This is a genomic window from Pseudomonas sp. BP11-1-1 (assembly GCF_052112105.1).
GTDB lineage: Bacteria > Pseudomonadota > Gammaproteobacteria > Pseudomonadales > Pseudomonadaceae > Aquipseudomonas > Aquipseudomonas alvandae.
Genome location: NZ_JAUTYU010000003.1, coordinates 57672 through 113853, shown reverse-complemented (window position 1 = coordinate 113853; position 56182 = coordinate 57672). Strand labels below are relative to the sequence as shown.

Here is a 56182-nt window from a genome sequence, read left to right as displayed (position 1 = left end):
GCAACGGGGCGCGAAGTGGCAGCCGGTAGGCCGGTTCAAAGGGCTGGGAATTTCTCCGCTCAGGATCTGCAACTGGTCACGGCGTTCCGGGTCGATGGAGGGCACCGAGTTGAGCAGCGCACGGGTGTAGGGATGACGCGGCCTACCGAACACCTGCTCCACAGGCCCGGCCTCGACGATGCGCCCCAAGTACATCACCAGCACCTGCTGCGCCAGGTACTCGACCGTCGCAAGGTCGTGACTGATGAACAGGTAGCTCAGGCCATTGTCGGTCTGCAGCGTCTTGAGCAATTGCAGCACTTGGGCCTGGACCGACACGTCGAGCGCCGCCGTAGGCTCATCGAGGATCAGCAGTCTTGACTCCAGCGCCAGGGCACGGGCAATAGCGATACGCTGCAACTGGCCACCGGAGAATTCATGGGGATAGCGATCCATGTGCTCCTCGCCCATCCCCACGTTTCCCAACAGCGAAAGAATGCGCGCGTGCAAGGCGCTGCCGCGCAAACCAAAGGCAACCTTCAGTGGTTCGGCAACAATCGCCTTGATGGTCATTTTCGGGTTCAGCGAGGCATAGGGGTTCTGGAACACCATGCTCAAGCTCTTGCCCCGAGCCCTGGCATCGGAGGGCAGCGGCCGACCTTCGACCAGGATTTGCCCACTGTCGGCTGGCAGCAGACCGAGCAAGGTCGCGGCCACCGTACTTTTGCCACAACCGGACTCTCCCACCAGCGCGACCGTCTCACCGACCTGCACCTCCAGGCTGATGTGGTCAATGGCGGTCACCAGGCCGTCGCGGCTGGCGTAGGTCTTGTGCAACTGAGTGACGCTCAGCAGTGCGGGCTGTTTGTTGTTGTTCATAGCCGTTTACCTTTCAAAGAAGCCTCACACCTTGACCAAGGTGTTGTGGCAAGCCGCCCAGTGTTCCTCGCCAATTTCCACCCTCGGCGCAGCCTGGACGCAGCGCCCGGTAGCGCGTTCGCAGCGGGGGTTGAAGGCGCAGCCAGGCGGGGGAGCCGCCATGTTCGGCACCTGCCCCGGGATAAAGCCCAGGGGTTGGGGGCCCTGCCCCAGCTTTGGCACGGTGCCCATCAATTTCAGGGTGTAGGGATGCGCGGGTCGCTTGAACACCTGGCCCACCGGACCGCTCTCCACCACTTCGCCGGCATACATCACCGCCACCCGGTCACAGAGCGAAGCCACCACGCCAAGGTTGTGGGTGATAAACAGAATCGCCAGGTCCTGCTCTCGCGCCAGCTTGCGCAGCAGCGCGATGATCTGCGCCTGCACGGTGACGTCCAGCGCCGTGGTCGGCTCATCGGCGATCAGCAGTTTCGGCCGACAGGCCAGCGCCATGGCAATCACCACTCGCTGCAACTGGCCGCCAGACATCTGGTGCGGATACTTGCCTAACGCAAGAGTGGGATCGGGCATGCTCACCGCTTCCAGCGAGCTCAGCGCCTCGGCGCGAATCTGTGCCTTGCTCAGTTGCCGATGGCAGCCGATGACATCGAACATCTGCCGCCCGACCGTGAAGAACGGGTTGAGCGCCTTCATGGGGTTCTGGAAGATCATCGCCGCGCCACCGCCACGCAAAACGGCCAGCTGCGACGCCGACGCGCCGTTGACCTGCTGTCCGGCGACCTTGACACTGCCTCCCAACCGCGCGGCCTCAGGCATCAATCCGAGGCAGGACATGGCCGTCATCGACTTGCCCGAGCCCGACTCCCCCACCAACCCAAGGATCTCTCCGCGCCTTACCTTGAGATCGATGCCGCGTACGGCCTTTACGGTCTTGAACAAACCAGGGAAGGACACCGTCAGTCCTTCCACTTCCAGCACCAGGTCCTGAGCTGCCTCGTTGTTCGAAGCAGCGAGAGACTCGAGCGTAGGAGTTTTCAAGGATTCGTTGATCATCAGCGCGTCCCCTTCTTTGGATCGAGCACATCGCGCAGTCCGTCACCCACCAGGTTGACGGCCAGCACCAGGACAAAAATCGCGACGCCGGGAAACAGCACCGTCCAGGGATTTTCGAGCAACTGTGAGCGCGACGCCGCGGCCATCAACCCCCATTCGACCATGGGCGGCTTGGCGCCCAGCCCGATAAAGCTCAGCGAGGCAGCGGCAAGAATGGTGTAACCAAAGTCCATGGAGCCCTGCACGATCACAGGGGTGGTGGCATTGGGCAGGACATGGCGAAGCAAGATACGGCAGTGACTGACGCCCATGGCGCGGGCGGCTTGGATATAGGTTTCCGAGCGAACCCGTACTACCGCACCACGCATGATTCTCGCGTACCAGGGAAACCAGGAGACGGCGAGCGCCAGCATGGCGTTGGCCAATCCCGACCCCAGCGCAGCGGTGATAGCGATCGGCAACAACAGCGGCGGAAAGGCCAGGAACACGTCTGAGACACGCATCAGCAGCGTATCGATTCGACCACCGAAGTAGCCGGATACAAGCCCGATCGGAATCCCGATCAGCATCGCAATCAGCGTCACGCTTATTCCAATGATCAGCGAGGTGCGTGCGCCATAAAGCACCCGTGAAAGAATGTCGCGACCAAACTCGTCGGTGCCCATCCAGTGTGCCCAGTTGGGCGCCAGCAACTTCTGGGAAAAAACAATCTTGTTAGGCTCATAGGGCGCAAGCCAGGGGGCGAAGATGGCTGCCAGGATGATCAACAGCAATAACAGCGCGCCGAAAACAAACAACTTGTTATCGCAGGCAAACGCAAGGACCTTGATGCGCCATGACGGGGCTCGCGAGGGGATGGACAGGGACACGTCTTGGATACTCATTGGACTCGCAACCTCGGATCAACAAGGTGATACAAGAGATCAACAATCAGGTTGATCGACAGATAGGTCGTGGCCAGCACCAAGGTGGCGCCCATCACGGCGGGGAAATCATTCTGGGCAATCGAAAACACCACGAAGCCGCCCAGGCCGGGCCAATCGAAAACGAACTCGACGACTACCGCACCACCGAGCAGATAACCGAAGGTCAGGCCCACCACGGTCAGGAGCGGGATCATTGTCGCCTTCAGGGCATAGGCGTAGTGGATACGCCACTTGGGTACGCCGTAGGAAACGGCCGTGCGGATGTACTCCTCGGAGAGCACCTCCACCATCATGTTGCGAGTGATCCGAGTGACGGTGGCCAAGGTCACGACGACCAGAGTGAGCACGGGCAGCGTCAGGTGTTTGATGGCGCTCCACAGTGCTACGAAATTACCGGCCAGCAGCGTGTCGACCAGGTAAAAACCAGTCACACGCTCAAACGGACTATCGAGAAGAATGGAAGCATCGATACGTCCTTGCAGGGGCAGCCAGTTGAGCTTGCCGTAGAACAGCAACTGCAAACCCATGGCCAGGATGAAAACGGGAAATGCCGTCCCGGCGATGGACCCCGCCCGCGCCACATTATCGATCGCTGAGTTCTGCCGCGCCGCAGAGACGACACCGATCGGCACCCCGAGCACCACCACCCAGAACATCGCCAGGAACGTCAGTTCAAACGTCGCGCCAACCCGCCTGACCACCTCCTCCACCACCGGCCGCCCGGTGCGCAAACTGGTGCCAAAATCACCCTGGAGAAGATTGCCGATGTAATTGAAGTATTGGATCGGCAGAGGTTTATCCAACCCGAGTTTTTCCCGCGCGACGGCAATTTGCTCCGCCGTGGGGTGATTTCCCAGCATCATCTCTACCGGAGAACCGGGAAGAGCTCGGCTCAGCACGAAGGTGATAGTCAACACGCCCAACAGAATGAAGAGCATGACTATCAATCGCTGGGCTATATACTTCGCCATTTAAACTACCTTTTGTGGCTAATAAACTTGGCCGTGACTTCTTACGCCCAGCATAAAGCCCTCAAGGCGAATCAACGCTTGAGGAATGACCGGGCGAATCAACCGACTATCGGATGTCAGGGCAAATCAGGCCTACCTCTACAACTTCATCGCAAACAGCTCGGCATTCAGCGATTCAAGTTGTAATAGAGAATGGCCTCATAGGCCGGATTAAGGCTTTTTTCCATACCCTTGATGTCTTTGCGGGAGACACGTATCTGCTGCACGTCGGCGTACCAGATCGCAGGAGCGTCCTTGGCCAGTAGCTGCTGGGCATGGACGTACTTTTCAGAGGATTTTGTCCTGTCGCTGCCTTCCAGCGCCGCCGCCTCTTCGATCAACTGATCAAAACTTGGGTTGCTGTAATGAGACAGATTGAACAGCGTTGTCTTCTCGGTATGAAACTCACTGAAAAGCCAGTCGCTGGGCGTCGGATACGTCGGCCACCAAGCCATGGACTGCAAGTTGGGAGCGGTGTCCAGCTTCTTCGCCTTATCCCAGATCACCCCCCACTCGCCGGGACGTAACTCTACTTCTACCCCAACCTGAGACGCCGTCGCCTGGAACAGTTCAGCCGCGTTTGCATAGACGCCACCGATGTACTGCATCGAGACTTTCCAGTCCTGCTTGGGTACACCGGAGGCTTCCAACAATTGTCGGGCTTTATCCAGATCGTAAGAAGCCATGGGCACGCTGGCATGCCCCCAGATACTGCTGGGCAAGGGCCCCTTGGGGACACTGCCGTAGCCGTGCAGAATATCGTTGGTGACACCTTCATAATCCCAGAGGTATTGCAGCGCCTGACGGAATGCCAGGTTATCCGTAGGGTACTTCTGGGTATTGATCAAGAATTGGAAGTTCTTCCACGAAGGCGCGGTGCTCACCTTGATGGCGGGGTTCTCTCCCAACACCTTGAGCTGATCAAGCGGGATATCCCAGGCGACACCGGCCTCGCCATTCTTGATCATCTGGGTACGGGTAGAAGCTTCGGACACGACTTTCACGATGACCCGATCGAACTGCCCTTCTTTCCAGCCGCCCCAGTAACCCTCGAAACGTTCGAGCACCACTTGCTGGCCCTGTTCGACCTGCCCAAGCTTATAAGGACCGGTGCCGATGGCATTGGGGGCCATCATCCAGTCGTGCCCTTTATCCACCGCCGCCGGGGCAATGATGTAGGCAGCGTATTGACCTGCTGCGATCAGATTGGCCGGAGTGGGACTCTGAAACTTGAGCACTACCGTGTCGTCAGCGACGACCTCCACGGAATCCAAGGCCTTCCATACATACGCGGCGCCTTGTTTTAGCGCTTTGACGTAATCAATGGACTTCTTGACCGCAGCGGCATTGAACGCCGAACCGTCATGAAATTTGACCCCGTGCCGCAGTTTGAAAGTCCAAGTCTTGCCGTTGTCGCTGCTTTCCCAGGACGTGGCGAGCCCGGGGGAAAACTCCTCGGCGCTGCCTGGCGCGTTATAGACCAGAAGTGTCTCGTAGATATTGCCCAGCACCCGAACCTCTTCGGAAAAAGCCGAGGCTGGATCCCAATCCTTGAAAGAGGCTCGATCAGCGACTACCAAGGTATTGTTTGCCGCACACACCAAGCCACTGGTCAACGGCGCAGAAACGGAGAGCGCCATCAACCCTGCCATCAAGGTTCTTTTGAAGTTCATCGGTGTTCCTCTTATTTTTATGATGGGCGCAGCGGGTCACTTGCACGAACAGACAATCATCCGACCGGAATAAACGACGTGATTGGTCGTCGCGAGACTGCCTGAGCGGTGTGGCCCATTATTGATCTGCCGTACCGTCAGCTCAATTTCGCGAACGCTAAGAAAAAAACGCCCGGTGACGCTTGAAAGCGTCACCTAGCGTCTGTTTTTAAGGCGGGGTTAGAACAAGGGGGGAACAAGGTTGAACTCACCCTCGGATGGGCGGATCAGCAGCCGCGCCCTGACTTCGCTGGGAATCTCAGGGGCATCAATCGGGAAGCAACTGCAACTGGACAGCGCGTTACGCAGGTCGATCGACTCGCCAAGGTACTCAAACACAATCTGCGCACCGAAAGGACGTCGAAAATTGTCGCCCGACACGCCAAGCACCAAGCCATTGAGAAAGCGGAAGCGACTGCGGTAGGAAGGGTAAAGCGCTGACCAGATATAGCCCCGGGAGGATAGGTATTCGCGCTCGACGATGTAAATCAGGTCCGATGATGCAAAGCAGAACCCCCGATATTTATTGATGCCGAAACTCTTCAGTTGGTCATCACCCAACCTCACTCGCTCGTACGTTTTACTCAGGATTTTGTTGCCAGAACGAGTCAAGCGGGTAATCGACTTGATCACCTCCCCTGAACCGGAGGGCGACATCAAATAGACGAAGTAGTAACCCTGGTACTTCGACAGCTCCTGCGCGGAGCTTGGAAAAAAATCGGTGGGTACAGCACTGTCCGGCTCTCGCGACGTGCGCTGCCGGTTGAGCAAAGCGCGGAAGGAATCGTGCTCGGAGAATATCTCATCCTCATCGACCCCGAAAAAGGCGCATATCTTGCGAAGGGTGAACAGTGAGGGAGTCGCCTGCGCCCCCAGGTATTTGTTGAACTGCTGGCGGTTGATATCGAGGGAGCGGCACACCATCGCCACCGATTTGTAGTACCCGCAGAGAAGACGCAAGTTTTGACTGAAATCTTGCATCGACTGGGGTGAATTGGAACTCGCCATTAAAAATATTCCTAACGCCACTATTGAACACGCTGGACTTATCGTCTCTTTGGATCACGGTCAGAAATCTGCAGCGCCAACCCGTGACCGACGTGCGCATTAAGCCCGACCATAGCGCCTGGGTGGGGGAATATTCAACAAGGACACATCATGCATTCGTTGGCCGTGCGTGCTCTCCCGCTGGGCGGCCGCTCAAACATCCAGCACCCGCGTTTCGTTGATCCGTTCATAAACGCCGGGGGGATGCCCGGCGTTCATGGGCCATGACCGCCCGGCTTTGGCGGTCATGGCGCAGCATCGCAACCACTCGGTCACGATGTACGCCGCATCACCAAGGCGCCAGCTTCAATCTCTCCGGCATCTTGCGTATCTGACCGTCCCCATGGCTTCGTGCAATCGGCTCTCCATCCCCGTCGAAGGCTTGCACGGCCAGTTCCGCCGCCACCGGGTCCACGTCGATCCGGCAGAAGTTGTCATCCTGGGAGAAACCCCACGCCCTGTAGTGCAAGGTGCCCTGGGCCGGACTGATGGCGAAGCCATCCTGGGTATTCGCAGCGCGTGAATCGTGGACGTAGCCAGCGGGGTCGCCATCGGCAAAAGCAAACGGCCAATAAAATGCGGAGGAGACTATGGAGTAAGCCTTGAGCGCCGCGGCAGGGCCCGAGAATTCCAGTTGCGCCACGCTGGAGCAATGGATGTCACCGGAGAGGAAAATCACGTTCTGCACGTTTCCGTCTACCATCGTCTGCAGAATCCGCCGACGCGTGTTGGGAAAACACGGCCACGAATCATCCTTCTCCTTGTGCTCGTCGCTGAGCAAGGTATCCACGCCGTTTGGCAGGAAGACGCTGGACGTCACGATGAACTTCGGCACGTTGCCGCGGGTTTGCTGCATGTGCATCAGCCACGCGCATACCCGGTCCAGTTGGCTCGGCTCGTTGGGATCAAGCGAGGGCCGGCCCAGCAGGTGATTGTCGGCCAACCCCGGCAGGTCGGCGAGAAAACGCTGGGTGCGGGTGTCGAGGACAAAGAATGGGTAGCCGGCGCAAACGAAGTCGTAGAACAGGTTCAGCGTGCGCATCCGCTTGAGCGAGGCTGGCGCCCCGTACGCCGGATCATTGACGTAGCTGTCGGTGAAACGCGGGCCGTGGCTCCACTGGTAACTCATGTAGGCACCAATGGCCAGGTTGAAGAGTATCCGTTTGCTGTTGCTCTGGTGCAGGCGATCCTGTGACCAGTTGTCCTCGATTTCGTGGTCATCCAGGATCATGTAGGTTGGCACGCGACTCAGCAGCTTGCGCATGTTCCGCGACCCGAACGCAATATGGTAGCGCTCCTGGAACTCTTCGTAGGTATCCGCCAGGCCGATGGGCACCATGCGATTGAACATGTCCGCATAGACCTGATCCCCGGCCATGAGTGACAGGTTGACCGGCCTTGCCTCATGCTGCTGGAGCATGGGGCGAAAGATGCGGTCGGCTTCCTTGCGCTTCCATAGCAAACCTGGATATCGGCACGAGCCCAGCAGGAAACTGAGTGGGGATGCGGCTTGTCCTGGCGCCGTCTGTGTGGTGAACGTAGCCTCGGCAAACGCTTCACCCAAACCATTTTCGAGATTCAACTTGTCCGCCCACACGGACGCGTCTGGGAGCTTGGACGCAATTTCCTCGCTGGTTACATTGCTGTCATTGGGATAAGCGTCATCCTGATTCAGCGACGCCATGCGCACGGTGTAGGTGGTGGCGGGATCGAGCGTGTAAGGCTGCAGTTTCTTTTCCTCCGCCGCATTTTTCCAGAGGGACTTGTCTACACCGAGATTCAACGTGCCGGTACGGTCGTATTCGCGGGGCAAGCGAAAATAGAAGATATCCCCCGGCTTTACCTTGCCGTTTTTTCCTACGACACCGAGTACACCAATGGAGCGGACCTCTTCATCCAGTTCTTTTCGATCGAGACAATCCGAGGCGGCAATCCACAACCGGCACGAACGATGGGTCGTGTGTCCCACGATGGGACCGAGTGCGGGCGCGCGAAGCGTAGTCATGCAGAGGCATCCTTGAGTTCAGCCGTTACACGCTAGTTGACTTTCCGTGGCACCGCTATATAGCGCTGGCGTCTAAAAAGAAATAACGCATCCGATTGAAATAGCGTTACTGCAGAATTCTGGCTACCGAACCTGAACTTTCTTTTTTATTACCCATAGCCCCAGAAAAGTCAGCACGGCAAAGCCGGCTCCCATCACGAAAGTAGCCTGGTAACCCACCGAGTCCCACAGAACACCCGCAGTGACGCTTGCCACCAGCAAGGTCAACCCAGTCAACAGATTGAACATGCCAAATGCCGTGCCACGCAGCTCAATAGGCGCGCAATCGGCGATCAAGGCAGCGAATATTCCCTGGGTAAACCCCATGTGCAGTCCCCATAGAACCACTCCTGCAGCCAGGCCGGTGATGCCCGGAACGAATGCCAGTGTCAGGTCGGCGATGATCAGCAATATCAGCCCTGTGCCGAGCACCGACAGGCGGTTGATACGATCAGACAGTGCGCCAGCTGGATAGGCTGACAGCGAGTACGCCACGGCCATCAAGACCAGCACTGCAGGTGCCCACATCGGCGCCAGTCCAACGGCGTGGCCACGCAGGATCAGGAAGGCTTCGCTGAAGCGTGCCAGGGTGAACACCGCAGCTACACCCACCACCCACCAATAGCCGGCGCCCAGTCGTGCCAACTCCCGTCGACTCAAGGGCATACGCACCCGTTGCGCTCCTGGCGCCTGTGCGGGCTCATGGACAAACAGAAGCAACACCGCGACGGCAAGGAAGGCCGGGATGACGGCCACCCAAAAAACCGTCTGGAAGTGGTTCGCCGTCAGCCACATCAAGCCAATCGCAAGCAGCGGCCCCAGGAACGCACCCACGGTATCCAGCGTCTGGCGCAGGCCGAAAGCTGCCCCTCTTATCGCTGGCGGAGTGATGTCGGCGACTAATGCATCACGCGGGGCACCGCGGATCCCTTTGCCAATACGATCGATAAAGCGGGCACCGGTCAGCCAGTCCAGCGAGCCTGCCAAAGGAAAGATCGGTTTCGACAGCGCCCCCAATCCGTAACCCAGCGCCGCAAGCAGTTTGCGCTTGCCCAATCGATCACTGAGAGCCCCGGAGAATACCTTGGTGATCGAGGCTGTAGCCTCGGCGATTCCTTCGATGAGACCCACCGCCAGGACGGAGGTACCCAGCACTGTGACCATGTAGAGCGGCAATAAGGCATGGATCATCTCCGAGGAAATATCCATCAACATCGAGACGAAGCCCAGTGCCCAGATACCGCCTGGCATGGTGCGCCAGGCATTGCCGGTCGAAGCCTTGCGGATTGGCGCAGTCGTTGGAACACCGCCCGGCCTGTCAGTGGTTTTCATCATGAGCCTCGGAAAACGCCTTGGAGCGTTGGGTCAGACGGGACGATATTCGACGGTCAGATGGCTGACTTCGTGAACCGGCTTGAGACGTTCACGAATGCTATCGGCGTCCACCGTGTTGTCACCCATTACGCTGACAATGGCCGCATGGGCTTGCGGTCCAATCTGCCACACGTGCAAGTCCGTAATGGTGGCATCCCCATTCTTCTCCACCAGCTCGCGGATTTCCTCGGCAATGTGGGCATCTGTCTGGTCCAGCAATACAGCCGCGGTGACGCCCATCAACGACCATGCCCAACGCGCGATAACGAGGGCGCCGACGATCCCAATGACCGGGTCCAGCCACACCCAACCGAGATAGCGGCCGGCGAGCAGTGCAACGATGGCCAGCACCGACGTCAGCGCGTCTGCGATGACATGGAAATAGGCCGATTTCAGATTATTGTCGTGCCCGTGGTGGTGATGGTCATGATCACTGTGATCATGCCCATGGCTATGTCCGTGGCCCAGCAGCAGTGCGCTGATAATGTTGACGATCAAACCGACAATCGCAATGAGCGTCGCAGAGCCGAACTGGACGTCTGTTGGCTGCAAGAGACGCATGACAGACTCAACGCCAATCCCCAGGGAGACCATGCCGAGTATCAACGCCGAGGCAAACCCGCCCAAGTCGCCAACCTTCCCGGTACCAAAACTGTATCGCTGACTGGACGCGTGGCGTTTTGCATATCCGTAAGCGGCGGCCGTGATGCCCAATGCGCCGGCATGGGTTGCCATATGAAAACCATCGGCCAATAAGGCCATCGACCCTGTGATATAGCCGGCGATTATTTCGCCAATCATCATCACGACGGTCAGTGCCACGACCCAAAGCGTACGCTTGGCGTTTTCGTCGTGCGCCGAGCCAAGGAACATGTGGTGGTGGGTGTAGTTGAGGTGGGAGCCGCTCATGGGGGTGTACCTGGATGCGTTCACTTGGAATAACGGCGAATGGCTTCGAGCAGCTCTTCGACGCCTTTGTTGCGCTGCGCTTCGCTGAGCGCAGGGTTAGCGACATGCTCCCGTGCGTGGTCTTCGATGATTTCTTCCATCAGACCGTTGAGGGCGCCACGAGTGGCGGCCACGAGGTGAAGTGTCTTGGCGCAATCGAGATCCGACTCCAAGGCCCGCTCAACGGCCTGGATCTGTCCGGCGATACGTTTCACGCGCTTGAGAAGATCGTCTTTGTTTGCTGCGATATGACCCATTGGATACCTCTGCTATGCGTTGCGCACGATAGGTATACCCCCTACCCCTATTCGCCGACAAGCTAAAAGCGCCTTAACAGGCCCCAATGCGCGAACAGTGCAAGCGCTTACGTTACACTCGCCACCCTAAGCATCGGCCAGGGAGGCAAGCATGAGCGTTCGCGGCAAAGACCGACAAATCGACAATATCGAGCTTAATGTAGGCGACATCGCCCGTAGCAAAGCCTTCTACGGCAGCGCATTCGGTTGGACCTTCGTCGACTATGGCCCCACCTACACTGAATTCACTGACGGCCGCCTCACCGGTGGTTTCACTACAGGCGAGCCCGTTCGACCGGGTGGGCCTTTAATCATTTTGTACGCCGACAACCTCGCTGAAACACAACGGCGGCTCATAGCCCTGGGCGCTGTTTTAACCCGGGAGGTATTTTCTTTCCCGGGTGGCAGCAGGTTCCACTTCACGGATCCAGATGGCTATGAACTGGCCGTGTGGACAGAGCAGCAATAAAACAAACCCTTCAAAGGAGTTGAATTGCCATGGCCCCACTGGATAACGCTTTTCACAGCCTCCACCAGAATGGACTGTTGGTTCTGGCCAATGTGGCCGACGCGGGTGGTGCGCGTATGGTCGAACGCCTGGGTGGCAAGGCCGTAGCCACCAGCAGCGCGGCCATGGCCTGGTCCCACGGGTATCAGGATGGCAACAAGCTGCCTCTTGACCTGCTGAGTACCACCGTCAAATCGATGGCCAGGGTGCTCAGCGTACCGCTCACAGTGGATATCGAAGGCGGCTACTCGGATGATCTGAAGCAGGTCGGCCAGGTGATCAATGCCGTCATTGCCGCCGGAGCGGTCGGGATCAATATCGAAGACGGCCTGGGCTCGCCAGAGCTGCTAGTTCGCAAGGTTGACGTGGCGAGGACGGTGGCAGACCGGGCGGGCGTCAAGCTGTTCGTCAACGTACGGACCGACGTTTACCTCAAGAACCTTTTCCCCGCCGAACAGCGTCTGGAAGAACTACTGAAACGCGCCGCGCTGTATGCCGCCGCCGGGGCAGATGGTCTGTTTGCCGCCGGCGTGATCGATGCGGACGAAATCGCCACCGTCTGCCGGGAAACCAGACTGCCAGTGAACCTGCTGTCCCGGGACGGGTTGCCCTCCCTCGACGAATTGAAGCGCCTAGGAGTCCGACGGCTCAGCGCAGGTTCCAGCATCGCCGAATTTCTGCATGGCGCCATGGGCGCGTTGGTCAGCAGTTTCCTCGACAATGGCCAACTCGACACCCACGCCTTGAAAGCCCATACATACGGCGAATTGAACGCATTGATGGCGGCGAAAACCGAGTGATGTCGGGGCCCCGAACGGGGCCGAACACTATTGATGCCATGGACATGCCTATACGCCAGGGACTTCCATATTTATCTTCCGCCAGAAGGCCTCAGCGAAGCTGTAAGCCGAGAAAGCAATCAATCCGAAGGCCATTATCATCAAAACCATCCACCCAGCTGGTAAATTCTGGAGCGCCTCAAGGGCTTCCTTCATACCGGGTGGATCCATGGCTTGATAGGCAGAGCCACTAACGGCCAACAGCAATGCAATCTCTATAAAGACGACGCCACGTGCAATCAGGCCAAACCGAGACACTGGGCGGACGTACCGCATGACGTCTTCGTCGGCCTCGAAATACTTTTCAAACGACGCCTTCCATCCCTTGATAATGTGAGCGATTCCAACGCCAAGCGGAATAAGAGCAATCAGATACACCAATACATTGGAATGCTGCCAGGACAATAGATGCGCCAGCCAATCTCTGGTGTGTTCCCCTGAGTTACCCGAGCTACCTATTCCGCTTACAAGTAGGCCTAGCGCAAAAAATGCCAGAGCACCATTGACCAAACCTCCTGCAAACAGACCGGTGCGAATTATCAGACCCTTGAGATGTTTGCCGTGATGGTCGACATCACGCGTAGCTTGCAGAACACGCCATGCCGCAAATGCGAGCAGACCCGCCACGACGATTCCCACTAAAAAATAGCCAAACGGCTGGCCTAATAGGGCTTCCAGGCTTTTTTGACTGTCTTTCGGCTTTGTCGAATCTTGTGCCGCAAGCAATGCAAAGATACCGATGATCAGGTAAATCACTCCTCGAGCAGCGTACCCTCCGCGTGCAAGGACAATAAGGCTATGGCGCGCTGACATTGGCTGTTTTCCCGAAAGTAATACAGGAACAGACTCGTCTGACTGGAAGGGGTTCTATCGTTAAATTCAAGGCCGCAGCCCTGACCGACTCAGAGTCGCTCGTTGATGACCGAGGCGACAGGCAGCTCCCAAGCCAAAAGCGGCCGGTTAGCATTTACGAAAATCGAGAAGCTATTGCTTATCGCTGTTATGCAATCTGCTCGACCGCCGTCAGGCTGACCTGAGTGCACACCGGTTCACAGCGCGAGCCATTGCCAGCAAGCGTTGGGGTTCACAAAGTCCTAAGCCCCGTAATCCATTTTAATTTACCATTCGCAGGCGGTCTGCTCCGGCGCCGCCCAGCCCACTCCTGCACTCCGAATTTCAACTGGAAGGATCCCCGTTTCATGTCCAATACTTTGTTCCGCACACTCGCCTTGTCCAGCGTGTTAGCCCTCGTCAGCTGCACCACTGCAAAGCCAACCGTATCGACGCCTGTCACCTCCAAGGCCATCGAAGCCTTCGTCGACATCTGTCTGAAGACCGCCCCCTCATTCGCCGGCTCTGCTGAAGCGGCCAAGCGGTTCGGCATCAACGACCTCCAGGACATGGGCTTCACGCGCATCGGCTTCACCGCGGACAAAAACCTCGCTGTGCAACTTTCCGAAAAGGAATGCGTCGTCACCACCCCGAAGCAACCCGACGACAGCCTGACCCGCCAACTACTGAGTGCCGCGCAGACTTACTCGCAAACGCCGGTAGCAGATCGTGTGCCATCGAAGGTGCGTATCCAGGACAACAACTTTATTCTTCAACATGACCGAAACGGCGGTGAAGCTTATGTGCTGTTGCGGAATAGGTAATTAGCACTCTTACCGGACATCACGGGCATTTTGGCGACGGTCTGTATCTGGCGGGCAAACTCGAGGAAATAAACCTCACGTGCCTCACCCTGCATGGCGGCGACTTCGTAACGGCCGCCAGATAATTCCACCAGGTCCCCCCCCAGGCCGCCGTTGGCAGCCCCACCAGCGAGACACCCAATGGAAAGGCTCTGCCTAAACGCTGCCGAAGCCCCTACCGCTGACAGATCCAGAAGCCCGCTGGACCGCAGCTGAAGGTGGCCCAGCGCTCGGGCGCGATCCCAATGAGTGGGCTATGGTTCAAGCGGCCGCTCGTCTTGACGTGCGTGAATAGCAAAACAAAAAAGAAGGATAGGTTATGCACTCATCCGCTATTTTTCGTGGGACTGCGCCTGGTCGCTCGCTGCTTCTCTCACTTGGTCTGCTCGCTGCGGCTATCACCTCGGGCGCATGGGCTGAGGATTATCCCCACGCCCAGGAACCGATTGGCACCGTGGAGCAGATCTATGACGGCGCCATGCTCCCCGATCTGGCAGTCAGTACCTACCGCAACATCGACCGGCTCTTCCCCACCCACAGGATTAAAGCCGGCGATCATCCGTATGCGCTGCCGAAATCAGATAAACAGTTGCCCAACGTGCGCTTCACTGTCGGAGATAAAAAGTACGACCTGTATGACTTCGTCGCACTGGACAGCATTACGGCAATGCTCGTGCTCAAGGACGGCAAGATCGTGTTCGAGACCTATCAGCGTGGCAACACCGAGAAAACCCGATGGATGTCGATGTCGATAGCCAAATCCATTACCTCCACACTAGCGGCTGCAGCGATCAAGGACGGCCTTATCAAGGGCCTTGATGCGCAAGTGGTGGATTACGTTCCCGAGCTCAAGGGCAGCGCCTACGAAGGCGTGACCGTGCGCGACGTGCTGATGATGTCTTCGGGCGTGAAGTGGAACGAGACCTACACCGATCCAGCGTCCGATCGTCGCGCGCTACTCAAAGCGCAGATATCGCAGAAACCACGTTCGGCCATGGCCTTGATGGCAAGTTTGCCGAGAGCTGCCGAGCCCGGCACGGCCAACACTTACAGCACTGGCGAAACGCAGGTACTCGGCGAGATCGTCCGTGGCGCGGTGAAGATGCCGCTGGCCGATTATCTGTCGCAGAAGATCTGGCAGCCGTTCGGTATGGAGAGTGATGCCCGGTGGTGGCTCGATTCGCCTGACGGCGTGGAAATCGGTGGCAGCGGTATCAGCGCCACGCTGCGCGATTATGGACGCTTCGGGCTGTTTTTCATGAACGGCGGCAAGATTAATGGCACATCGATTCTGCCTGAAGGCTGGGTCAAGGAGGCGACGCTGCCGACCAAACTCAAAGGCGGTAAGTCCCTGGACTACGGTTACATGTGGTGGACGGCGTGGACCGAGCCATCGGTGAAAGACGGCGCCTATTCGGCGGTCGGTATCCAGGGCCAGAACATCTATATCAACCCTGCCAATAACGTGGTGATTGTCACCTTTGGTGCCCAGCCCAAGCCGGTTGACAAAGAGCCGATCGACCCGATGGTATTCTTCGATGCCGTGGTAGCTGCGTTGAAGTAAATTCGCGCCTTGGAGAACGTTAATCTGCGGCGCGGAGGACAACTGTGGGGGTGATGACAGTGCCCGAAATATATCGGGCACTGCTTCTTATAGATGGGAACCTGCTTACCAGCTATAACTCACTTTGGCGGTAATCTCGCGCCCCGGGTTGTAGAAGTTCGCTGTGCCGGAACCGACCACGTGCTGCTCATCCAGCAGGTTGCTGACGTTCACCGCAAGGTCAGTGCCCTTGGCAATCTCGTAGTTGAAGGCGGCGTCGAACAGTGTGGTGCCATCGCTTTTGCCGGAGTTGGCTGCATCGAAGTAATAAGAGCCGACGTAGCGCGCACCCAAGCCAACGCTGACATCAGTGCCGGGCACGTCGTAATAGCTCCAGAGCGAAGCGGAATGCTTGGGTGCCGTGGAGAACTCATTACCCTTCAGCGAGCTGCCGTCGTACAACGAACCGCGCAGTACCTCGGACTCCATATAAGAGTAGCCACCAATCAGGCTGAGGTTCTGCGTCACCTGCGCCTTGGCCTCCAGGTCGAGGCCACGTGCCCGCGATTCGCCCACCGTCTGTTGCTCGATGACGCCGCTCGGCAGCACCACGGCGATGGTGACGTTTTCCTGGGTCAGGTCATAAACGGCTGCGGAGAACAGTGCGTCCATCCCCATCGGCGCGTACTTCACGCCCACTTCGTACTGCGTGCCCGTCTGCGGTGTTACGCCAACCTGAGGCGGTGAGACGGATTCCACCATGCTCACATAGGTGGACACCTCATCGTTGACGATATAGGTCAACGCACCTCGGTAGGAGGTTTCGGAGAAGTTGTCTTTCTCAGTCGATTGCAAGCCTTTGCTGGTCAGGTCCATCGAATCGTTGCGCATACCCGCGGTGACGATGAAACGCTCGTAGAACGACAGGTTCTGCTGAAGGAATACGGCCTTGGTGGTCGCGTCTCGCTTGTTGACGGCATACGGCGCGATTGAGCGTGAAACGCCAGTAAACACCGGATTTGCAATATCAATCGGGGTCGTCAGGGCGTAGACCGAGCTTTCCTTGGTGGTCGAATCGAGGTACTCCACGCCCACCAGGCTGCTGCTGTCGATGTTCTCGAAGCGGGCATCGTATTGCAGCATCAGATTGCCGTTGAACTGGTCGGCCTCGGTGTCCGTTCCAAACAGAAACCGGTCAACGGTAGTACCGACACGTGCGGCGCTGTCGCTGAGGTAAACGTAGCCAAAATCATCGGTCAATTTGCTGTAACGCAGATTACTGCGCAATACGAAGCCGTTATCGAAATCATGGGTGACGTTACCGCTGAGGCTGGTGCGCTCGACATCATGGAAATTGTAGCTGGGCTCACCATAAAACTTGCTGCGGTCGTATTCCTTGTCCAGCGGATAACCGCCACTGTTGGGCGAACTTTCAGTTTTCAGGTAGTCCAGAATCACCGTTGCCGACGTGTAATCCGTGGGTGCCCAGGTGAGGCCACCCATCACCAACTGGTTGTCGTCCTGCGAGTGATCATATTCACGGTCGCTGTTTTGGCCTTTGGCAGTAAAGCGGCCAGCCAAGGTTTTTTCGTCGTTCAGCGCATCCCCCACATCAATGCCTGTCTCGACATGGTCAAACGAACCGTAGGTCACATAGCCCTGGCCAAACTGCTCGAAGCGCGGCTGTTTGGTCACGAAATTCACCGAACCGCCCGGGTCCGCCGGGCCAAACAGCGTGGAGTTGGCGCCACGCAGAATCTCTATGCGTTCATAAGCGAACGGATCTTCGCGTACGCCGCGCATCGAACTCAGGGTCAAGCCGTCACGGTAGGTGGTGGCCTGGAAACCCCGGATCTGGAAATAGTCGTTGCGGTCATCCGTACCATAGAAGTCACTGACCACGCCCGGCGTGTATTGCAGCGCCTCTTCCGTGGTGCTGACGCTGCGTTGCTCCATTTCCTTGTTGGTAACAACCGACACCGATGCCGGTGTATTGAGAATGCTGGTTGCCACCTTGCCGCCAACCCAGAGCTCCTTGGCGACCACCGAGTTGGCATCGTCATCGGCACTGACCCTGACCTTGGCATTGATGATGAGAGGTGCAAGGCGGTATTCCTCGACGTCCGTTGCGTCGAGCTCCAGCGGGCCGGCGGGCTTTGGTTGAGGGATCAGTAGATAGGCATTCGGGCCTTGCTGTTCGATTTGCAATTCGCTCCCCTGCAGCAACGATGACAGCGCTGCCGACGTAACGAGCGTGCCATTCACGCCAGCAGTGCTGCGGTTCGCTACACTCGACGCGTCGAAGGAAAGACTGATGCCAGCCTCGCGCGCAAAGCGGTCAAGCGCCGGCGCCAGTGGGCCGGCAGCGATGTTCCACTGTTTGGCTTGATTGTTGTGGCCAGCGCTTGACGTTTGCGCCAGCGACGGCAATGCATAGCTGCTAACGATCAAACCCAAAATCACACCTTGCAAGGCACGATTTAATGGATGGCGCTGTGAAACAGGGGACGAACTCATTTTCTCGCTCCAAGAAAGGACATCGGCAGACTGGCCTGTATTCCGGCCTTCCTTAGAGGTCGAACGAGAATGAGAAACTACCTCATTATTTTTCAGCTGATACAAAAGTTTGGATGGGTTCAGGTGGCAGCGGTCACAGTTACCCAATAACGGGTTCGATAATCAATGTGCAAGTGCAATGACTGCGCGATCAATGCCAGCACCTGGTCGTTGTCGGCGAGCTGGAAGGTGCCGGAAACGCGACGATCAGCGACTTCTTCGGCGCAGCGCAGTACTCCGGGGCGATAACGCGACAACTCCGCGATGAAATCATCGAGGCGCATATTGCGCGCACTGATCACCCCGTCACCCCAACTCCATAGATCAAGGCCGTTGTCCCTGAACATTCGGGTGCCGCTTGATGTGAACAGCAGCTGATTTCCAGCCTGGACGCTGCGGCTCGCAGGACTCTGACTGGAGCCGGGGAACACCGTGACTGATCCTTCCCGAGCCGCGACCAGAGTGCCATCGTCAAGCTCGCGTGCCAGAAAGCGGGAACTCTGAGCGCGCATGATCCCGTTACGTGATTGCACCCAGAACGGTCGTGCTCGAGGCGAGTGTTGATCCGCGCCGACATTCACGATGATTTCACCACGTCGAAGGATTATCAGGCGTCGCTGGGCGTCGAAATCGCTGTCGACGGCGCTATCGCTATTGAGCTGGATAAGGCTGCCATCATCGAGTTGGAAGCGTCGTTGCTCGCCGGTACTGCTGCGCTGCTGCGCAAGCATGGCGGGTACGGGTGTATAGTCCCGGCCGAGCCAGGCTGCCGTGCTGACAGTAGCCAATAGACCCAGTAACTTCAGGCTTTCCCGCCGCCGCATTCCATGACGGGTACCATTAAGGGTTTGCCGGGCCAGTTGAGCTGGCACGCCTGCAAATTCATCCCCAAGCGTATCCACACGCTGCCACGCCAACACGTGCTCTGGGCGCTGCTGCAGCCAGTGCTCAAAAGTGCGCTGTGTTTGCTCATCGGGTTGATTGAAGCGAAGGCGCACTTGCCAGTGGATCGCCTGGTCGACAACGGCCGGATCCAGCGCCTGCGACTCACGCCTCGACATAACGCAAGCGATAGCAGTGTTGCAGGGCTATGGCCAGGTCGCGTTCCACCGTCGCACTGGAAACACCCAGCTTTTCGGCTATTTGCGCGCAGGTCAAACCGTCGAGCCGGGCAAATAAAAACGCTTGGCGAACTCTCGGCTTAAGCATATCGAGCATGCGGTCTATGCGCTCAAGCGCATCAAGAATCAGCAGTCGGCGCTCTTCCGAGGGAACCTCGTGTTGAGGCAGCAACGTGATGCTTTCCAAGTAGGCACGTTCGAGTTCGCGACGACGATACTGATCAATCATCAGTCCGCGGGCGATACTGCTCAAATAGGCGCGTGGTTCACGCAAGGGGCTGGACTGACGGGATTTGAGCAGACGTACAAAGGTGTCCTGCGCCAAATCTGCTGCGTTATCGCGACATCCAATGCGTCGGATCAGCCAACCTTGTAACCACGAGTGGTGGGTGCGATAGAGCAGCCCTAGATCTGCAGTACCTAGTGTTTCATCGCTGCGCATCGGAATACCGGCAAGTACATGATTGATAATTAATCGCATTCTACTCGCGCAATAGGCCTCAGGTAAATACGTGGCGCTCAGCGTCCGCTTTTGGGCAAACGCTGTGATTCAACACCCGCCGCCCTTCCAGCGATGATAAAGGATCTGCCCGCCGCCGCAGTCGTTGCTGCTGGTGGCCGAGCGACGGAACGACCCGCACACCGTGCCTGGAAAGGATGCCGTGTGAGCTTCTGGCTCAAACGATTGGGATCATGTTGCTGATGATCTCGCGCGTGTGGCTCGCCAAGTCCTTGCTATTCATGCTTGCCACGACATCCGCCTCGATGGGCGGGTGGGCGACGATGCTGACGTCAGTGGAGCGCAATGAATTGTAGGCAACGTCTCTGACAGCGGAGCAGATCGTCACGGGAACGATCCCCACCCCCATGTCCTTGGCGAGCCGGAACGCGCCGCTCTTGAAAGGTAACAAGTTCCCGCCGTTGTTCCGGGTGCCTTCAGGGAAAATCCAGAGGGACGTATTGTTGGCCGCGACATTCTTGGCCACCTTGCGCATGCTCTGGATCGAGGCCCGCGGATTGCTTCGGTCAATGAACAGGCTGCCGGTCAGCCAATACAATTGCCCCACCAGGGGCAACCACTTGAGCGATTCCTTCCCGACAATGACCGTGCCTGGCTTGAGCGCCTCGGCAACGATCATCACGTCATAGTTGCATTGATGGTTGACCACGTAGATATACGGCTTGCCCTCGGCAATCGTGTTGAAGCCCCTGACAGCGACACGAACCAGAAATATTCGATTGATCACCGAATAGGCGCGGCAGGCGACGTGCAGGTTCCGGTTCTTCTTCGGATTGATCAACATGAACACACATAAAAATGGAAAGCTCAGGACGATGAACAGCCCGACCAACAGCCATCTCACTACCAGAATCATACGTCACCCACCTTGCTTGAATCCCTTGAACCCTTGGCAGCACCGGCCTGGGCTTCGCTACACCCCACCAATGCGATGCCATAGAAGCCTTCCTCATCGACACACGCCATTACCCCAACATCGCCGGCCTTGACCGATTGCGCCAAGTCGGCGAGTTGGTAGGCTCCGACCAGGGACAGGCTCAATGCTTTTGCCCGTTGCAGGACAGCGAGTTTTTCCCCGAATGCCTGGCCGAGATCGTCCAGGGCGGCCCGCCACGATTCCGCTACCGACACGCTGACCTGACCGAGTCTATCAAGCGCCACCCCATTGCCTGCCACGAACGTGAGTATCAGGTCGCCCAGGCTGGCCCCGCTCGTGGGGAACAAGCGCCCGGTCACGCAGGACCTGACCACCGGCCCCGGCGTTTGCGGATCGGAACAGGTTCGGAGACTGAAAATCGCGGCGGTATCGATTCGTTCTGCCGCGTCCAGCCCATGGCTGTCGGCATAAAGAGTACCGAATTCGCCGCTGAAGGTTTCCATGGCTGTCGCGTAGATCCGCTCGCAGTCCCCGCGCCTGGCGAATCGCAGCCCTTGCACCATCGCGCTGTAGAAGCTCAGTTCCTTGGCGCAGAGCGAAACGTTGGCACCCTTGATGCCGTATTTGATCGCCAACTGCCCCACCGAGGAATTTATGACGGTGTTGGGGATCTGTGCCGGATTGACCTGGAATGCAAAACGACTTTCGTTCGACTCCTTGATCAACTGGATGACGGTATCGATCGAACCGTTGGACGTGCCACCAATGACGGCCGCACGCGCCAGGGATTCGCCCTGGTTGGCATCCTCGATCAACGACATCGCCGCCAACAGCAACAGGGACTGTCGATCGAAGTTCTTCAACTCCCGGCTAGGCACCAGTTCGCCCGCCGTCAGGTCCCACCGGGGCGCCAGCCCATGATGCAACTCCGTGCCCCCTTGCTCGAATGCGCCGGGCATCCGCAACATGACCCAATCGTTTACGGCCAGTGCAACGATAGCGTCATTGCTCATTTGGGATTACCGAATACCAGGATTGAATTATTTCCGCCAAAAGCGAAGGCATTGTTGATGACCACGTCGACTTTTCCGGCCCTGAAACCCTCGCAAACCACGTCGATGGGTATTTCAGGATCCTGCTCGCTCACGTTGATCGTCGGCGGCAACCCTTCGCTGAGGGCAAGCATGCAGGCGATGGCACCGAAACCCGCCGCCGCGCCCATGCTATGCCCCATCATGGACTTGATCGAACTGACCGGTGGCGGTGAATGGCCAAAGACCGCCTCGATGGCCTTGTACTCGTTACTGTCATTGGCTGCCGTACCGGTGCCGTGGGCACAGATATAACCCACCGTCCCGGGCGGGACGCAGGCGTTTGCAAGTGCCGCCTTCATGCAGTCGCCAACGCTGTGATGATTGAGCCTCACCATGTGGTCCGCATCGCAATTCATCGCGAAGCCCAGCACTTCTGCATAAATGTGTGCTCCACGGCGAATGGCCCGTTCGTAACTTTCAAGCACCAGCGCGCTGCCGCCTTCGGAGGTCAGGACACCCTTGCGGCCGGCGTTGAACGGCGTGCAGTCCTTGTCGGTCATGCTGCCCAGGCGATGGAAGGTCGCGAAGGTGGCCTTGTACACTGCATCGCTCCCACCGCAGATGGCCAGCTCGCAGTCACCCGCCTGGATGGCCTCGTAGCCGAAGATCAACGCAGCATTACTGGCCGAGCAGGCATTGCCAATCGTCACGGCCTCGCCGGTGGAACCTATCGATCTGGCCACGTCTCGGCTGATCTCGGAGGCAAACGTGCGCCCCAGCGAAGCATGCAGGCCTGGCTGGGACTGCGCCATGGCCGTGACCATGTCGTCGATCAGGTTGGATTCACCATAAGTCGTGCCGAAGTAACAATTGACCCGCTTGCCAGCAATCGCTGCCCGCTCGATCCCGGCATCGGCAAGGGCGAGCCCGGTGGCGGCCAGGGCAAAATGACTCGGCGTACCCGATTCGGCGAACGCATCGAAATCAGCGACCCATTCAGCGATGGTGCCTTTCACCTCGCAGCCGTACTTTCTTTCGAAGCGCTGCGTGTCGATTTTCGACAGCGGCACGGTGCCGTTCACCCCTGTTTTCAAAGCATGGAAAAAGGCCTCTTTTCCGACCCCGATCGGACTGACCGGCCCCAGGCCCGTCACCACCACCCTTGTGCCCTTACCGGAGCTGTTCATGCACACTCAGCCTCAAGGGTCTTGTCGATAAACGAGAGTATCGAATCCACACTGGTGATCCTGGGGATGTAGGTTTCATCGACCCGCACCTGGAATGCACCTTCGATGCCGGCGAGGATTTCTATTCCCGACATCGAGTCGGCGCCATAAGCTTCGATGAAGTCCTTGTGGTTCTGGATTTCTTCGGCGTTGACCCCCAAGACCTGGGAAACGATTTCCTTGATTTTTGCTTCGTGAACGTGAGTCATGAGACCTCCTGGAATGACGCAATCAAATAATGAAAGGAATGACCTTGAAGCTGTCGGCCTGATAACGAACGTAGGATTGGCCAAAAAAACCGACCAACATTTTCTCTTCGCCGTCGACCCGTTTAAGAATCAATGCCAGTGCAACGGCGAAGATGATCGCCGCCGCGTATACGCTGGCGTACAAGCTGAATCCGGTCACAATGAGCAGCGTGCCGAAATAGGCTGGGTGGCGGATGTAGCGGAAGGCGCCCGCGCGGATCAACTCATGGTCATCCAGCACCCGCAGCGAATGGGAAAAGTGCCGTCCCAATATGATCTTTCCATGGGCTCGAAGGCCGATGCCGCACAGGATCAGCAGCGATCCGGCCAATTGCAGCATCGCATCGCTGCGCGTCAGTAACTGTAGCAGCATGACGATCGCGATGGCGCACGACACCATGAAGCCACTTTTCAGGCCTTTGTCGAATTGGCTGCCGCTGTCGGTTTCGCGCAGGAAATAAAACTCTGCGGCGAGCAGGATGGCGGCCATGACGACTGACTGGAACAACGCAAACCCCGTGCAGACATGCAGCACCCAAGAGGCGCATGCGACCGGCACCAGCAAACTGGCGGCGACATCAATCCTGAACGTTTTCAAAATAAGCCCCCACCAATACCGATAACGTTGAACGAGTCATGATCACTCTCACATCCTTTTCGACCCGCCAGGGGTATACGAACAAATCATTGAAGCGCGCCCAGGGAAACAACTTGCGCTGGCGCCTGAAGGCATCGACGAAAGACAGCACCTTGTAGATCCTGAACAGTGTGCGCACCTTTACCGTGCGTAGCCTCGCCCGGCCTTCGGCGCCCTGGAGCCGGCGGTACACCTCGTCGACCAGATCGTTATAGGTAACCGTGTCGTCGCTCAGCAGATAGCAGGTTTGCAAAGTCCGTTCGGGAGGACGTGAGAGCCATTGGCGGATGGATCGGGCAATGCTCTCCACGCCAATGACGTGCAAGGCTGGAAGTTCGCTGGTGACCAATGGCAGTAACTTCAATTTGCACATCGAAATCATCGGCAGCAGGTTTTTATCGTGACGGCCCAGTACCGTCGGCACCCGTAGGATCACGCCCTGCACTTTGTGGTCATTGGCACGAATAACCTGTTCGGCGGCCCATTTGTCGTCCGCGTATGCGTCCCGCCTTTTCTCCGGGTTATAGGCCTTGACGCTGCTCAGGTGGAACAGGTTTTTCTTATCGAGCGCGCCGACTCGGATGGACGCCATTATCTGTTGGGTCAGTGTCTCGTTATTGGCATGGCTCGTCCCCAGCCGGCTGAGACCGATGCCCGTGCAATTGACAATGAAATCGTGATCCTTGACCAGTTCGATAAACGCCGCAGAGCCGACCTCGCACACCGCAAAACCCGCCTTTGGCGAACGCGAGTGGCGGGTAACCCGCAGGTCTTGTTCTTGCCTGAGAATTTCGAAGACACCCTGCCCGATAAAACCACTGGCGCCTAAAAGCAGTACCTTCTTCACCTGTCAGTCATCCTTTTCCTGGCGCTAAAGCCTCAACCGTAAAACACCCCGAGCGATACACCGTACGGATCTGCATGCCCTGCCTTTGCAGCGTCTTGCGCACGGTCCTCAGGAACATGCCGTGGGAGACCACGACCGTGGTCTCTCCGGTCGTGATGCACGCGGTATAAAGCTCATCGGCCACCTCCACGGCACGCAGGTGTTCCGATCTTCGGGATGCGGCCCCCAACGAAATACCCATCAGCCAGAGCACGCGATGCAAGGCGAACCATTGCCTCAAGCCCATCTTCAACAAAGGCACGCGACCCAGCCGCAGGTCGAATTCCTTCAATCGGTTGTCTTGCCGGATACGTCCGGCACCGAACAGCCGGCAGGCCGTGGCATAGGCCCGATTGATCGGCGATGAAATGATGTTCAGCCCTGGCGTCATCAGCGGCCCGGACAACTCCGCACGGCTCAGGAAATCGGCAATTTCGGCCTCGTCGATCGACGAAGTCTGGTTGTACTCATCCAGCAGCACTTTGGCCGAGGCAGCACCGCAGCGTCCGTAGTCGATCAGGGGGGTGGCGTGGCGTATCAGATAAATCACAGTAAATAGACACCGGTGACAATGGCATTGCCGACCATGAACAAGAACGGCGTATCCCACGTGTGAGGGGACTTCGCTTCGGTCAGGGTCAGCGCGAGAGGAAAAACGGCGCACAGCAATACGAACTGATGCACTGCGAAGTAATCCTTGAACAACACGCAAAACAGCATCGACATCACAAACACGGTGGCCGAGCCTTCCAGGGTCCTTTTGAATGTCTTGTCGACAAAAAAACCTTTGGTCGTATATTCGTGTTTTCCAAACCTGATACCGACAGGCTCCGCCAGGCCGTCACCAAACGTCGTCGCCAGGATCGTGATGTAGAGCAGTTCCAGCGGGACGCCGATGGCCAGCCAGATATATTGCGTCACCCACAACACCAACAAGCCCGCGACCGTCTGGCTCACCAACCAGGACAGCGTGTTCGGTGCGTCTTCTGGCCGGTCAATACTGGCGAACATTTGTTGCGCGGTCAGCGACCGACGGCGTGACCAGCCACACATGGCAAAGAACAGGATGGCGGTGGACAGCGCCGAGAGCAGCAGCCGTTCATGGGTGTCCTGGATATTGAACAACGCAAAAAACAGACTGGGCAGCATGAACATCGCAAAGTGCCCGACCTTCCTCGTGTAATTGACACGCACCCCTCGGTTGATGACCAGCAGCCCCAATCCCTTGCACAGCATGAAGTAGAAAAGAACGATACTTAACAGCGCCGACCCCACTTGAATCATTTCGTTTTTCGTCCGTTCAAATGATCTGGCGCAGCGCATCGATGCAATAGTCCACATCGCTCTGGGTGTGGTTGTAAGTCAGGCACAACCTGATCCTGGACTGGTGTTTCGGCACGAACGGCGGCACGAACAACGACCCCATGATCCCTTTCCCAACCAACCCGGCGTTGACCCGTGCAGCTTCCATCGGGTCCTTGAACACCACCGGAATCACCGCTGTTTTCGAATAAAGCTTGTCGACACCGAGCGCGTCGATTTGCTCATGGGTGTAGCGAGTGAGTTCAGCGAGCCCGGCCCGGCGCATGCTTCCTTCCGTGGCATTGATCTCCAACGCGGTGCAGGACGCCGAGGCAACGCCTGGCGAAACCGAGCGCGAAGCATTGTAGGTCGGGCATCGGAACCTGACTTTTTCCGCGAACACCTCGTCCTTGAACACCACGAAGCCGCCCGATGAGCCGAACGCCTTGCTCATGGTGCCGACAATGTAGTCGATGTCCGAGAGCACCCCGGCCGCTTCGCAGGCACCTTGGCCGCTGTTGCCCAGCATGCCAACGCCGTGCGCGTCGTCGATGTAGATCTCCAGCGCCGGATGGAGCTGCTTCAAGCGGGTGATTTTCTCGAGATTGGCGACGTCGCCGTCCGCCGAGAACACCCCGTCGGTCACGATCAGGATTTTCTTGTCCAGGTTCAGCAGGACCAATTGCTCCAACATTTCGATGTTGGCATGACTGTAGGCCCTGAAAGGGCTGCCCGATAACTTCACCCCGTCCCAGATGGAAACGTGGGACAGCTTGTCGAGCAGGATCAAGTCGGCGCGCTCAGCCGCCAACGGAATAACGCCGAAGTTCGCCTGGTAAGAGGTGGTGAACATCAACGCGGTGCGCCCGGTATACAGCTCGCTGTAGCGCTGCTGCAAACGCTCGTGGTACTCGGTGAAACCGCTGAAAATCATGGGTCCGCCAATGTTCGAGCCGTACTTCTGGATGGCGGAAATGGCCGACTCTTTCATGCGCGGGTGATTGGAAAGCCCCAGGTAATCGCACGATGCAAAATTCAGCATCGTCCGGCCATCCAACAGCGTCATGTCCCGGCCGCACGCCGAGCGCACTTGAGGGAAGTACGTGTAAAAACCCAACTCTTTCGATTTGAACGCGACGTCATCAATACGCATAAAACTCTCACTTAACCGATGCGGTGTATCTAAAAATGCGATAGACCCTTTCGGTGCAAATGCCATCGCGGGTGAGGTGGCGCATCGTTCGAAGCACCATGACGTTATCCTCGAGCATCCAGGACACACTGATTTTGCTGCGGCCCACCTGATGCAAGGCGATGGCGGACAATTTCAATGTCAGCGCAACCGACAGGCCTTTTTTCTGATATTCCGGAGTCACCCCGGTAAAGAACGCGCGGCCATATAACCCCTGCTCGTTCATTGCCGGAGCAAACATGGTGAAGCCAAGGATTTCGCCGTCCTGTTCGGCAATCAGTGCCGACAAGTCCCTGATGTTGCGAGCCGCCACTTCAAACTGCCCGGCGGTAGAAGGACTGAAACCCCAGTTCCGTTGCCATGCGCGGTTGTAGCAGTCGGCCAACGCTTGACTCTTGGCGACCAACTCGTCCTGGCCATAACGATGGAACTGAATACCCGCCAAGCGCCGGGTCAGTTTTTCTTCCAGGTCGTGCTGCTGGTAGCCCTCGGCTGGGGGCTCGAAGACAATTTCAATCAGGTCCTTTGCCTTTTCGCAGCCGGCCTCGATAAAGGCGTCGGCTAGCTCAGGGCTGTTGGACGGCAACGAAAACACATTGAAGTCCGACTCGAATGTTCGCAAACCGCGCTCAACGAGGAACGAACTGTGGAGAGGCCCCACCAGCTCCGTCACCTGTCCGGGCAACAACCCCGTGTCGTTTATGTACTCGACACAACTGCCCAACAGCTGTTTCAGCATGCTCGCCAGCGGCAAGGCCATCAGCGTGGAGAAATATGCCTTGCCCGCACCGTTGACCGTATCCTGCCGATCGAAATGCACGATGCAGAACGCGACGACCTCGCCCTCTTCATCCCTCCACGCCACCGGCACATTGTGCTCGGTCGCCGAGTAGGTGCAGGCCGTGGTGACCCGCTGCTCAAGTTGTTGCCGAGAGCGCCCCACGGCCGAAATACGTGCATCCAGGCGTACCAGGGCATCCCAGTCGCACGCCGCCAAGCCCGATACTCTACTCATCAATTATTCCAACCATGATTCGCGATGATGACTAGGCGGCCTGAGACAAAGCGCTGGTGGTTTCGTCATCGATTTCGATCCAGAAAGGCACGACACTTTTATTGTCGATAAGCCGTGGCGCCGAAATCCTTCGGGTGTTGACGCCCATCCGCTTCAACAGACGCTCGTTGCCCACGGCTGTAAAGGCAATCAGCCGAAACGCGCCTTTCGAACGTGCGACGTCGATGACTTCCTTGACCAGCTTCACTGTATTTCGCCAAGCTTGCTCAGCCGTCAGTACTTGCCCTTTCGGCTTGCTGATGGCGAACCGGGAAAGTTCCCATATCTGCGGCGACGAAGGCAGCGGATTGCTTCCCATCAAATACGGGAAAACATCCCCCAGCAGATAAGGCCGATGCGTGGGAATCAATCGAGCACAACCGAAGATCTCCTGATTGTCATCACAGGCCAGTACATACACTGTGTCAGAACGATCAAAGGCGTCTAATTCAATTCCTTTTTCACAAGCCAAAGGCCAGCCTAACTCTTTAACGAATACTTGGTATCTATATTTAGCCAGTGCAGCTTCCATTCCTGGCAAAAGATCGCTAACAGTCCCTGTTACCGCGGTCAGCATAACTACCTCCTGACGAAAATTATTCCGCCAGTACAACAAACCGGGCTCTTTGTGGGTAGCTGCCCGAATGGGCAGGCCAGGTAAATCAGCGTGTCGCCACACGGTACTTCTTGAAAATAACGAACTGTATCCACGACAAAAGAATAGTCCCGTCTCTTGCCAGCCTTTCTAGCACTTTCGTACTAAAAAATTCGCCATTAGCTCTGCCCGCTATTGCTCTATCTAGACGCATCGGCGATGCCGAATGTTTGCAAGCGTCGTGCTGCTGGCCTTATCGGCTGAAGGATTGCCGTCGGAAGGCCTCTCCATCTCCCGGCAGCGTTTCAATCCTGTATGATGTGCCCCGCTCTTGTCACGAAAGAGCGCTGACCACGGAAGGTAATATTGGTGATTGATTGGCGTGAAGACTTTATAGCGCGTGTGGCTGGCTGCACTTACGAAAACCAGCTATTTAACGAGCTCGTTAAAATTACAAGAAACTTAGGCTTCGAATTTTGTTCTTATGGATTAAGACTAAGTTCGCCGTTAGCGCCGACGCAATACTTTCTGCTTTCAAATTACCCGGACGCCTGGGAAAAAAAGTACATTGCCGGCGATTATTTCTCCCAAGACCCCACCGTTGAACATGGACTGACCCGTTCGATTCCATTGCGCTGGTCTGCGCAGCAGCAAAATCCAGGGCGCGGGTTCTGGGAAGAAGCGCGGCATTACAACCTCAACCATGGCTGGTGCCTTTCTTCGCGGCGCGAACATAACTCGATCGGTCTGCTCTCCGTCTCCCGCTCAAGCGAACGCATTTCAATACAGGAAATGGAAAGCAAAGAGACCAAGCTGATTTGGCTGACTCATCTGGTACATGAGGCCATGGCGCAGTTTTTCTTCGCAAAAACCAGGGTTGATACTTACAAGCCACTGACCGCCCGGGAGAAGGAAATACTCAGGTGGACGGCATCGGGAAAAACCTATGTCGAAATCGGGATCATCCTGAACATCGACATACGAACGGTGAAGTTCCATCTGGTGAATGCGATGCGCAAATTGCGGGCGTCGAACAAGACTGAAGCGGCGGTCAAGGCGTCGTTATCTGGCTTGCTGTCCTGAGACACCAATGTTCTGAAGCCCGAATGATGACCGCGCCTCTCATGGGAAGGCGTGGCCAGTGCAAGCCTCGGTTACCTAAGCGCTAACGTGTAGCTGTACTTTTCTGCCGTGGAAACCATGGTCGGCTTTTTCAACAGAATCGGCCGAAAGCTGCCTGTCGACATGAATACCGACATTTTCTCAGGCACAAAAAAAGCCACTCATCTGAGTGGCTTTTTTAAATCTTGGAGCGGGAAACGAGACTCGTATCTGGTGTCCGACTCGTTGAAATCTAAGGGATTTCTTTTCTTGCCGGGGCAGGAAAAAACTTGATTCTGGACTTGTTTTTTGAGGGTATCAAGGCACATCGCCGCTCAGTTAATCGTCATGGCAGCGGCGAACTCGATATCAGCAATGGGCAGACGTTGGGCGGAGTTAAGATCGAGGATTGGAGGGATATTTCTGGGTCACCGTCCAAGGCCTTAGGGGCCTAGGACGGTGAAGATTTCAAAGACCCGGTTTCCGGCGGATCATAAGGCTGCTCCGCTTAAGTGACCAGCATTACGCCAATGCGGGGCTTTTTGTTTGGACAGGCTCAATCTTGGGTGAGTGCCGCACTCAAGCCGTATCCGCCCCAGCGTCATCAAACAGTTGCTTGTCGAGATTCAAGACCTTGTCCATCACCTCTTGAGGACTCCCCTTACCCTCAACGGTATGGGTCTTGTAGTTGAAATCGAGTGCTATCCAACCCTGCAACTTTGCCTCATAACTATTTGGGTACTGTGCCTGCTCAATAGCGGGCAGATCCTTATAGTGTTCAAGGGCTGCAGTAAAGAATTTCGTCAGTTTCCCGGTTCCGTTATATTCCGCCATCGCATTGGCAGCAACCTTCTGCCGCCAAGCAGATTCCTGATCGAATGACTCTTCCCACGCCGCGCGGCGTTCATTAGTCGTAAAACTTCCACTGTCATCATAGATAATCAATGAGAGCTGATCGCTCGACATGCCCGCAAATGGATTTTTGCCACTGCCATTGACAAACTGCGTTGTATTGGCCGCACGAGCCAATAACACAGGGTCCTGAGTGTCAGGCACTTCAGCATCATTAGCTTTTTTGTTGACAAAATAACCATCACCGGAAATCTTGCTCAAAAGCTCATTCGCTTTCGCGCCAAGCTCTTTCCTGCTCAAACTCGAATCTCTAGCCGCCGCACGCGCGGCACTTTCACTCAACTGTAGAGAGAGTGAAGAAAGGCGACTGGTATCTTTATGACTACCCACATCAGCGCTTTCAGTTGCCACCTGAGTTTTCGTTAGCGATTCATTTGGGCTCGCCGTCACATTGGAAACCTGCGAACCAGAAAACGCATTTGAATTAATTGAACCGACCAAGATAATGTCCTCCCTGTTATCAGCCATTCCTGAAAACGTGGCTAGTAAATTTATTATCGGCAGCACTCAAAAAAACTGTAGTGCTTCACGATGAATGGACGAACAAAACCGGCGCAGGCCCAGCGGCATGGGCAGCCTTTGCGCAAGCAGCCAAACCGCCAGGCCCGGCTTGGGCCTTACTTCATGGTAAATTCAACAGACCAGGCGTAGGTGGAGATATTGGTCGAGGTTACTTTTGCCGTACACACTGCGCCACCGCTAGGTGTTGCCGTATTGTTCCATTTTGGAATAGTCGAGCCTCCTGAGCCGACTGTCCCAACATAGGTTGCCAGGAACGTGCAAGTCTTCCCGCCAATGGTGTAGCGCAGGTTCGCATAGTTGGCAATAGGCGAAAGATTGCTCTGAATGGTATAAAAATCAGTGCCACCTGCCGGGACAGTAGTCGCTGGCTTCGGAACCGAATTCACATTAGTCGTTGCTTCATTGTTGGTAATGATTTTGTACGTGGCATCGGCTGTCCCAAGATTTTTGAAAGTAACAGCTACTGGAGGGCCTGCCAGCGCTGAACCTGCCGCCAACATACCAACAGCCAGTACCGACAAAACAGATTTCGACATTTTCATGCACTTCTTCCTTTTGATTTAAGTTTCATACATACACTTTCATGGCGCAGCGAAACCTCTCCACACCACAACAACTCGATGAAAATCAAAAACTCGCATATTATAAAAATATGAAAATCCAGACGCGCCCTTTCCACCGAAGAAGATCAGCTCAGCCATCTAGATGATGAGAGAAATAATGCTCAAGGCGTATGACGTGCTCTTGCATCCCGCAAACACGACAAATCCTAGTGACATACACTACGACATCCCTATCAACAGCAGGACTGTATCATAAACTTTATGTTTGCAAACACTAACCCCAGCAATTTCGTTAAAACAACGAGGATCTCAACTCAACATATCCCGGCGCCAGATTTTCTACCTCAATGCCACCAGGCATGGCCCGACCTGTCGCTACGACCACCTGACTTGCTCTCTCAGACAAGGTGGGGCGATAGTTCACAATCGATTGTCCATGACTGTCGCTAGACAGTGCCTCAAGCGGCACCACCAGACCACGATCACGTTGATAGGTGACAATTTGCAGCCTCGCACTCATACCAAGTCGCAATCGCTGCAGTTGCTCGCTCGCGATACCCTGAATAGAGGCGATCACCTCATAAAATGCGCCACCAGACGTGGCCTGCGCATCGATCCCCTGTACACCGACGCTCTCAATCTGACCATGCAGCACCATGCCACCGAAACCATCACCAGTAATTTCCACCGGCAGCCCCGCACGGAGTTGGTGAACATCGCTTTCCTCGACCCGTGCAACAACCTGCACCTGCTCGATATTGATCAACTCGAACAAGGGAACGCCTTGGCCGACACGCTGGCCTTTTTGTACAAACGGCAGATTAGCGCCACTTCCCTGAGGCGTACGAGAACGGATCACCACGCCTGCGAACGGTGCGAGCACTTCTCGCTGTGCCTGCTGCTCAAGCAGTGATTGATAACGTGACTGGGCATTGGCCCATTGCATCCGGACTATCTGAAGGTGTTCTTCGCCACCTTTTTTCAAGACTTCGCCGAGTTCCGACTGGGCAGCCGACAGATCTAACCGTTGCGACCTGACCTGCTGCTCAACTGCCTCCAACTCCATCCGCGGCACAATCCCCTGGTCCAGAAGAACTTTGGTTTCTGCCAATCGGCGTTCGTTATCTGCCAAGGTGGACTGGACGCTGTAAACCGTCCGTTTTGCCCGAGCGACATCCTGCCCCTGAGACCAGCTTTCGACCTCCAACACATTGCGCCTGGCGATCAACTGCTCGGCCAAGGCAGAACGCAACTGGATATCCAGTTGCGTCGTATCCAGGCTCAGCAAGCGTTGTCCACGCTCAACACGTTGACCTTCTTTTACCGCAACGTCCGCGACAAGCCCCTCGAAAGGAGACGACATGGTTTGTTGCATCGCAGCTTCAATACGTCCGACAAGCCCCAGTCGATTTTCCAAAGGCTGATAGTCCACCTTGAGCCAACTGGCCGCCGCGACCTGCTCCCGAGGAAGCCGAGATATTGCAACCACCACCGCAACGACCGCCATCACCATACAAGCCGCCATTAGGAGCAAACGTACGTTGCGCCGACAAGCCAATCCGATTTCTTTAATCATTAAGGGCAATATCCCAGCTCGACAATGTGGTGCCCAATGCCTGATCCAGCAGCGTTCTTGCATTCAAGTAGGCTATGAGCGCATCAAGGCTCGTATTTTGTGCGTTACGAAAATCTGTCTCATAACTGATGACTTGAAAATTGCTGGAGCGACCGACCTGTAACTTCTGTCGTTCGATATCAAGCTTTCGGCGCGATAGATCCCGCGCACGCAATGAAATTTCATACTGGCGCCAGCGCGTGCCGACCGTGCGTACCGCGTTCGTGACATCTCGCTCCAGAGTCTGTCGAGCCTCGACTGCCTCAATCCCCTGGTTCTCCAGATTCACCTGAGCACGAACCACCTCCTGTCGACGGTTGAGATCGCCAATCGGAATTTCGACTTGGATCCCCGCATAGCCTTCCCAGCGACGATCCGAACGCCGCCCCTCTCTATCAGGGTAACGATCACTGACCTGGCTAGCTCCCCCGACCAATGAGACATCCCACAGCTGGTTATTGCGGGCAACCGCCAGGTTGATGCCGGCCTGCTCATTTGCGATCAACTGCCCAAGGTAAGCAGGCTGCTGCTCCAATGCGGTATCAAGCGCCTGCACTCGACTGAGCTGAACAGGCGTTGCATCCAGCGTTTCTACCGCCTGAATACGCGAGTCCAGATCTAATGCCAAAAGCTGAAGCAACTCCAGGCGATAGGCATCCAATTGATTTTGTGCCTCTTGGACGCCCAGCTCCTGAGTGGCGTAATCGGCCTCGGTTTGCACAATCTCAAACTCAGCCATTCGGCCGGCAGTAATCATGGCTCTATTGACGTCCAATAACTGCTGTGAACGGCTTAATGCCTCTGTCGCGATACGCAACTGCTCTTGAGCACGAAGTACATCACGGTAAGACGTGATGATTTGCGTGACGGTTTGCGCCACCGTCGCTTTCAAGGCAAGACGGTTCGTCAACTCGGAAAGCCTTGCTGAACGCATCGGCGCTGTCGTGACCTCCACTCCAGCCCCCCGAAGCAAGGGCTGTATGAGCGTAAACGTCGCACCATCGCTGCGGGTACGTCCGTCATTATTGCTATCGGTCAACTGGTTGGCCCAAGAGAGGCTTAGCCGTGTACCGAACTCCCCCAACAGAGTCGTTGTTGGCGACAACTGCCGATAGCGTGAACCATCGCTTTCACTGCGCTCACCCCGATAGTCACCCCTCAATACCAACTTGGGTGTGAACAAGTCCTCAGCGACGCGCAAATCGAACTTCTGCGCAACACGCTCAAGGTAGGCGCTACGGATGGAGCGGTTGCTTCGCAACCCCAGATAGACAGCATCGGCCAACGTCAGATTGATCGTTTCAGCCCGCAACGACACGGCGACGCCTGGCATAGATGCCTGAGACGGCGTGAGCGCGGCGAACACCGTCGACGCAGATAGCGTCCACAGCAGCCCCAGCAAAATCGAAAATTGCTTGTGCTCAATCATCTCGCAAGGCCTGAACCGGTTGCAGGCGAGACGCAGTAACGGCGGGATAGAGGCCGAAGAATAGGCCGATAAACAAGGAGCTTCCCACTCCCAGCGGCAGAGATTCAATGGCCAAGGTAAATCGCCACCCTGAAAACCATACGAACAAAAAAGCTGAAAGCAGTCCGACAGCCGCTCCGACCAGTGAGCCCGTCACTGACAAACAGGCCGCCTCCAGAAGAAATAACATTCGAATGTCGCGTGCCCGGGCACCGAGGGCCATTCTCACGCCAATCTCGCGACGACGCTCAGAGACATTCATGAGCATCACATTCATCACGCCAGCCCCTCCGACCAGGAGGGAAATCCCCCCAAGACCGGCCAGCAAATAGGAGAATGTGTTGGATTGATGGGTAAGGCTGTCGATCAGCTGTTGTGGCACGAGAACCTCAACGTCATGACCCTTCAGCACTTCTTCCAGATAAGTACGTAAGTCCTGTGCGCTTTCCGCGATCACTGCACCATCGCGCACCTTGGCAATCACACTGCTGAGTTGTGGAGACGGCTGAAGCCGCCTCATGCTCTCTATCGGTATAAACAACGCTTCATCGACCTGAATCGGGATCAAGGGGTTCGGAGCCTGAGGTCGTGCAATACCGATCACTTCAAACAGATACCCTTCGATCTGAAGCTGCATACCCGCAATCAGCGGCCTGCCCGGCACACCGATTCCCAACTCATGAGCAACCTTGGCCCCTGCGACGATGTAGGTGGCCTGTTGATCGAAATCGGAAATAAAGCGTCCTTGAGCGAGTTTGAGATCCAGGGTTCCGGCCAATCCACCCGTCGTCCCCAAAACCACCGCGTCGACTGTTCGCCCTGCGTAACGAACTTGACCAGAATGAAATGTCGTTGGGGCCACTTGGGCGATGGCAGGGAGTTTTTTCAGCAGCAAGCGAGTGTCAAGCGTGGGCGGCAGCGCTCGACTGTTGAGCGGCGAGAATGGAAACGACGCCACAATGCTCTCAGCGCCCATCCCCTTGAAAGCCGTCATCGCTTCATTCGCGGCGCTCTGACCGATGTTCAGCAGCGCAACAATCGCCGCGCAGCCAACTGCAATGCCCAGCATCGCCAACCACGAACGCCGTCCCAAGAGGCGCAGGCTGTCTAGGGACTCAATCAGTGTTTGCAGATGGCCCGGACCTTGACGATGAAGCGAACCTTCAAGCATCCGTCATCGCTCGTCTGCTCGCAGATTCTTTCAGAATCCCGTCCTGTACCTGAAAACAGCGCTCAAGGCGTTCGGCCAACTGCGCATCGTGAGTCACCATGACTAGTGTCGCAGCTTTCTCATCGTTGAGGCCGAGCAGCAGATTTATCACGTCATGGGCCGTTGAACGGTCCAAGTTACCCGTCGGCTCGTCGGCAAGAATTAATGAAGGACTGCCCACTAAGGCTCGCGCAATCGCCACACGCTGACGCTGCCCACCGGATAGGTCGGCGGGCCGATGATGAGCTCGATCGGCCAACCCCACACGTGCTATCTGGGCCCGCGCGCATTCACGCGCTTCGCTGCGCGTAAAGCCCCGGTAGAAAAGAGGCAGGGCAACGTTATCGAGCGCAGTCAGGCGAGGAAGCAGATTGAAACTCTGGAACACGAAACCGATTTCACGGTTGCGTAGATGAGCGCGCTCGTCAGCCGTCGCCTCGTTCATGTTACGGCCAGCGAACCAGAACTGGCCGGATGCCGGACGGTCAAGGAGTCCCAGGATGTTCAGCAGTGTGCTTTTGCCGGAACCGGATGTACCGAGAATCGCGCACGTTTGCCCACGTCGAATATTGAGCGTCACATCGCGCAGAACGGGCATATCTTGCCCTGCCATAGGATAAGACTGGCAGACATCGCTCATGGCGATGAGCGTATGTGTCGACTGTGGCTCCATGCCTGACCTCTTTTCTCCATTGATCTGGCCGTCTAGCCAGAAGCTTCATGAAACGACAGGGGATGCGTTTCTTGAGGCCAGAGTATTTACCACAGAAATCGGAAAGAAGGAAAAAGCATCTCAACTGCACTGGCGCAGCGCGCACTCGCATACCTTAAACCATCTATCCGCTCGTCAATGCGCTCGTATCGTCAAAGGCGGGGTGAAAACCATTGGCCTTGACCCAGCCATGTACGGCACTCGCACAATGAGACGTGCGAAGGCCTCACCCATCCATCGCAAGACGAAAAGCCTGCGGACGGTTCATCTGCTCCGCCATACGAAGCCGGAGAGCACGGTTCGATATCTGGGGATCGAGGCCGATGATGCCTTGGAGATCGCGGAAAAAACTGAGGTCTGACCATGCATAGCGACGTTCGAAGTCAGGCTGTCGCTAGCCGGCCAAAAGCAACCGGTCACGAAACGGTTTTCAACTCAAAGCGGATTTTCAGATGGAGTCCATTATGTAGCCTGGTTTAAGGTGAGCGTAAATGGAATGGATTTCTCACTGGAAGGACACGAGACTTATGGAAATAGCGTTTTCCCGAATCAGCGAACGCTTGAACAATCGTCGATTCACAGTAGCGAACAACACCCAAGGGCTATCAGGTGCCGGCACGATATTCCATTACTTTGTCGAAGACGGTGCCATCACCAGCCGCTACCAAGGCGGACGGATCCGTATAGGAAACCAGGTGGGTCGCGTGACGGGCCCCGATACTATTGAACTTTTTTATCACTGCTTAACTACTAAGGGTGAGCTTCTTGCGGGTTGGTCACGCGGTACGGTGGGCGCCGACCCAGCTGGGCGCACGACTCTCCACTTCGTTTGGGGTTGGTTGTCCGGAGCGACTGGAGGCGGCGAGTCCGATTACGTCGAGCTTGTCGAGTAGCCAAAGGGGTTTACTTCGATTGGTCGTATTCATCGACTGGCTGCGAAGTTGCGCTCAGATTTTCAGGCATGAAAATAAACCGCTCCTGCCCTCCGTCCGCCATAGCCCCACGCCGCCCTCCCCTCACATATGCAAAGAAATGAAATCCACGAAACAGCGCAGCTTGGGCGTGATAAAGCGGTTCGGCGGCCACAGCACGCTGAAGTGAATGGTGCGAGTCACCTCCTGGGTCAGCACGGCCTGCAGCGCCCCGGACTCAAGCGCCTCCTTGACGGCAAATTCCGGCAGGCAGGCGATGCCCCGCCCTTCCATGGCGGCGTTGAAAAGCATGTCGATGTTGTTGCAGACCAGCACGGCCCGCAGGCCCTGCGTGCCGTTGTGGGACTTATCCGGTAGCGGCCAGCGCTCAAGCTTTCCGGTGGAAGGCACTCGGTATAACAGGCAGTCATGGTTTCTCAAGTCGCTGGCGTCCACCGGCGTACCCTGGGCCTGGAAATAGGCCGGGGCGCCCACCAGCAGGAAACGGAAAGCACCCAATCGCCGCGCCACCAGGCGAGAGTCATTCAACTCACCGGTCCTGACCACCGCATCGAAGCCCTCCTCCACGACATCCACCAAGCGATCACTGAAATCCAATTCCAGATGAATGTCCGGGTATCGCTTGGCAAAGCTGGACAACAACGTGAACAGGAACTGCCCGGCCAAGGGTAGGCTCACGCGCAGCTTGCCGCGCGGTTCGCTGCTGGTGCTCGACAGCTCCAGTTCTGCTGCTTCCAGCTCATTGAGCACGCGCTGGCAGCGGTTCAGGAAAAGCATGCCCTCCGCCGTCAGGTTGATGCTGCGGGTGCTGCGATGAAACAGCCTGACGCCCAGGCGCCGCTCCAGACGCGCGACGCTTTTGCCGATCGCCGAAGACGACACACCCATCTGTCGTCCCGCCGCGACGAAGCTGCGCGTTTCGGCGACCTGGACGAAAACCGAGATTCCGCTGAGGTTGTCCACGCTCTCTCCTTGAGTTTCTTGCGCCTTGGATTGCGGAACGAAACGTCCGGTGTGTCCGGAATTCTAGCCTCTGTTTCCCCTGCCGTCTGCGACCTAGCATGGCGACGTTCATTACAGCAGGGAATCGCGAACATGACCGCCAAAGAGACCATTCACCTCTCCAGCGCTATCGCCACTGATCCCATGCAGGCGCGAATCGACGCTGCCCTGAACAGCGCCATCGAGGACAAACGCCTGGTGGGCGCCGTGGTGCTGGTCGCCTGTCGCGGTGAAATCACTTATCGCAACGCCGTGGGCCTGGCCGACCGGGAGGCTGGCCTGCCGATGCGCATCGACGCCTTGTTCCGACTCTCCTCGGTGACCAAACCTATCACCTCGGCCGCCGCCCTGGCCTTGGTCGCCCAAGGCCGCATTGGCCTGGATGATCCTACCGCTCGCTGGCTACCGGAGTTTCAGCCAACCTTGGCGGACGGCACCCGCACGTCCATCACCGTACGCCAATTACTCAGCCATACAGCGGGCCTGGGCTACGGTTTTCTCGAAGGCACGGGCGGCGGCGCCTATGCGCAGGCCGGTGTGTGTGACGGGCTGGAAAATGCGCCGCTGACCCTGGAGGAAAACATTCGGCGACTGGCGACGGCGCCGCTGCTCTACCGTCCTGGCACCGATTGGGGATATTCAATTGCCACTGACGTATTGGGCGCGCTCATTGTCAAGGTATGCGGGACCAGTCTGGCCGATGCAATCAACCAACTGGTGTGCGAGCCACTCGGCCTGTCCGATACCCGCTTCAACGTCGTCGACACCTCACGCCTGACGGCCGCCTATATCAATGCCGATCCCGCGCCACGTCGTATGAATGGCGTCGAAGTGATCGAGGTTTTCGAAAACACCGCTGGCATCCGGATGGACGCGGATCGGGCCCTCGACAGCAATGCCTACCATTCGGGAGGCTCAGGGATGATCGGCTCCGCCGAAGAATTCCTGACCTTGCTCGAAGCCTTGCGCCAGGGCGGTAGCCCGCTCATGCCGGCGAGCCTGGCAAAAGAAATGGGAACCGTCCAGACCGGCAACCTGGAACTCGCTAACTGGCCTGGCCGTGGTTTCGGTCTGGGATTCACGGTGATGACTGACCCGCAAGCGGCACAAGCGCCGGAGTCCGTCGGGACCTGGCGCTTGGGTGGGGCTTTTGGTCATTCCTGGTTTGTCGATCCGGCGCAGCAGATCTCCGTGGTGGCGTTTACCAACACCGCCTTCGAGGGGATGTTCGGACAGTTTACGGTCGATCTGTGCGACGCCGTATACGGCGCTTGAATGATCCACGCCTTGCGCTGCCATTTACGCCTTGAAAGTGCGATCACTCCTGATTCTTGCGAGAAATGACATGACTTGTTCTACCCGATCTAACGCATTATTCAACCCGATGTTCTTCATTGCCTTAGGGTTGTTCGGCGTCTACACCATCGAATTCGGCGTGGTCGGCATCTTGCCGGTGATCATCGAACGCTACAGCGTCAGCGCCTCCGAGGCGGGTTATCTTGTGGGGCTGTTCGCCCTGGTCATCGCGGTGTTCGGCCCCTTCATGGTGCTGTGGTTTTCGCGCTACAACCGCAAGCGGGTCCTGACCCTCTCGCTGTTTATCTTCGCCGCCTCCAGCGCCTTATCGGCCTATGCGCCCAATTATGGAACGCTCGCGATCCTGCGGATCATTCCGGCGTTCTTTCATCCGGTGTATTTTTCATTGGCGTTTGTCGCGGCGGTCTCTCTATATCCCAAAGAACAGGCTACGCAGGCGACGGCGAAGGCGTTTGTCGGTACCAGCATGGGCATGGTTCTTGGCGTGCCTATCACCACCTGGATCGCTGCACGTTTTTCCTACGAAGCGGCCTTTCTGTTCTGCACCGCAGTCAACGTGATCGCCGGGCTGGGCATCATCGCCCGGTTACCCGATACCTTTGCCCGGCAGCGGACGCCTTACGGAGAACAGCTGGCCATCCTGCGCAAGCCGACGCTGTGGCTTAATATCCTGGCCTCTACACTGATCTTCGGTGCGATGTTTTCGGTGTATGCCTACAGCGCCGAATACCTGTCTCACGAAGCCGGCATGAGCGGTGAAGTGATCAGTGCCATGTTGACTCTGTTCGGCATCGGCGGTGTGGCCGGAAACCTGCTGGCAGGTCGCTTGTTGTCGAGGAACAAAGTGGGCACCACGCTGATGCATCCGATCATGCTGGGTGTGTCGTACCTGATCCTGCATTTCTTCGCCAGTCCGGCCATTTTGCCGATGGTCTTGATCGTCGTGCTGTGGGGCGCCACTCACACCAGCGGCCTGATCGTGACCCAGGTCTGGCTGACCTCCGAAGCCCCGGAGGCGCCCGAGTTTGTGACGGGGCTTTATATATCGTTCATCAATCTGGGGGTGACGCTCGGCGCGACTGTCGGTGGCTGGTTCCTGGCACGCATGGGCATGGAAGGGCCCCTTATCAGCGGTCTGGCTTTCTGCGGGTTGGCAGCCGCGACAATCGCGACAAAGGTGCTGATCTACGGAGCACGACCATCAGATGTTGCGCCAGCGACCCGGGCGGTGTTGGATTGAAATCCTACAAGCCGTCCAAATCGCCCTGGTCTAAAGCGCATCATCCGCATAAAAGCAATTGCGAACAAAGGGCCATTCCTCTGAGTGGTCTTCTTTACACCTGACGAGTCGTAATCTACTTCGCAGTAATCACCGACAACTTACTGATCCCCGCCCGCTCAATAGACGCCATCGCCCGAGCCACCTCACCATAGTTCACCCCGTTGTCCGCCTGCAGCTGTACGCGGACATCCGGGTTCTTCGCCTTGGCTGCTTGCAGGTTCGACTCGAGCAAATCCGCCTGAATTTCGTCCTTGTTGATGAACACCTTGCCCTTGTCATCGATGCTCACCACCAGCGGGTCTTTCTGCTCCACGGGCGCTACCGACTCGGTCTTGGGCAAGTTGATGGGAATGGCGTTTGTCAGCAGCGGCGCGGTGACGATGAACACCACCAGCAGCACCAGCATCACGTCCACTAACGGCGTGACGTTGATTTCACTGAGCACTTCATCGCTGTCTTGTGTGGAGAAGGCCATGTCAAGACGCCTCCTTGACGTGTTGCCCGGCGACGGTCGCGCCAGGCTTGTTCAACACCGGGTGCAACAACACGCGAAAGGCATTTTTTTGCGCCAGGCTGTAGAAGTCGTGGGCGAAGTCGTCCAAGTCTGCGGCGGTCAGCTTCAGGCGGCGCAGGAAATAGTTGTAGACCAGCACCGCCGGCACCGCGACGGCGATACCGACGCCCGTGGCGACCAGGGCGGCACCGATCGGCCCGGCCACGGTTTCCAGGCTGGCCGAGCCCGCCGCACTGATCCCTTTCAAGGCCGACATGATGCCCCAGACGGTGCCGAACAAACCGATAAAGGGCGACGTGCTGCCAATGCTCGCCAGGATGGCCAGGCCGCTTTCCAACGAACGGCGTTCCCGCACGATCTGCTGGCGCAAGGCGCGCTCCAGGCGGTCCTGGTGGTTGATCGACTGGCTCAAATCGGTGGCTTGCTGGCCTTCTGGCACCTGGATCGCGGCGTAGCCGGCCAGTGCCACTCGGGCAGCAGCACCCGGTTGGCTTTGGGCCAGTTCGGCGGCGGAGTCGAGGCTGGAGGCGGCCCAGAAGCGTTTGTGGAATTTGCGGTCCTGGGTCTTGAGACGAATGAACTGCACGCCCTTGAGCAAGGCCAGGCCCCAAGTGGCGACGGAAAAAAGGATCAACAGCCAGATGACGGCGTGTTCGATGGATTCAAAAGGCGATGCAATCAGATTCATGGTCAGGCTCTCCAACAAGGCGCTGAGTCGGTTGTAGCGATGCGCCTTTTGTCAGGTGGCCCGCGGTCTTTCGGATACGTTGAGTTACTTGATTTTGAAGTCGATGGGCACGCTGACCCACCCGTCCACGGCGACGTCACCCTGCTTGGCCGGAACGAAGCTCCAGCGCTTGACCGCCGCCAGCGCAGCGTCGTCGAGCTGATCGCGGCCACTGCTTTTTTGCAGTTGGATCTCACCGGGCTTGCCGCTGACCAGGACATGCACCCGCAACAACACGGTGCCTTCCCAACCACGACGCATCGCCAGCGATGGATATTCCGGCGCGGGGTTCTTCAGGTAACCGGCACTGGCCGACGGCGGCGTCACCGGTTTCGGCGCGGGCGGAGCAGGCGGGGCTGCAACCGGTTGCGGCGGCGCGGGAGGTGCCGGTGGCTGCTCAACAGGCTTGGCCACCGGTTTTGGCACCGGCTTGACCACCGGCTTGGGTTTGGGAATCGGTTTGGGCGGCGCAGGTTTGACGGCCAGCTCCTCCTCGACCGGCGGCGGTGGCTCGACCACTGGCTGCACAATCGGCGCCGGCGGCGGAGGCTCCACCACCGGCGGCGCGGGTTGGGAAAACTCGATGGTCATCGGCGGGATCTCCGGCGGCACCACGGGCAATACCGGCGCGGGCGCCTGGTTGACCCAGACAATCACCGCGCCGTGCAGCACCAGAACGAAAGCCCCCAGCAAGAGTCCTTCGCAACGACTCAGAATGCGCTTGGGCGTGGTGTGCAACCGCGACAACCCCAAGGGCTCGCGAAACACCCGGCCAAGATCCAGCAACTCGCCACCTGGTGGCGGTCGTCGGAATATCTCCAGGGCACGGATGGCGCTCTGAACATTGCCCATTGATCGACTCCTGTAAATGTCCAACTCGAGCGCGCCAGAACCTGGGCTAACGCGCCGATTCCGATTGCGTCAACACCAAGGGCGTCGGGGAAAACACCTGCTCATCCGTCAGCGCCTTGACGTCGACTCGATGGGGGAAAATCTTCTTTTCCACGAACAAGTCATCGACTTGCTGCAGGGCCTGGACGTCTCTCGCTTCGATCGGGACCAGAGATTCGTCGCCCCAACCGCGCAGCGTCTGCGAGACCTCAAGGGGAATGTCGTTGACCTTGGCGAAGACCCGGGCGTACTCGTCGCGATTGTCCTGCGCCCATTCGAAAGCCTTGGCAAACCGCCCGAGGACATCGCTCAACGCCTTGCGCTTGAGCGGATCGTTCAAGACCTCATCGGACGCAGTGATGAACGTCAGCCCCGAATTGATGCCCTCCCCGCTGAGCAACACCCGTGCGCCCTTCTGCTCGGCGAAAGCCTGGTACACACCAAACGTCGCCCAGGCTTCGATTTTTCCGGCATTGAACGCTGGCAAGGCATCGGTTGGCAGGACAAACCCCACCTTCACGTCGTTCTCATCGACGCCGGCGTTGGCCAGTGCCCGAATCAGCAGGTATTGGGAAATGCTACCTCGGGCCGACGAGACCACGACGTTGCGGCCTTTCAGATCGGCGACGCTGCGAATCGTTGAGTCCGACGGGACCAGAATCGCGATCCCTCGCGCTTGACCGCGCCGCACCGCAACAATCCGAAGTGGCGTGCCTCCCGTTGCCGCCGCAAGCACCGGCGTATCACCCGCCGGCGCCAGGTCGACAGCACCGGCCCGCAAAGCTTCGAACAACGGCGCGGCCCCCTGGAAGTTCGCCCATTGCACCTTGTACTCGATACCTTCCAAGGCGTTCGACGCTTCCACCACCGTGCGCAGCCCCTTGGCCTGATCGCCCAGTACCAGCGTCACGCTGGACAAGTCGGGAGCCTTGGCGGAAGTTGATTTTGTGTCGCTGCTCTCGCCGCAACCCGCCAGCAGCAACGCGGCGCCGGCCAACAGTGCAGCCGTGTTTTTCCAGGTGTACCTGGGCATGGCGGACGCCTTTGTCGACAGATTATCCATGGGCAAACCGCCGGACGCTGCCATTGGTAGCCTGAAGCGCAGCGCCGTTTGCCTGGGCCACAGGTTCCAGCGTTTCAACACCCAGCAACTTCAGCAGACGCGCACGGATTTGCTGGAAACCTTGCTGACCGGTGTCCCGCGCCCTGGGTAGATCTATCGTCAATTGTTCGGCGATCTTGCCGTTGGCCAACACGATGACCCGATCGGCCAGCAGGATCGCTTCGTCCACATCGTGGGTCACCAGCAGCACGGCGGGTGTGTGTTTGCGCCATAAATCGATGATCAGCCGATGCATGCGGATCCGGGTCAACGCATCGAGTGCGGCGAACGGTTCATCCAGCAGCAACAGCTTGGGCTCGCGCACCAGACCGCGGGCCAACGCCACCCGCTGGGCTTCGCCGCCAGACAGCGTCGCCGGGTAAGCTTCCAGCCGATGGGCCAACCCCACCTCGGTCAATGCCTCCACCGCGCGGGTCTTGGCGTTGGGCACGCGCAGGCCGAGGATCACGTTCTTCCAAGCGCGCTTCCAGGGCATCAGCCGGGGCTCCTGGAACACCGCTGCCCGTGCCTTGGGCACTCGCAGTTGCCCACTGTCGATACTGTCGAGCCCTGCCAGGCTGCGCAGCAAGGTGGTCTTGCCCGAGCCACTGGCGCCGAGCAGCGCGACGAACTCTCCCGGGGCGATATCCAGATCAAGGCCATCGATGACCCGCTGCTGGCCGAATTGACGCACCACGTTGCGCAATTGCACAGGCGCTACGGATTCCGTGGGTTTGGATGCATTCACCAGATCCATGCTCGACATATCAGTTCCTCACAAAAGTTGGGCGCCAGGCCAGGGCAAATCGCTCCAGCGTGCGGATCAATCCGTCGATCAACAGACCGAGGACGCTGTAGATGAGCAAGCAAATCACGATGACATCGGTGCGCATGAAATCTCGCGCATCGCTGGCCAGGTAGCCGATGCCGGCGGTGGTGTTGATCTGCTCGACGAATACCAGGGCCAGCCAGGAAATGCCCAGGGAGTAGCGCAGGCCGACGAAAAACGAGGGTAAGGAGCCCGGCAGAATCACATGCCATATGAGCTCTCGACGGCTCAGCCCCAACGTGTTGGCCGCCTCGATCAGCTTGGGGTCGATATTGCGAATGCCAGCAAACAGGTTCAGGTACACCGGGAAGGTGGTGCCGATGACAATCAGGGCGATCTTGGTGAATTCGCCAATGCCGAACCAGAGAATGAACAGCGGCACGAGGGCCAGCGAAGGGATGGTGCGCAACATCTGCATAGGCGAATCGAGGACCACCTCGCCGCGTTTCGTCAGGCCACTGATCAGCGCCGCGATCACACCGATGGTGACGCCGATACTCAACCCTACAAGCGCCCGTTGCAGCGAGACCAACAGATGCTTGCCAAGCTCACCCGAGACGATCATGGCCCAAAGCGTTCCGCCGATCTGCGACGGCGCGGCAATGACCCGCTGCGGGATCAGGCCCCAGCGCGACGCCAGTTCCCACAACAGCAGCAGCACAATCGGGCTGATCAAGCGCAGCAGCGCTTCTGGCGTGCGCCAACGACGCAACCAGTCGGGGGCCAGCCTAGATACACCCTGCCCCGTTGCGCTGAGGCCTGCGGTCTTGTCGATGAATAACGAGCTGCTGGTGCCTTGTGTCTCGAAAGTCTTGTTGCTCATCAGGCTTCCTTCCTCATAAAGAACATGGCCGGAGGCGCCATGCATCAGCTTCGTTTTCATGCTATTCGCATAAAAAAACGCAGTGAAATTCTTTTTGGGAATAACCTAATATGATTAGAAATCAGATATAGCCAATTTCAGATAAATTATTTGCATGATAATGCGACCTAGGCAGCGTCGTTGGCGGGCTCGCGAACCGCCCACCTTAAAATGCATATACCTGATAATTTTTACGATATTTAATTAATATATTTGATACTTAACATAGAACAAATCGGCATTTCACAGGCCAACACGGCACGCCTACCTTTGTTCGTCACGAACCGACCCCTTGCCTGGTGGAGGTGAAATCACACCCGTTCAAAGAAAAGGAATCCACCATGAGTGTTGAATTTATCGGTTTCATCGGCGGCCACCACGCCTCGGAGATCCACCCTCGCAGCGGCCTAACCCTGCAACCCGATTATGTGGAGAAAGTGGCCCGGGCCCACGAAGAAGCAGGTTTCGACCGGGCGTTGGTCGCGTTTCATTCCAACAGTCCGGACAGCACGCTGATCGCTTCCCACGCTGCCAGCGTAACGAAAAAGCTCAAATTCCTTATCGCACACCGACCTGGGTTCGTTGCGCCAACCCTGGCAGCTCGCCAGTTCGCCACGCTGGATGTGTTCAATGGCGGGCGCACCGCCGTGCACATCATCACGGGCGGCGATGATCGGGAGCTGCGTGCCGACGGTAGCTACATTGGAAAGGATGAGCGCTACGCCCGCACGGATGAATACCTGGACGTGCTGCGCCAGGAATGGACCCGGGACAAGCCCTTCGATTATCAAGGCCAGTATTACCAGTTCGAAGGCGCGCATTCGGATGTGAAATCGCCGCAGCAGCCGCATATCCCACTGTACTTCGGCGGTTCGTCGGCGGCCGCCATCGCGGTGGCGGGCAAGCATGCGGATGTCTATGCGCTGTGGGGGGAAACCTATGAGCAAGTGCGCGAGGTGGTGAACCAGGTGCGTGCCGAAGCCGCCAAACATGGCCGCAGCATCCGCTTCAGCCTGTCGTTGCGACCGATTCTGGCCGACACCGAGGCGCATGCCTGGGAACGCGCCGAACGCATCCTGCAACAGGCGAGGACATTGGCCGAACGCAATGGATTCGTGCGCCGGGATCCACCGAACGAAGGCTCGCGACGCCTGCTGGCGGCCGCAGCCCAGGGCTCGCGCCTGGATAAGCGGCTGTGGACCGGCATCGCTGGCCTGCTGGGCGCACAGGGTAACTCGACCTCTTTGGTGGGCACCCCCGAACAAGTGGCAGAAGCGCTGCTCGACTACTACGACCTGGGCATCACCACCTTCCTGATCCGCGGCTTCGATCCGCTCGAAGACGCCATCGATTACGGCAAGCGGCTGATTCCGCTGACCCGCCAACTGATTGCCGAGCGCGAACGCCAGGCTCCTGAAAAGGTGGCTTGAAAGCGACACGCGGAATAGGTGGGAGCGAGCCTGCTCGCGATAGCGATGGACCAGCCAACATCGATACCGGCTGACCTGACGCCATCGCGAGCAAGCTCGTTCCCACAATGTTTACCCAGTTGACGGCAAAATCCACGGTCAGTACCTATCCCCTGTGGGAGCGAGCTTGCTCGCGATAGCGGTGGACCAGCAATATCAATGTTGGCTGACACGACGCTATCGCGAGCAAGCTCGCTCCCACAATGTTTCCGGTTGACTGCCAAAGGCTCAGTTCTTGTAGTCGAGGTCGGTCCTTTCCAACTGCCGAATCAGTGCATTCCAATGCCGCGCAACGCCCGGCCCATCGCCCTTCTTGAGCGTCTCGGCCTGGGCTTCGACCTTGGCGACCACGTCGGCGGGCGGAAAGATCAGCTCGGCATTGCCAGCGGCCTGCGCCGCGATCTGGATGTTGCAGGCGCGCTCCAGTCCTTGCAGTTGCTGGAACGCATGTTCGACGCTAACGCCCGCAGTCAACAGGCCATGATTGCGCAGGATCAGCACACTCTTGTCCCCCAGATCCGCCACCAGCCGTTCGCGCTCGTCGAGGTCAAGCGCGATGCCCTCATAGCCGTGGTAGGCCACCCGCCCGGAAAAAGCGATGGAATGCTGGGAGATCGGCAGCAGGCCATCCCGTTGGGCGGACACCGCGATGCCGTCGCGGGTATGGGTGTGCAGAACGGCTTGCAGATCGGGACGCGCACCGTGGATTGCGCTGTGGATCACATAGCCGGCGTGGTTGATGCCCAGTCCCGTCGGGTCATCGACGAGGGTCCCATCGACGTCGACCTTGACCAGGTTGGAAGCGGTGATCTCATCGAACAACAACCCGAACGCGTTGATCAGGAAATGTTCGTCAGGCCCGGGCACGCGTGCGGAAAAATGCGTGTAGATGTGATCGGTCCATTTGAACAGGGCCGCCAACCGGTAGGCGGCGGCCAGCTTCACGCGTACCTCCCATTCCTCGGGAGTGACGCGTTGACGGACATTTTTCGAAACGCTGGACAGTGGGCTGACGCTGCTCATGACGAGACTTCCTGGATGGCCTTAAGGATCTCCAGCAAGCCTAGGGGAAGGCAAAAAATAATAAAAAGCACATTTTAATCTAAGCTAATTATTATTTTTTTTTATTATAAAGACGCTCCCCCACGCCTTACGCAGCACTCTTGATCTTCTGCAACGATCCGGCCACCAGCTTGCCGAAGGCATCCACCGGCCCTTGCAGGTTGCCGAGAAAGTGCGGGTAGATCAGCCACAGGTCCATCACCGGCTTGAAATCCTTGAGGGGCATGGCTGCCAGTTGATCGCGATGGGCGCTGCGCTCCAACAACGGACGCGGCACCAGGCCAAGACCCAGGCCATCGGCGACCAGGCCCAACTGCAACTCGGTGCCGAAGGTTTCCAGGTTTACGCGCAGGGCCAAGCCCTGGTCGGACAAGGTCCGCTGCAACCCGGCGCGAAAACCGCAGCCGTCGGGATTGAGGACCCAACCATTCTGGTAGACATCGGCCAGCTTGCAGGGGCGCTTGGGCAGTTGCGCCTTGGCACAGACCACCACCAGCTCCATCTTGCCGATCGACTCCCCGACAATGTTGTCGGGGAAGATCTTGCCGGCAGGAAACAACGCCGCCGCCGCATCCAGCTCGCCACGCTCGATCTTGCCGACCAACTGACTGCCCCAGCCCGTGGCCACCTGGGCGCGCAACTCGGGGTATTCGCTACGCAAGTGCTTGAGGGCATCGAGCAACACCACATCACCAATCGTTTGCGGAACACCCAGGCGCAACAGCCCGGTCGGCGGCGCGTCGGTGGCGACCAGTTCCCGCAGGGCATCCATCTCCCGCAGGATCAAACGGCATTGCTCGTAGACCCGCGTGCCGATCAAGGTGGGCTTGAGCGGCTTGGTGTTGCGGTCGAACAACTCCACACCCAACGCCAGCTCGAAGTTCTGCACGCGCCGCGTGATCGCCGGTTGCGTCAACTGCAATGTCTCGGCGGCATGGCTGATGGACTGGCAACGAATCACTTCGACAAAGGCGTCAATATCGTCAATTTTCATTTGGCCCGCACATAGAGAACAGTCAATAAGATGTGTGAAAAGCATAGTGCCATTGCCCGTGGCTGGATAGCCCAGCCCACCGACCAATAACCTCTAACGCTAGATCGAGCCAGTCTAAATTCGTTCCAGCTATAAGCTAATCATAAAAAAATAGCATATTACTTCAAATCATTATGCTTACATAAGACACAGCATACGCATCCCCATGAAGACGGAAGTGCCATGACCCAGGCCCGACACCCAGAGAGATTAAGAGCATTCATTGGCGCGCTGGCGGAGTTGATCGACAGCAATCCCCGCGAAGGCGACCTGCTCCATCGCGGCGGCAAGCTGCTTGCCCAGCTCGTCAGCCACGACGATTGGCTACCCGAAGATTTCGCCAGGCCAGACCCCGAGCGCTATCAACAATATTTGTTGCACGCCGATTCACGGCAGCGCTTCAGCGTCGTCAGTTTTGTCTGGGGACCCGGGCAACGCACACCGATCCACGATCACCGGGTCTGGGGGCTGATCGGCATGCTGCGCGGGGCTGAATATTCCCAGGGTTTTCACCGTCACCCTGACGGGCACCTGCTCGCCGAGGGCGAACGCGTCGAACTGCGTCCTGGTCAAGTAGAAGCCGTCTCTCCCAAGGTTGGCGACATCCATCAAGTCAGCAATGCCTTCGATGACCAGGTGTCCATCAGCATCCACGTCTATGGCGCCAACATCGGCGCCGTCCGCCGCGCGGTGTACCAGCCCGACGGCAGCGAGAAGCTGTTCATTTCCGGTTATTCCAACGCCTTCCTCCCCAACATCTGGGACCTGTCCAAAGAGAGCCAAGCCCTATGAGCACCGTACGCACCCGCTCCTACTCGCAAATTCGCCAGGCGTTGCTGGACCGTGAAGAGTTGGCCCTCGTCGATGTGCGTGAAGAGGCTCCCTTTGCCCAGGGCCATCCGTTGTTTGCCGCTAACATTTCACTGTCGAAGCTGGAACTGGAGGTCTACTCGCGTATTCCGAGGCGCGACACCCAGGTCACGGTCTATGACAACGGAGAAGGCCTGGCCGACATCGCAGTGCAGCGCTTGCAGGGCCTGGGCTATGTCAATGTCAGCGTGCTCGCAGGCGGCCTGGAAGGTTGGCGCAAGGCCGGTGGCGAGCTGTTCATCGACGTCAATGTGCCTAGCAAGGCCTTTGGCGAACTGGTGGAAAGTCAGCGCCATACGCCGTCACTGGCGGCGGAAGAGGTCAAAGCGCTGCTCGACAGTGAGGCCGACGTGGTGGTGCTCGACGCTCGACGCTTCGACGAATACCAGACCATGAGCATTCCCGGCGGCATCAGTGTGCCGGGGGCGGAACTGGTCTTGCGTGCTCGAGAGCTGGCGCCGGATCCGTCCACCCGAATCATTGTCAACTGCGCCGGGCGTACCCGCAGCATCATCGGCACCCAGTCATTGATCAATGCGGGCATCGCCAACCCGGTGTCCGCCCTGCGCAACGGCACCATCGGCTGGACCTTGGCCGGCCAGGCACTGGAGCACGGCCAGTCACGCCGATTCGCCGCCACCGGCGAGGAACATCGAGACATTGCCGCCCGCGATGCCCGCCGGGTTGCCGACAAGGCGCTGGTCGGTCGCGCCACCCTCGCCGACCTGCATCGCTGGCAGCAGGAGCCGGCACGCAGCACCTACCTGTTCGACGTACGCACCCCGGAGGAATTCGAGGCCGGCCACCTGCCCGCTTCCCGTTCCACCCCCGGCGGGCAACTGGTGCAGGAAACCGATCACTTCGCCAGCGTCCGCGGTGCGCGCCTGGCGCTGGTCGATGACGACGGCGTACGGGCAAACATGACCGCCTCTTGGCTCGCGCAACTGGGCTGGGACGTGTACGTACTGGACGATCTGCAGCCGGCGCACTTCAGTGAACGGGGCCCGTGGAAAGCCCCCGTTCCTGTACCGCCCCAGGCCGAGGAAATCAGCCCTGACACGCTTGCCCAATGGCTGGACGAAGGTGACACGGTAGTGCTGGATTTCACCAGCAGCGCCAACTACGTCAAGCGCCATATCCCGGGCGCCTGGTGGGTATTGCGCGCGCAACTGAGTGAAACCCTCGGCAAAGTGCCCTCCGCCCAACGTTACGTGCTGACCTGCGGCAGCAGCCAGTTGGCACGGTTGGCGGTGGCCGAGGTCGAGGCCATCACCGGCAAAGCCGTGTTCCTGCTGCGCGACGGCACCGCCGCCTGGATCGCCGCGCAACGGCCCTTGGAGCAGGGCGAAACCCGCCTCGCCTCGCCGCGCATCGACCGTTACCGTCGACCTTACGAGGGCACCGACAGCCCTAGGGAAGCCATGCAGGCGTACCTGGATTGGGAGTATGGCCTCGTAGACCAGCTGGCCCGCGACGGCACCCACGGATTTTTTGTCATCTGAACGCACAGGGGGCCGAATGATCGCCCCTCTACACCAGCCGACCCCTTCTCCAGGCGGAGGCGACTGAACGCAACACGGATAGCCTGGAGACCCGCAATGCGCCTGACCCTCCCCCTGCTGTTGATCACCCTTGCCTTTGGCTCGGTCCACGCCGCCGACTTGCAGCCGCTGCGCGTCGCCAACCAGAAATCCACCATCAAGGCCTTGCTGGAAGTGTCCGGCGAGCTCAAGGACGTGCCTTACACCATCCAGTTTTCCGAGTTCCCCGCCGCCGCGCCGCTGGGCGAAGCGCTGAATGCCGGGGCCGTGGACATCGGCGCCCTCGGTGACGCGCCCTATGTGTTCGCCCTGGGCGCCGGTGCGTCGCTCAAGGTCGTCAGCATCATCCACGCCGAAGGACGCAACACCACTGCGATTCTTGTGCCCAAGGACTCTCCGATCAAGGCTGTTTCCGACCTCAAGGGCAAGCGCATCGTCACCACGCGCGGCTCCATCGGGCACTACCTGGCTATCAAGGCCCTGCGTAGCGCAGGCCTGAGTACCGCAGACGTGGAATTCGTTTTCCTGCTGCCCAGCGAATCCCGGCTGGTGCTGGATAACGGCACCGCGGACGCCTGGTCGACCTGGGACCCGTTCACCACCGTCGTCACCGCGCAAAGCCAGGCCAAGGTGCTGGTCAGCGGTAGCAACCTGCTGAGCAATCATCTCTACCTCGCCGCCACCAGCCAGGCCATTGCCGACAAGCGCCAGCAACTGGACGATTTTGTCGCCCGGGTCGACCGCGCCTATCGCTGGAGCAACGACCACCCCAACGAGTACGCCGCTGCACAGGCCAAGATCACTGGTTTGCCCTTGGACGTGCACCTGGCCGTAGCCAACGCGACCCACATGCAGCCAGTAGCCATTGACGACGCGGTGGTCAGCGGCCTGCAGACAACCGCCGATATTTATCAGGAAGAAGGGTTGTTGACTCGCCACATCGACGTCTCCCAAGGCTTCGACAAGAGCTTCAACCCCCTGCGTGCCCCCCTCACCCAGGCTTCGCGCTAAAGGAGCAGAACCATGAGCAAGCAACGCCAACTCAAACTCGGTGCAATGGTCCATGGCGTCGGTCACGGCTGGGGCGAATGGCGCCATCCGCAGGCGCAACCCAATGCCAGCACCGACTTCGGTTTCTACAAGCACCAGACGCAACTGGCCGAAGGCGCCAAGTTCGATTTCGTCTTCATCGCCGACAGCCTGCACATCCATGAAAAATCCAGCCCGCACTACCTCAACCGCTTCGAGCCGCTGACCATCCTTTCGGCGCTTGCGGCACTGACGTCGAACATCGGCCTGGTGGCCACCGTGACCGTGAGCTACACGGAGCCCTACCAAGTGGCGCGCCAGTTCGCCTCGCTGGACCACATCAGCGGTGGGCGCGCTGGCTGGAACGTGGTGACGTCGTGGCTCAGTGGCACCGCCGATAATTTCGGCAAGAGCGAGCACCCGCCCCATGCCGTGCGCTACCGGATTGCCAAGGAGCACGTGGCGGTGGTCAAAGGGTTGTGGGATTCCTGGGAAGACGACGCCTTCACCTATGACAAACAGACCGGCGAATTCTTCGCCCCCGGCAAGCTGCACGCGCTGGAGCACAAGGGGGAATTCTTTTCGGTAAAGGGCCCGCTCAATATCGCCCGCTCCCGCCAAGGCCAACCGGTGATTTTCCAGGCCGGGACTTCCGAGGACGGACGAAACTTCGCCGCCGAAAACTCCGATGCGATTTTCGTTGGCGCCGAAAGCTTCGAAGAAGCGCAGGCCTATTACCAGGACCTGAAACGCCGCGCCAAGGGCTTTGGCCGCGATGCGGCGCAACTGTCGATCCTGCCCGGGATCAGGCCAATCGTGGGTCGCGATGAAGCCGAAGTCGAAGAGCGCTACCAGCAGGCGGTGTCCCTGGTGAGCATTGAAGATGCCATCGTCGCCCTCGGCCGCCCCTTCAATGACCATGATTTCAGTCAATACCCACTGGACGCTCCCTTCCCCGAACTGGGCGACCTGGGGGCCAACAGCCAGAAAGGTGGGTCGGACCGGATCAAACAGTTGGCCCGTGACGAAGGCCTGACCTTGCGCGAGGTCGCCCTGCGCTTCTCCCAACCACGGCGCGACTTTGTCGGCACACCCGAACAGGTCGCCGACGCTATTCAGGCCTGGTTCGAGAACGGCGCAGCCGACGGTTTCATCATCAATTCCTTGCTGCCGGACGGCCTGCAATATTTCACTGAACTGGTCGTGCCGGTCCTGCAGCAGCGCGGTCTGTTTCGCAGCGAATACAGCGGCCATACGCTGCGGGACAACCTGGACTTGCCAGTGCCGACCAACCGTTACGCGCAGGCGCCCCAGGCGACTGAGACGACTCGCGAGGCCGTGGCATGAACTCAATCAATCGTCGCGACTTCCTCACGGCCAGTTCCTTCGCCCTGGGTGCTCTGGGGCTGTCGTCACTGGGCCTCGCCCCGCGTGTTTTTGCCCAAGGCAAACAACTGGCGGACCTGACCCTGGGGGTCGCCACCTACCGTGGGCAGGATTCTTATTTCGTCGAGGATGCCGGCACCGGCAACACGCCCTACAAGGTCGAATATTCCGAGTTTGCCGGCGGTAACCTGATCGTCGAAGCGCTGGCTTCCGGCAGCCTGGATGTCGGCGGCATGAGTGAAATCCCACCCATCTTTTCCATCCAGAGCCACCGCCAACCGCGCCTGATCGCCGTGCTTCAAGGTGACGTGAACAACCAGGTGTTCTTGATTCCCAAGGATTCGCCCATCGAATCGATCGGCCAGTTGCGCGGCAAGCGGGTCGGCTATGTGCGTTCGACCACGTCCCACTATTTCCTGATCAAGGCTCTGAAGGAACAAGGCCTGACCATGAATGACATCACTGCGGTGGCACTCACGCCCCAGGACGGTTTCAGCGCATTCCAGAGCGGCCAGTTGGATGCCTGGGTGATTTATGGCGTGTTCATTCAACTGGCGAAGTTCCGCAGTGGCGCCCGGGTACTCAAGACCGCCTTGGGTTATCTGTCGGGCAACTACCTGATCGCCGCACGACCCGCGGCCCTGGAAGACCCGCTGCGCAAACAGGCGATCCAGGATTACATCCAGCGCCAGGCGCGCACCTGGGAATGGATCAACAACAATCCCGAGCCGTGGGCAACCAAGTCGGCACAGTTGCTGGGCGTCGACAAAGCAGTGTTTCTCGACATGTACAACAACCGCAGCCAGCCGACGACAATCATCGAAGTGAATGACCAGGCCATCGCCTCGCAACAGGAAGTCGCCGATCTGTTCTTCGCGGCCGGCGTGCTGAACGAACGGCTCGACGTCGGTCCCCTGTGGGACCGCCATTTCCGCCTGCTGCCGCTGTGAGCCCTGCCGGGCTGTAGCAGGCGCTTACCTTTTTGATCGAGTGAACCCGCCATGAGTCTTTCCTCTTTACGTCCGCCCTTGTTGCAATCGGTCGACGTCGCCGACTTCGACACCGTGCTCGAACGCCTCAGCCAACGATTGGGCGCCACCGCCCACGTCTATGACGAGAGCGGTGAAT

Annotated in this window: 55 protein-coding genes and 3 pseudogenes (2 of these 58 only partly in view); 17 read left to right on the top strand and 41 right to left on the bottom strand. The window is 58.0% G+C overall.

From position 1 onward, the window contains the following. The 10 genes from Q7C33_RS07305 to Q7C33_RS07260 all read right to left on the bottom strand — a co-directional run. Nucleotides 1-858 carry the 5' portion of an ABC transporter ATP-binding protein gene (locus Q7C33_RS07305; protein WP_407683078.1) on the bottom strand. The gene continues 99 nt to the left of window position 1, outside the view, so the window shows 858 of its 957 coding nt (coding positions 1-858); it begins with the start codon at nt 856-858; the stop codon falls past the left edge of the window. Between the two features lie 24 nt (nt 859-882). After that, nucleotides 883-1914: an ABC transporter ATP-binding protein gene (locus tag Q7C33_RS07300; protein WP_407683077.1), complete on the bottom strand. Its 1032-nt coding sequence runs from the start codon at nt 1912-1914 to the stop codon at nt 883-885. Then, nucleotides 1914-2783 (bottom strand): ABC transporter permease, encoded by an 870-nt coding sequence (locus Q7C33_RS07295; protein WP_407683076.1) that lies wholly within the window; start codon nt 2781-2783, stop codon nt 1914-1916. The genes Q7C33_RS07300 and Q7C33_RS07295 overlap by 1 nt, the downstream gene beginning before the upstream one ends. A gap of 11 nt (nt 2784-2794) precedes the next feature. Then, complete coding sequence (locus Q7C33_RS07290; protein WP_030141787.1) at nt 2795-3811, bottom strand: ABC transporter permease; 1017 nt, start codon at nt 3809-3811, stop codon at nt 2795-2797. 167 nt (nt 3812-3978) lie between these two features. Then, nucleotides 3979-5523: an ABC transporter substrate-binding protein gene (locus Q7C33_RS07285; RefSeq protein WP_030141788.1), complete on the bottom strand. Its 1545-nt coding sequence runs from the start codon at nt 5521-5523 to the stop codon at nt 3979-3981. A 219-nt stretch (nt 5524-5742) separates the two neighbouring features. Next, nucleotides 5743-6570, bottom strand: a complete 828-nt coding sequence (locus Q7C33_RS07280) for a helix-turn-helix domain-containing protein (RefSeq protein ID WP_030141789.1) — start codon at nt 6568-6570, stop codon at nt 5743-5745. A 328-nt stretch (nt 6571-6898) separates the two neighbouring features. Continuing rightward, nucleotides 6899-8614: an alkaline phosphatase D family protein gene (locus Q7C33_RS07275; protein WP_198795763.1), complete on the bottom strand. Its 1716-nt coding sequence runs from the start codon at nt 8612-8614 to the stop codon at nt 6899-6901. Nucleotides 8615-8737: 123 nt separating this feature from the next. Continuing rightward, complete coding sequence (locus Q7C33_RS07270; protein WP_198795762.1) at nt 8738-9985, bottom strand: MFS transporter; 1248 nt, start codon at nt 9983-9985, stop codon at nt 8738-8740. A gap of 33 nt (nt 9986-10018) precedes the next feature. Then, nucleotides 10019-10936: a CDF family Co(II)/Ni(II) efflux transporter DmeF gene (gene dmeF, locus Q7C33_RS07265; RefSeq protein WP_030141795.1), complete on the bottom strand. Its 918-nt coding sequence runs from the start codon at nt 10934-10936 to the stop codon at nt 10019-10021. A gap of 20 nt (nt 10937-10956) precedes the next feature. Next, a complete protein-coding gene (locus tag Q7C33_RS07260; RefSeq protein WP_030141796.1) occupies nt 10957-11232 on the bottom strand; it encodes a metal/formaldehyde-sensitive transcriptional repressor in 276 nt (91 codons plus the stop codon). A gap of 151 nt (nt 11233-11383) precedes the next feature. On the opposite strand from Q7C33_RS07260, the gene Q7C33_RS07255 reads away from it, so the two are divergent. Both Q7C33_RS07255 and Q7C33_RS07250 read left to right on the top strand, forming a co-directional pair. Beyond that, nucleotides 11384-11740, top strand: coding sequence for a VOC family protein (locus Q7C33_RS07255; RefSeq protein WP_198795760.1), 357 nt, complete (start codon nt 11384-11386; stop codon nt 11738-11740). A 29-nt stretch (nt 11741-11769) separates the two neighbouring features. Next, nucleotides 11770-12579: an isocitrate lyase/PEP mutase family protein gene (locus Q7C33_RS07250; RefSeq protein WP_030141798.1), complete on the top strand. Its 810-nt coding sequence runs from the start codon at nt 11770-11772 to the stop codon at nt 12577-12579. 48 nt (nt 12580-12627) lie between these two features. On the opposite strand, the gene Q7C33_RS07245 is transcribed toward Q7C33_RS07250, so the two are convergent. Next, nucleotides 12628-13431 (bottom strand): DUF1206 domain-containing protein, encoded by an 804-nt coding sequence (locus Q7C33_RS07245; protein ID WP_030141799.1) that lies wholly within the window; start codon nt 13429-13431, stop codon nt 12628-12630. 386 nt (nt 13432-13817) lie between these two features. Between Q7C33_RS07245 and Q7C33_RS07240 the strand changes: the two genes are divergently transcribed. After that, entirely contained in the window at nt 13818-14273 is a 456-nt protein-coding gene (locus Q7C33_RS07240; protein WP_030141800.1) for a hypothetical protein, read from the top strand. 17 nt (nt 14274-14290) lie between these two features. Here the strand turns inward: Q7C33_RS07240 and Q7C33_RS07235 are convergent. Continuing rightward, nucleotides 14291-14419, bottom strand: a pseudogene (locus tag Q7C33_RS07235) (2,4-dienoyl-CoA reductase); the annotation flags it as partial. A 212-nt stretch (nt 14420-14631) separates the two neighbouring features. Between Q7C33_RS07235 and Q7C33_RS07230 the strand changes: the two are divergent. After that, nucleotides 14632-15876, top strand: a complete 1245-nt coding sequence (locus tag Q7C33_RS07230) for a serine hydrolase domain-containing protein (RefSeq protein WP_407683075.1) — start codon at nt 14632-14634, stop codon at nt 15874-15876. Between the two features lie 105 nt (nt 15877-15981). On the opposite strand, the gene Q7C33_RS07225 is transcribed toward Q7C33_RS07230, so the two are convergent. The 14 genes from Q7C33_RS07225 to Q7C33_RS07160 all read right to left on the bottom strand — a co-directional run bounded on the left by Q7C33_RS07225 (nt 15982) and on the right by Q7C33_RS07160 (nt 29085). Then, nucleotides 15982-18372 (bottom strand): TonB-dependent siderophore receptor, encoded by a 2391-nt coding sequence (locus tag Q7C33_RS07225; protein WP_407683074.1) that lies wholly within the window; start codon nt 18370-18372, stop codon nt 15982-15984. A 119-nt stretch (nt 18373-18491) separates the two neighbouring features. Further along, nucleotides 18492-19472 (bottom strand): FecR domain-containing protein, encoded by a 981-nt coding sequence (locus tag Q7C33_RS07220; RefSeq protein WP_030141803.1) that lies wholly within the window; start codon nt 19470-19472, stop codon nt 18492-18494. Then, entirely contained in the window at nt 19459-19974 is a 516-nt protein-coding gene (locus Q7C33_RS07215) for a sigma-70 family RNA polymerase sigma factor (RefSeq protein ID WP_030141804.1), read from the bottom strand. Before Q7C33_RS07215 ends, Q7C33_RS07220 begins: the two co-directional genes overlap by 14 nt. Nucleotides 19975-20209: 235 nt before the next feature. Then, the gene (locus Q7C33_RS07210) at nt 20210-20908 is read right to left on the bottom strand and encodes a lysophospholipid acyltransferase family protein (RefSeq protein ID WP_051066039.1); all 699 of its coding nucleotides are present in this window, start codon (nt 20906-20908) and stop codon (nt 20210-20212) included. Further along, nucleotides 20905-21942 (bottom strand): beta-ketoacyl synthase N-terminal-like domain-containing protein, encoded by a 1038-nt coding sequence (locus Q7C33_RS07205; protein ID WP_217859805.1) that lies wholly within the window; start codon nt 21940-21942, stop codon nt 20905-20907. Before Q7C33_RS07205 ends, Q7C33_RS07210 begins: the two co-directional genes overlap by 4 nt. After that, nucleotides 21939-23150 (bottom strand): beta-ketoacyl-[acyl-carrier-protein] synthase family protein, encoded by a 1212-nt coding sequence (locus Q7C33_RS07200; RefSeq protein WP_030141807.1) that lies wholly within the window; start codon nt 23148-23150, stop codon nt 21939-21941. Before Q7C33_RS07200 ends, Q7C33_RS07205 begins: the two co-directional genes overlap by 4 nt. Beyond that, on the bottom strand, nt 23147-23398 hold the full coding sequence (locus tag Q7C33_RS07195) for an acyl carrier protein (RefSeq protein ID WP_198795754.1): 252 nt from the start codon (nt 23396-23398) through the stop codon (nt 23147-23149). The genes Q7C33_RS07200 and Q7C33_RS07195 overlap by 4 nt, the downstream gene beginning before the upstream one ends. Nucleotides 23399-23420: 22 nt before the next feature. Next, a complete protein-coding gene (locus Q7C33_RS07190; protein WP_202334958.1) occupies nt 23421-24035 on the bottom strand; it encodes a methyltransferase family protein in 615 nt (204 codons plus the stop codon). Continuing rightward, nucleotides 24016-24921, bottom strand: coding sequence for an NAD-dependent epimerase/dehydratase family protein (locus Q7C33_RS07185; RefSeq protein ID WP_407683073.1), 906 nt, complete (start codon nt 24919-24921; stop codon nt 24016-24018). Before Q7C33_RS07185 ends, Q7C33_RS07190 begins: the two co-directional genes overlap by 20 nt. A gap of 7 nt (nt 24922-24928) precedes the next feature. Then, complete coding sequence (locus Q7C33_RS07180; RefSeq protein ID WP_407683072.1) at nt 24929-25510, bottom strand: histidine phosphatase family protein; 582 nt, start codon at nt 25508-25510, stop codon at nt 24929-24931. After that, nucleotides 25507-26283: a hypothetical protein gene (locus Q7C33_RS07175; RefSeq protein WP_407683071.1), complete on the bottom strand. Its 777-nt coding sequence runs from the start codon at nt 26281-26283 to the stop codon at nt 25507-25509. Before Q7C33_RS07175 ends, Q7C33_RS07180 begins: the two co-directional genes overlap by 4 nt. Further along, nucleotides 26261-27415 carry an aminotransferase class I/II-fold pyridoxal phosphate-dependent enzyme gene (locus tag Q7C33_RS07170; RefSeq protein ID WP_030141813.1) on the bottom strand — a complete coding sequence of 385 codons (1155 nt, stop codon included), beginning with the start codon at nt 27413-27415 and terminating at the stop codon, nt 26261-26263. The genes Q7C33_RS07175 and Q7C33_RS07170 overlap by 23 nt, the downstream gene beginning before the upstream one ends. Nucleotides 27416-27422: 7 nt before the next feature. Beyond that, complete coding sequence (locus Q7C33_RS07165; RefSeq protein WP_407683070.1) at nt 27423-28469, bottom strand: GNAT family N-acetyltransferase; 1047 nt, start codon at nt 28467-28469, stop codon at nt 27423-27425. Between the two features lie 31 nt (nt 28470-28500). After that, entirely contained in the window at nt 28501-29085 is a 585-nt protein-coding gene (locus tag Q7C33_RS07160) for an acyl-homoserine-lactone synthase (RefSeq protein ID WP_198795750.1), read from the bottom strand. Between the two features lie 387 nt (nt 29086-29472). On the opposite strand from Q7C33_RS07160, the gene Q7C33_RS07155 reads away from it, so the two are divergent. Both Q7C33_RS07155 and Q7C33_RS07150 read left to right on the top strand, forming a co-directional pair. After that, nucleotides 29473-30186, top strand: coding sequence for a helix-turn-helix transcriptional regulator (locus Q7C33_RS07155; protein ID WP_030141816.1), 714 nt, complete (start codon nt 29473-29475; stop codon nt 30184-30186). 345 nt (nt 30187-30531) lie between these two features. Further along, nucleotides 30532-30720, top strand: a pseudogene (locus tag Q7C33_RS07150) (IS4 family transposase); the annotation flags it as partial. Between the two features lie 63 nt (nt 30721-30783). On the opposite strand, the gene Q7C33_RS07145 reads toward Q7C33_RS07150, so the two are convergent. The 6 genes from Q7C33_RS07145 to Q7C33_RS07120 all read right to left on the bottom strand — a co-directional run bounded on the left by Q7C33_RS07145 (nt 30784) and on the right by Q7C33_RS07120 (nt 37167). Beyond that, nucleotides 30784-31584: a hypothetical protein gene (locus Q7C33_RS07145; protein WP_407683069.1), complete on the bottom strand. Its 801-nt coding sequence runs from the start codon at nt 31582-31584 to the stop codon at nt 30784-30786. Between the two features lie 149 nt (nt 31585-31733). Continuing rightward, nucleotides 31734-32180 (bottom strand): hypothetical protein, encoded by a 447-nt coding sequence (locus Q7C33_RS07140; RefSeq protein WP_407683068.1) that lies wholly within the window; start codon nt 32178-32180, stop codon nt 31734-31736. A gap of 313 nt (nt 32181-32493) precedes the next feature. Then, nucleotides 32494-33777 (bottom strand): efflux RND transporter periplasmic adaptor subunit, encoded by a 1284-nt coding sequence (locus Q7C33_RS07135; protein ID WP_407683067.1) that lies wholly within the window; start codon nt 33775-33777, stop codon nt 32494-32496. After that, nucleotides 33770-35245 carry a TolC family protein gene (locus Q7C33_RS07130; protein WP_407683066.1) on the bottom strand — a complete coding sequence of 492 codons (1476 nt, stop codon included), beginning with the start codon at nt 35243-35245 and terminating at the stop codon, nt 33770-33772. Before Q7C33_RS07130 ends, Q7C33_RS07135 begins: the two co-directional genes overlap by 8 nt. Next, entirely contained in the window at nt 35238-36455 is a 1218-nt protein-coding gene (locus Q7C33_RS07125) for an ABC transporter permease (protein WP_407683065.1), read from the bottom strand. Before Q7C33_RS07125 ends, Q7C33_RS07130 begins: the two co-directional genes overlap by 8 nt. After that, nucleotides 36448-37167 (bottom strand): ABC transporter ATP-binding protein, encoded by a 720-nt coding sequence (locus tag Q7C33_RS07120; protein WP_407683064.1) that lies wholly within the window; start codon nt 37165-37167, stop codon nt 36448-36450. The genes Q7C33_RS07125 and Q7C33_RS07120 overlap by 8 nt, the downstream gene beginning before the upstream one ends. A gap of 148 nt (nt 37168-37315) precedes the next feature. On the opposite strand from Q7C33_RS07120, the pseudogene Q7C33_RS07115 reads away from it, so the two are divergent. Both Q7C33_RS07115 and Q7C33_RS07110 read left to right on the top strand, forming a co-directional pair. Beyond that, nucleotides 37316-37567 (top strand): annotated as a pseudogene (locus Q7C33_RS07115) (integrase); the annotation flags it as partial. 166 nt (nt 37568-37733) lie between these two features. After that, nucleotides 37734-38099 carry a hypothetical protein gene (locus Q7C33_RS07110; protein ID WP_407683294.1) on the top strand — a complete coding sequence of 122 codons (366 nt, stop codon included), beginning with the start codon at nt 37734-37736 and terminating at the stop codon, nt 38097-38099. A gap of 123 nt (nt 38100-38222) precedes the next feature. On the opposite strand, the gene Q7C33_RS07105 is transcribed toward Q7C33_RS07110, so the two are convergent. Beyond that, a complete protein-coding gene (locus tag Q7C33_RS07105; RefSeq protein WP_407683063.1) occupies nt 38223-39101 on the bottom strand; it encodes a LysR family transcriptional regulator in 879 nt (292 codons plus the stop codon). A 183-nt stretch (nt 39102-39284) separates the two neighbouring features. Between Q7C33_RS07105 and Q7C33_RS07100 the strand changes: the two genes are divergently transcribed. Together Q7C33_RS07100 and Q7C33_RS07095 are read left to right on the top strand one after the other, a co-directional pair. Then, entirely contained in the window at nt 39285-40415 is a 1131-nt protein-coding gene (locus Q7C33_RS07100; protein WP_407683293.1) for a serine hydrolase domain-containing protein, read from the top strand. Between the two features lie 70 nt (nt 40416-40485). Continuing rightward, entirely contained in the window at nt 40486-41697 is a 1212-nt protein-coding gene (locus Q7C33_RS07095) for an MFS transporter (RefSeq protein WP_407683062.1), read from the top strand. 115 nt (nt 41698-41812) lie between these two features. Here the strand turns inward: Q7C33_RS07095 and Q7C33_RS07090 are convergent, their stop codons facing one another. From Q7C33_RS07090 to Q7C33_RS07065, 6 genes are all read right to left on the bottom strand, one after another. Next, nucleotides 41813-42214, bottom strand: a complete 402-nt coding sequence (locus Q7C33_RS07090) for an ExbD/TolR family protein (protein ID WP_046061820.1) — start codon at nt 42212-42214, stop codon at nt 41813-41815. Between the two features lies 1 nt (nt 42215). Beyond that, complete coding sequence (locus tag Q7C33_RS07085) at nt 42216-42941, bottom strand: MotA/TolQ/ExbB proton channel family protein (protein WP_053187457.1); 726 nt, start codon at nt 42939-42941, stop codon at nt 42216-42218. Nucleotides 42942-43025: 84 nt separating this feature from the next. Further along, a complete protein-coding gene (locus Q7C33_RS07080; protein ID WP_407683061.1) occupies nt 43026-43832 on the bottom strand; it encodes an energy transducer TonB in 807 nt (268 codons plus the stop codon). A gap of 46 nt (nt 43833-43878) precedes the next feature. Beyond that, nucleotides 43879-44904 carry an ABC transporter substrate-binding protein gene (locus Q7C33_RS07075; protein ID WP_407683060.1) on the bottom strand — a complete coding sequence of 342 codons (1026 nt, stop codon included), beginning with the start codon at nt 44902-44904 and terminating at the stop codon, nt 43879-43881. A gap of 22 nt (nt 44905-44926) precedes the next feature. Continuing rightward, a complete protein-coding gene (locus Q7C33_RS07070; RefSeq protein WP_046061824.1) occupies nt 44927-45739 on the bottom strand; it encodes an ABC transporter ATP-binding protein in 813 nt (270 codons plus the stop codon). A 1-nt stretch (nt 45740) separates the two neighbouring features. Beyond that, nucleotides 45741-46625, bottom strand: a complete 885-nt coding sequence (locus tag Q7C33_RS07065) for an ABC transporter permease (protein WP_046061825.1) — start codon at nt 46623-46625, stop codon at nt 45741-45743. Between the two features lie 380 nt (nt 46626-47005). Between Q7C33_RS07065 and Q7C33_RS07060 the strand changes: the two genes are divergently transcribed. Next, nucleotides 47006-48094 (top strand): LLM class flavin-dependent oxidoreductase, encoded by a 1089-nt coding sequence (locus Q7C33_RS07060; RefSeq protein ID WP_407683059.1) that lies wholly within the window; start codon nt 47006-47008, stop codon nt 48092-48094. Nucleotides 48095-48361: 267 nt separating this feature from the next. Here Q7C33_RS07060 and Q7C33_RS07055 read toward each other — a convergent pair whose 3' ends face one another. Beyond that, nucleotides 48362-49156 carry a class II aldolase/adducin family protein gene (locus Q7C33_RS07055; protein WP_407683058.1) on the bottom strand — a complete coding sequence of 265 codons (795 nt, stop codon included), beginning with the start codon at nt 49154-49156 and terminating at the stop codon, nt 48362-48364. Between the two features lie 127 nt (nt 49157-49283). Further along, nucleotides 49284-50189 (bottom strand): LysR family transcriptional regulator, encoded by a 906-nt coding sequence (locus Q7C33_RS07050; protein ID WP_053184418.1) that lies wholly within the window; start codon nt 50187-50189, stop codon nt 49284-49286. 222 nt (nt 50190-50411) lie between these two features. On the opposite strand from Q7C33_RS07050, the gene Q7C33_RS07045 reads away from it, so the two are divergent. The 6 genes from Q7C33_RS07045 to Q7C33_RS07020 all read left to right on the top strand — a co-directional run. Continuing rightward, nucleotides 50412-51020 (top strand): cysteine dioxygenase, encoded by a 609-nt coding sequence (locus Q7C33_RS07045; RefSeq protein WP_264425954.1) that lies wholly within the window; start codon nt 50412-50414, stop codon nt 51018-51020. Further along, complete coding sequence (locus Q7C33_RS07040) at nt 51017-52600, top strand: rhodanese-related sulfurtransferase (protein WP_264425952.1); 1584 nt, start codon at nt 51017-51019, stop codon at nt 52598-52600. Before Q7C33_RS07045 ends, Q7C33_RS07040 begins: the two co-directional genes overlap by 4 nt. A gap of 96 nt (nt 52601-52696) precedes the next feature. Then, nucleotides 52697-53650 carry an ABC transporter substrate-binding protein gene (locus Q7C33_RS07035; protein WP_264425951.1) on the top strand — a complete coding sequence of 318 codons (954 nt, stop codon included), beginning with the start codon at nt 52697-52699 and terminating at the stop codon, nt 53648-53650. A 12-nt stretch (nt 53651-53662) separates the two neighbouring features. Beyond that, complete coding sequence (locus Q7C33_RS07030) at nt 53663-55015, top strand: LLM class flavin-dependent oxidoreductase (protein WP_407683057.1); 1353 nt, start codon at nt 53663-53665, stop codon at nt 55013-55015. Continuing rightward, nucleotides 55012-56004, top strand: a complete 993-nt coding sequence (locus Q7C33_RS07025; RefSeq protein WP_264425948.1) for an ABC transporter substrate-binding protein — start codon at nt 55012-55014, stop codon at nt 56002-56004. Before Q7C33_RS07030 ends, Q7C33_RS07025 begins: the two co-directional genes overlap by 4 nt. A gap of 51 nt (nt 56005-56055) precedes the next feature. After that, on the top strand, nt 56056-56182 hold the 5' end (the start) of the coding sequence (locus Q7C33_RS07020; protein WP_407683056.1) for an acyl-CoA dehydrogenase family protein. The gene runs 1061 nt beyond the window's last position; 127 of the gene's 1188 nt are visible here — the first part of the coding sequence; its start codon is at nt 56056-56058; its stop codon lies off the right edge, out of view.

Excerpts from the sequence above, each read along its gene's own strand:
- Q7C33_RS07070 (WP_046061824.1), bottom strand. The coding sequence starts at position 45,739 with ATGTCGAGCATGGATCTGGTGAATGCATCCAAACCCACGGAATCCGTA.
- Q7C33_RS07275 (WP_198795763.1), bottom strand. The coding sequence starts at position 8,614 with ATGACTACGCTTCGCGCGCCCGCACTCGGTCCCATCGTGGGACACACG.
- Q7C33_RS07080 (WP_407683061.1), bottom strand. The coding sequence starts at position 43,832 with ATGGGCAATGTTCAGAGCGCCATCCGTGCCCTGGAGATATTCCGACGA.
- Q7C33_RS07250 (WP_030141798.1), top strand. The coding sequence starts at position 11,770 with ATGGCCCCACTGGATAACGCTTTTCACAGCCTCCACCAGAATGGACTG.
- Q7C33_RS07055 (WP_407683058.1), bottom strand. The coding sequence starts at position 49,156 with ATGAGCAGCGTCAGCCCACTGTCCAGCGTTTCGAAAAATGTCCGTCAA.
- Q7C33_RS07165 (WP_407683070.1), bottom strand. The coding sequence starts at position 28,469 with ATGAGTAGAGTATCGGGCTTGGCGGCGTGCGACTGGGATGCCCTGGTA.
- Q7C33_RS07050 (WP_053184418.1), bottom strand. The coding sequence starts at position 50,189 with ATGAAAATTGACGATATTGACGCCTTTGTCGAAGTGATTCGTTGCCAG.
- Q7C33_RS07035 (WP_264425951.1), top strand. The coding sequence starts at position 52,697 with ATGCGCCTGACCCTCCCCCTGCTGTTGATCACCCTTGCCTTTGGCTCG.
- Q7C33_RS07160 (WP_198795750.1), bottom strand. The coding sequence starts at position 29,085 with ATGCTGACCGCGGTAACAGGGACTGTTAGCGATCTTTTGCCAGGAATG.
- Q7C33_RS07025 (WP_264425948.1), top strand. The coding sequence starts at position 55,012 with ATGAACTCAATCAATCGTCGCGACTTCCTCACGGCCAGTTCCTTCGCC.
- Q7C33_RS07170 (WP_030141813.1), bottom strand. The coding sequence starts at position 27,415 with ATGCGTATTGATGACGTCGCGTTCAAATCGAAAGAGTTGGGTTTTTAC.
- dmeF (WP_030141795.1), bottom strand. The coding sequence starts at position 10,936 with ATGAGCGGCTCCCACCTCAACTACACCCACCACCACATGTTCCTTGGC.
- Q7C33_RS07120 (WP_407683064.1), bottom strand. The coding sequence starts at position 37,167 with ATGGAGCCACAGTCGACACATACGCTCATCGCCATGAGCGATGTCTGC.
- Q7C33_RS07060 (WP_407683059.1), top strand. The coding sequence starts at position 47,006 with ATGAGTGTTGAATTTATCGGTTTCATCGGCGGCCACCACGCCTCGGAG.
- Q7C33_RS07210 (WP_051066039.1), bottom strand. The coding sequence starts at position 20,908 with ATGATTCTGGTAGTGAGATGGCTGTTGGTCGGGCTGTTCATCGTCCTG.
- Q7C33_RS07095 (WP_407683062.1), top strand. The coding sequence starts at position 40,486 with ATGACTTGTTCTACCCGATCTAACGCATTATTCAACCCGATGTTCTTC.
- Q7C33_RS07205 (WP_217859805.1), bottom strand. The coding sequence starts at position 21,942 with ATGAGCAATGACGCTATCGTTGCACTGGCCGTAAACGATTGGGTCATG.
- Q7C33_RS07245 (WP_030141799.1), bottom strand. The coding sequence starts at position 13,431 with ATGTCAGCGCGCCATAGCCTTATTGTCCTTGCACGCGGAGGGTACGCT.
- Q7C33_RS07300 (WP_407683077.1), bottom strand. The coding sequence starts at position 1,914 with ATGATCAACGAATCCTTGAAAACTCCTACGCTCGAGTCTCTCGCTGCT.
- Q7C33_RS07290 (WP_030141787.1), bottom strand. The coding sequence starts at position 3,811 with ATGGCGAAGTATATAGCCCAGCGATTGATAGTCATGCTCTTCATTCTG.
- Q7C33_RS07225 (WP_407683074.1), bottom strand. The coding sequence starts at position 18,372 with ATGAGTTCGTCCCCTGTTTCACAGCGCCATCCATTAAATCGTGCCTTG.
- Q7C33_RS07040 (WP_264425952.1), top strand. The coding sequence starts at position 51,017 with ATGAGCACCGTACGCACCCGCTCCTACTCGCAAATTCGCCAGGCGTTG.
- Q7C33_RS07215 (WP_030141804.1), bottom strand. The coding sequence starts at position 19,974 with ATGCGCAGCGATGAAACACTAGGTACTGCAGATCTAGGGCTGCTCTAT.
- Q7C33_RS07230 (WP_407683075.1), top strand. The coding sequence starts at position 14,632 with ATGCACTCATCCGCTATTTTTCGTGGGACTGCGCCTGGTCGCTCGCTG.
- Q7C33_RS07200 (WP_030141807.1), bottom strand. The coding sequence starts at position 23,150 with ATGAACAGCTCCGGTAAGGGCACAAGGGTGGTGGTGACGGGCCTGGGG.
- Q7C33_RS07280 (WP_030141789.1), bottom strand. The coding sequence starts at position 6,570 with ATGGCGAGTTCCAATTCACCCCAGTCGATGCAAGATTTCAGTCAAAAC.
- Q7C33_RS07135 (WP_407683067.1), bottom strand. The coding sequence starts at position 33,777 with ATGATTAAAGAAATCGGATTGGCTTGTCGGCGCAACGTACGTTTGCTC.
- Q7C33_RS07125 (WP_407683065.1), bottom strand. The coding sequence starts at position 36,455 with ATGCTTGAAGGTTCGCTTCATCGTCAAGGTCCGGGCCATCTGCAAACA.
- Q7C33_RS07130 (WP_407683066.1), bottom strand. The coding sequence starts at position 35,245 with ATGATTGAGCACAAGCAATTTTCGATTTTGCTGGGGCTGCTGTGGACG.
- Q7C33_RS07100 (WP_407683293.1), top strand. The coding sequence starts at position 39,285 with ATGCAGGCGCGAATCGACGCTGCCCTGAACAGCGCCATCGAGGACAAA.
- Q7C33_RS07110 (WP_407683294.1), top strand. The coding sequence starts at position 37,734 with ATGGAAATAGCGTTTTCCCGAATCAGCGAACGCTTGAACAATCGTCGA.
- Q7C33_RS07075 (WP_407683060.1), bottom strand. The coding sequence starts at position 44,904 with ATGCCCAGGTACACCTGGAAAAACACGGCTGCACTGTTGGCCGGCGCC.
- Q7C33_RS07220 (WP_030141803.1), bottom strand. The coding sequence starts at position 19,472 with ATGTCGAGGCGTGAGTCGCAGGCGCTGGATCCGGCCGTTGTCGACCAG.
- Q7C33_RS07175 (WP_407683071.1), bottom strand. The coding sequence starts at position 26,283 with ATGCGCTGCGCCAGATCATTTGAACGGACGAAAAACGAAATGATTCAA.
- Q7C33_RS07065 (WP_046061825.1), bottom strand. The coding sequence starts at position 46,625 with ATGAGCAACAAGACTTTCGAGACACAAGGCACCAGCAGCTCGTTATTC.
- Q7C33_RS07270 (WP_198795762.1), bottom strand. The coding sequence starts at position 9,985 with ATGAAAACCACTGACAGGCCGGGCGGTGTTCCAACGACTGCGCCAATC.
- Q7C33_RS07090 (WP_046061820.1), bottom strand. The coding sequence starts at position 42,214 with ATGGCCTTCTCCACACAAGACAGCGATGAAGTGCTCAGTGAAATCAAC.
- Q7C33_RS07195 (WP_198795754.1), bottom strand. The coding sequence starts at position 23,398 with ATGACTCACGTTCACGAAGCAAAAATCAAGGAAATCGTTTCCCAGGTC.
- Q7C33_RS07285 (WP_030141788.1), bottom strand. The coding sequence starts at position 5,523 with ATGAACTTCAAAAGAACCTTGATGGCAGGGTTGATGGCGCTCTCCGTT.
- Q7C33_RS07045 (WP_264425954.1), top strand. The coding sequence starts at position 50,412 with ATGACCCAGGCCCGACACCCAGAGAGATTAAGAGCATTCATTGGCGCG.
- Q7C33_RS07030 (WP_407683057.1), top strand. The coding sequence starts at position 53,663 with ATGAGCAAGCAACGCCAACTCAAACTCGGTGCAATGGTCCATGGCGTC.
- Q7C33_RS07260 (WP_030141796.1), bottom strand. The coding sequence starts at position 11,232 with ATGGGTCATATCGCAGCAAACAAAGACGATCTTCTCAAGCGCGTGAAA.
- Q7C33_RS07240 (WP_030141800.1), top strand. The coding sequence starts at position 13,818 with ATGTCCAATACTTTGTTCCGCACACTCGCCTTGTCCAGCGTGTTAGCC.
- Q7C33_RS07255 (WP_198795760.1), top strand. The coding sequence starts at position 11,384 with ATGAGCGTTCGCGGCAAAGACCGACAAATCGACAATATCGAGCTTAAT.
- Q7C33_RS07140 (WP_407683068.1), bottom strand. The coding sequence starts at position 32,180 with ATGAAAATGTCGAAATCTGTTTTGTCGGTACTGGCTGTTGGTATGTTG.
- Q7C33_RS07145 (WP_407683069.1), bottom strand. The coding sequence starts at position 31,584 with ATGGCTGATAACAGGGAGGACATTATCTTGGTCGGTTCAATTAATTCA.
- Q7C33_RS07085 (WP_053187457.1), bottom strand. The coding sequence starts at position 42,941 with ATGAATCTGATTGCATCGCCTTTTGAATCCATCGAACACGCCGTCATC.